A 54,717-nucleotide genomic window follows, 5' to 3' on the forward strand; every position below is an offset into this window, starting at 1 on the left:
GCACCCGGCCGCGCCGTAGTGGTGCGTCGGGCACCACCGCAACCAGCACCGACGCCGGTCGTGCTGCCTCCGGTGGCGAGACGCCTGCCGCCGAGGCGGGCGCGACTGAGAAAACGGAGAGCTGAGCATGCTGATCCCACGTAAGGTCAAGCACCGCAAGCAGCACCACCCCCGGCAGCGTGGCATCGCCAGTGGCGGGACGTCGGTGAGCTTCGGTGACTACGGCATCCAGGCCCTGGAGCACACCTACCTGACCAACCGGCAGATCGAGTCCGCTCGTATCGCCATCAACCGGCACATCAAGCGTGGCGGCAAGGTGTGGATCAACATCTTCCCGGACCGTCCGCTCACCAAGAAGCCTGCCGAGACCCGCATGGGTTCCGGTAAGGGTTCGCCGGAGTGGTGGATCGCCAATGTGAAGCCGGGACGCGTTCTCTTCGAGATCAGCTACCCCGACGAGAAGATCGCCAAGGAAGCGCTGACCCGCGCCATCCACAAGCTGCCGATCAAGGCACGCATCATTACTCGAGAGGAGCAGTTCTGATGGCAGTAGGAGTGTCGCCAGGAGAGCTGCGCGAACTCACCGAGGACGAGCTGACCGAACGTCTGCGCGAATCCAAGGAAGAGCTGTTCAACCTGCGCTTCCAGATGGCCACCGGGCAGCTGGACAACAACCGCCGGCTCCGCACGGTGCGGCGGGAGATCGCGCGTGTCTACACGGTGCTGCGCGAACGTGAATTGGGTCTGACCTCCGGACCCGTTGGTGAGGAATCCTGATGGCTGAAGACACAACCAAAGCGGCCGGCCCGAAGCACACGCCGGCCACCGAGAAGCCCCGTGGCCGTCGCAAGACTGCGATCGGTTACGTGGTCAGCGACAAGATGCAGAAGACCATCGTCGTCGAACTGGAAGACCGCAAGAGCCATCCGCTCTACGGCAAGATCATCCGCACCACCACCAAGGTGAAGGCACATGACGAGAACGGTGACGCCGGTATCGGTGACCGGGTGTCCTTGATGGAGACCCGTCCGTTGTCGGCCACCAAGCGCTGGCGCCTGGTCGAGGTCCTCGAGAAGGCCAAGTAGGACCTGCCTTCCCGCATTTCGAAACGCCCGCCGCGAGCAATCGCGGCGGGCGTTCGCGTTTTTTCCGGATGTGTTTGCGGAGGTGTGAATTCATGCCTACTCTTTCGCTGTGAATTCACGCCGTAGCTTGGGCACCACCGAACCGGTCCTCGGCGTGCTCGTCACACGGTTCTCGCTTGCCGCGTCGTCGGCGGGCTGAGATCTGATGGCGACACGAGACATCCTCGGCGAGACCACAACTTCCCCCCGCCTCCGGATCGTCGCGGCGGACCGCGACACCGGGACGCCGGGCCAGCCACGCTTCCGCGCGCCGGTCGGAGATCGAACCGACACATTTGTCAGAGGCGTCCTGGTCCTCAGCGACGGCGTGTCGGCGATGCTTGCCGTTGCCCTGGGTTGGTGGTGGGCGACAAGAACACACGACGACGTGGCCCCGTTCTGGCTGTTGGCGCTCTTTGTGCCGATACTGCTGCTGATACTCACCGTCAGGAAGATGTACCGCTGCGATCTCAACCGGCGGACCATCAACGAAATCGGCCCCATCGAAGTCGCGGTCGCGCTGGTCTCGGTGGTGTTCCTTGCGGCCCTGGTGGTGCTCGGGATCCAGGGGCCGCGCAGTGTGATCTGGTTCAGCATCTGGATCGCCACGGCCGTATTGCTTCCGATCGGTCGGCTGTTGGTGGCGTTGGTGATACGGGTATCGGGGCTGGCGCACCGGTTGGTTGCTCCCACCTTGATCGTCGGCAACGGTCGGGTGGCCCACCAGATCGTCGAACGGTTGAGGGCCTCACCCCAGTACGGGCTCCTGCCCATCGGTCTGCTCGACGTCGAGGCACCGCAGTCCCGGGACGAGAGTGCACCCGATTTCGGTATTCCTTACATCGGTTCACCGGATCAGCTCGAGGCCGTGGCCGAGAGTACCGGCGCCCAGAACGTTGTCATCGCGTTCTCACGGAGCCGGGACGAAGTACTCACCGATGTTGTCCATATCGCTCACCGACTGGGGCTGCGGGTGTGGGTGGTACCGCGAATGTTCGACACGATCGGCGAACGCGCCCGCATCGAACACATCGGCGGCCTGCCGCTGCTGGCTCTGACCTACACCAATCCGAACGGCTGGCAGTTCACCGTCAAGCATTTCTCGGACCGAGTGGTCGCAGGCCTTGGCCTACTGTTGATCTCGCCGCTGTTCCTCACCTTGACGCTTGCTGTTCGGCTGAGCTCGCCGGGGCCGATCTTCTTCGGCCAGGACCGTATCGGACGTGATGGCCGGGTGTTCAAGTGCCTGAAGTTCCGGTCGATGCGTCCGCCTCGGGCTTCGGATCTGCAGTTCGAACTGCAGACCGGCGCGGCCCCGGGCGGTGTCGAAGGCGTGGACCGACGGACCAAGATCGGCAAGCTCATGCGGGCGACGTCCATGGACGAACTGCCGCAGCTGATCAATGTTCTCAAGGGGGACATGAGCTTGGTGGGGCCACGTCCCGAGCGGCCCGAGTTCGTGGACCTCTTCGAGATGCAGATCCGGAGGTACGGCCAGCGCCATCGCGTGAAGGCCGGCGTCACGGGATGGGCGCAGGTGCACGGACTTCGCGGTCAGACCTCGATCGCCGACCGGGCCGAGTGGGACAACTACTACATCGAGAACTGGTCGTTGGGCTTGGATCTGAAGATCCTGGCGCTCACGGTGGTTGCCGTACTCCGCGGTTCGGAGTAGGCGCCACCCCCGGTCGCTACCGGTCCACCACGCCCGATTCGTGGTAGCGACGGTCCGTGTTCACCTTCCAGGGGTCGACATCCTCCCCGAAATACCGGGCGACACTGTGCATTGCGCTGAGCATCGCATGGTCCTGGTTGTCGTAACGATGCATGCCGTTGCGGCCGATGGGATGAAGCGTCGGGTGCCGTCGACGTAGGTAGTCACGGATCACGGTGACGTTGTCCTCGCGCTCCGGGTTGTACATCGGATAGGCGAACTGAGACCGCACCACCGAGACATGCTCGACCTCGGCATCCTCGATACCGAGTGCAAGCAGGTCCTGTTCGACGACGGTGCCCAGGCTCTTGTCGAGCATGACCCACAGGTCGTCGCCGGGAAGGGTGAAGTATTCGAGGCCCAGGTAGGTGCCGTCCCAGTGTGGGGGCGCCAGCGCGGCCGACCAACGACCGTAGTTCTGGACCCGGCCCACCCGAAACCCTTTTTCCGGTGTGTAGACCCAGTTGAAGGGAATGTCGAGATGATTGCGAAGGGCCACGGCAACGGTGATCAACGCCCGATGCTTGAGGGCCGCGGCCGCCACCCGAATCTTTTGCGGCGGTTCGGGGTCCAGGATCTCCAGCAGACTGCGCAGCGGCATGCTCGAGAACACCGCATCAGCGGATGTGGTCTCGCCGTTGTGCAGTTCGACTGTCCAGCCGTCGCCGTCGGCGCGAACGCCGACGACTCGGGAATTGAGTGACAGCTCCGCTCCGGCATCCACCGATGCCGCCCCCGCGGCTTCCCAGAGTTGGCCGGGACCGAGCAGGGGATACCGAAAGGTGTCTTGGGCAGCAGGTTCCGCGCGTCGCGGCCGTCGCCAGGTGATCGGTCTGATTCGCTGGTCTGCCCAGTTGCTGGCGATGTCATGGGGATCGGTCAGCCAGGTCTTACGGACATAACCATCAAAGAACAGCGTGTACCAGTAGTCGCCGAATTCGTGCGCACCCCAGTCGCGGAAGCTGTCGGGTTTGTCCACCGGGCGCATCTTCCGACGGGCCCGCTGCCACAACAGGCTGCCGAGGCCGACCAGGCCGCTACGAAAGCCGAACTGAGTCAACAGATCACGACCAACCAGGGGGTACTGCACATACTGGCCGTTGATGAGCATGGCGGACTTCCGGCGCACGGAGATCCATTGGTCGTCCGGCAGCAGAGCGTTCCAGAGCGCGGCGACCTCGTTGTCCTTGGTGAAGAACCGGTGCCCTCCGGGATCGACCCGCCAGGCTCCGCTGCGTGGTGTCCGGGCCAGGCCGCCCAGGTTTCCGGTCGCTTCATGGATCCGGGGCGATACACCTGCCCTGGTGAGCTCGAGGGCGGCGGTGAGTCCGGCCGGGCCGGCGCCGATGATCAACGGGTTGCGACTCAACTCCGCAACCCGCTATCGACCGCGACGCTGCGGGAAGCGTCGGTAGTCGGTGATCAGTTCATCGATGTCGGCCACCTCGAGGTCGTTGAGCGGTGTTGTCAGAAATCTGAGTTGGGCGTATTGGGTTTGCATCGGCAGGAATCCACTCAGCAGTGGCTCCGGCGTGGTCCGCAGGACCAGATCCACGTCGCCGATCTCGAAAGCTTCGCTGATATCGCAGGAGTCGCGCTGGGCGCGAAGATGGGCGGCGCGCAGCTCGTCTGCGGCGTCATAGGCAGCGAGGATGTTGATCTGGAATTCGTCGCCGTGCATCGCGCTCTCGGTGGCGTGTGCAGCCTCCAGGAAATCGTCCGGGAGTAGTCTGCGATCACCGTGCAACCGCACACCGCAGACCGCGGGATCGAAGTGAGCGGGTATCAGCGTGGCAAAAAAGTGTATCGAGGCTGCATAGACCGCGGCCAGTTCCGGGTTGGGCCGCGCCAGATTTGCCTGGCTCAGGTTGTAGACGGAGACGGTTCCCGCGCCGTGTTGTTGCAGTGCCACAAGGATTTCCGTGACCTTCTCGGCACCGCGGCGGTACGCGTCCTCGAGTGAGGCGCCGTTGGCGTTTGCCCAACGTCGCAACCCGTCCGGGATGAGACCCACGTGGGCCGGTTCACGCTGCATGTTCGGCCACCCTTGCGTTGCCACTGAACTGCAAAGGTACTACAGGGGGTAAGCCTGGCCGCCGGCGATGGAGCCCGCTCGCGCAGGAGCGGGTCACGGCAAAGTGGGGGATTTGCCGGCGGGCTTTGCTGAAACGGTTGGACGTGGATTCTCGGGCGGGACCGGCGGGCAGCTGCTGTCGGCGTTGCGCTCAGCGAGCGGGGCCGGTGCCGAAGATCCGGTCTGCGGCGATCTTGGCCAGATCGCTCAGGACCTGCAGATGTCCGGTGCCCCATTGTCGCGGCTTGCTGTCGAAGACGCACAGGGTTCCGACGGAGTGGTTGTCCGCATCGGTCAACGGGATACCGAGATAGGCGACGACGGTACCGTCGAGGACTGCTGGGTGGTTCTTGAAGAGCGGGTCCTCACGCATGTCTTCGAGTACCAACGGCTCACCCATCGCCACGGCGTACTGACAGACGGATCGCTCGAGTGGCGTCTGCCGGTCCGCCGGGGTCGGCAGATCCATCCCGACCGAGCTCTTGAAGAACTGTCGGTCGACATCGACCAGGGTCAGAGCTGCGTGAGGGGCGTCCAGGGCCGCCGTCGCCGCGCGGGTGATCCGGTCGTACATCTCCTCGGGCGGGGAGTCCAGCAACCCGGTGGCATAGAGCGAGCGCAGCCGGTCGGGGTCGGAGATGGCGGTCATCGAGATCGCGGCCGGTGACTGCGTGGACTCCAGGATGCTGGACAGATGGGCGAGCAGTTTCCCGAGATCCGGGCTGTCGGCCGCTCGCTGGTCGGCGACCAGTTGTGTTGCCACCGCGCGTGCCACATAGGCGTCGACGTCTTCGCCGGCCGTGCGCGCAGACTCCTCGAGCAGTTCGTTGAGCCAATCATCGAAGCGTGGAACCCAACGTGTCATCCACAACACGTTAGCCGAAAAAGACGACGCGACGAAGAACGGAAACCGAATCCGCTGCGCGGCCGGTGAGCTCGTGCGATCGGGGTGCAAGGCCCCGGCATCCGGCGGTAACGAGGCCGGGGCCGGCTCAATCGTCCAGCGCGCCACCGGGGGAACGTCGTTTGCGGGACCACACGGCTGTCCCGATCACGGCGATGAGGGCAACGATGGCCACGCCCACGCCGATCGGAACCCACGGATTCAGCGACGGTGACGGCTGTGGTGCAGCGGAATCGACGGAATCGGAGGAGGCGGAGCCGGCCCGGATCGCAACATTGATCGGGACTCCGGCGGCACCGGCGGCGAGCACATCGCCGGTGAGCTGCGACCAACCACCGTCCAATCCCTGGAGGTAGTCGAAGAGCGGGTCGACCAACCGCCACGTGTCCGTCGTCGTGACGAGGACGACGGAGCGGTCGCGGGGGCGGTCGGCGAATACCTGAATGGACCCGAGCCCGTCGTCGATGACGGCGCGAAGCTCGGTGGGAAGACCGAGGCCCACCTCGGTACCCACACCACTGATCGGCGGATGTAGCGAGGTATCGGCCAGCGCAGCGGATTTGGCGACGATCAGCGCACCCGAGGTGGCGTCGGCGGCAGTTCGCAAGTCAACAACCTGAGGCATCAGTTGTTGACCGGTCAGCCGCGCGATCGCGCCGATCGTGCGGGCGGCGTAGGAGAGCTGATTCGGGCTGCTGCCATCAAAGGCCACCAGGAAGCTGGGGCTGAACTCCGAGGGCACGGCTCCGAAACCGTCGAGCGGCGGGCCGCCACGGCGCACCGTGAATGTCGACCGCGGGTCGACCTGAAAGGTGATGGGTGCCACGAACGGCCCACACACTTGGTTCGGTGTGTAGGTCAGAGCGAGGTCGAGGTTGATCCACTGGCCGAAAGCCTGGCGATCCAGGTCGAATGTCGCGTCCAGACGGCCGGTGTCGTCGAGCGGGGCCCGATACACGACAGTGTTGTCGGACCGTATGACAACACTTGCCGAGTCGGCTGCGGGTACCGGTGTGTAGTCGGCGAGCAGATGTACCTGCACGCTGTCGACCCGACCGGTGCCCAGTGCCGCCCGGTCGGTCCCGAGCCTCAGGTTGCCGGTGCGCAGCACATCGGTTCTGCCGCTGATTCCCAGCTGGGCGAACGTCAACGTGTCACCGCTGAGCGCAGGTGTCGATCCCGCTTGTTCGATACGGGTGCCGGCGGTCTGCACCAGCGACTGCAGCTGGTTGACAAGTAGCGAAACCTGCGTCGTGAGTTCGTCACCGCTACCGGAGACCCGGAGGTGTGCGGCCGGGGTCCCGGGGTTCTCGACACTGAGGCCGGCGGGGCCGCCTGCTTCGACGACAATCGCACGAGTCAGTTGACCGGCCGGCGGCGGTGCCGCGCCACGAGCTGCCGTGACCACGCCGATGTTCAGCGGCTGGGGGTGATAAAGCCGGGTCAGCGCGGACACCAACGTCAGCACCGATTGTTGTTCGGCGGCGTCCGCGTCGGCCGGCGTATAGATGGTGGCCCGTTGGAGCACCGGCGGGAAAAAGCTCGAGATCGTGGTCGCCGGTGCCTCGGTACCGACAAACATCGTCGTCAGGTCACTGATGGTCAGCTGCTGTCTGGGACCACAGAATTGGTCGGCATCATCGGTCGCGCGAAGAGTGAGCGAGAGCCCGATCGTCGAAGCGCGAACACGTGCCGCCGAAATATCGACATCGACGGGTGTCATCACCTGTCCGGCCGTAGCCGGGGGCAGCTCGACAACCCCGAGAAGGGTGCCGTCGCCGTCATCGATCTCGACATAGCCGGCGTCGATGTTGACAGGCGTTTGGATCACCCCCCGCAACCGTGCAGGGGTCAGTCCGGCAGGCACCGGCACCGTGAACTTTGTGCTGCTGTCGGGGCCGAGGAATACCTCGGGTTCCAATCCCAGTGTGGGCCAGTCCATCGTCACGGCTGCAACGTCCGTGGGATCGCCGCCGTCAACGGGTTCGGCAGCCGCCGAACCCGCGACCGACCCCGCCAGCAACGCCGGCAGGATCAGCAACAGCGTCGAAAGGAGCGCGCGCACCGGGGTGACCGTACTCACCGCGGGATCCCGGCACCGGCGACGCACCCGTGGAAGAGAGGTTCTGTAGTGGTGAACTCATCTGCGCACCGCCATGGAGCTCGGAGTCGCTGCGGAATCCCTGAGAAGAATGAACTAACCGGGTGCACGCGGTCTACTTTCGAGTATTCGAAATACCAACAGTGCTGGGACTATACCGGCGTACCCGCTGAACTGGCGTGACGTCGGCAGCCGAACCGACGAATGTCAGGGGTGAGGCGACGGTGCCCGGTGTTCTGGGATAGCGTGTGACGACTCATGCCGTGCCGGATGGCTGGAGTAACTGGCACTGACCTCCGATGGGCATCGGTGACGAAGGGTCGCACTTGACTGTTCAGGACTTCGCGCAGATCTTGCGTACCCGGTGGAAATTCATTTGCGGCACAGTCGTTGTCGCTGTTTTGGCTGCACTCGCCTACGCACTCCTGACGACGCCGCAATACCAGGCCTCGACTCGACTGTTCGTCTCGACCACCTCGGACGGTACCAACAGCCAGACCTACGACGGTGGCCTCTTCGCCGAACGTCGAGTGCTCTCCTACAACGAGCTGCTGATGGGTGAGATCCTGGCCCAGCGCACCATCGACAAACTCGGGCTCGACATGAGCGCGGCCGACCTGCAGGAAGCCGTCGAAGCCAGCGTGCCCGCGGGGACAGTGCTCATCGACGTCGCGGTGGTGGACCCGTCACCGGTTCGGGCCCGAGACATCGCCAACACCCTGGCCGACGAATTTGTGGTGATGGCTGCCGGATTGGAAACGCCGGTGTTGGGTGCGCAACCCAACGCACGGGTGGTCATCCAGCAGCGCGCGGAGATTCCCGACAAGCCGATGAATCAGGGCAGGCTCCGAATCCTGGGGATCGCCGCGGTGATGGGTGTGCTCCTGGGTGCCTTCATCGCGGTTGTCCGCGGCCGCATGGATGATTCGGTGCGAACTGCCGAAGACCTGGAAAGAGCCACGGGCGTCGGCTTGCTCGCCGATGTTCCCTACGACGAACAGCGCCGGGAGATACCGCTGATCTCCTTCGACAGCGATCGCAGCGCGGTGGCCGGCGCATTCCGCGAGCTGCGAATCAACCTGCGCTTCCTCGAAGCCGTCGACGGCCCCCGGGTGCTCCTGGTTGCCAGTTGTCTGCCCGACGAGGGCAGGACCATGACCGTGATCAATCTGGCGCTGGCCCTGGCCAACGCCGGCCACAGCGTGGTGGTGGTCGACGCAGACCTGCGGCGGCCCCGGGTGGGTACCTGTTTCGGGCTGGCCGCGCAGCCGGGTTTGAGTACCGTGCTGACCGGCGACGCCACTGTGGACGAGGCATTGCAGGAGACACGCTTCCCGCACCTGAGCGCTCTCACCGCCGGAGCCATCCCGCCGGACCCCATCGAACTACTCGAATCCCAGGCGACCAAAGATGTTCTGGGTGAACTGGGCCGACGATTCGACTATGTGATCGTCGATTCACCGTCGTTGCTGGTGACCGACGCCGCCCTGCTGGCGGACAGCTCGCAGGGCGTGCTGATGGTCGCGCGGTTCGGTTCCACCCGGGCTCACCAACTGGCCGACGGCGTTCATTCGCTGAGGCGAGCGGGGGCGCCCCTGCTCGGCGCGGTGCTCACGATGGCGCCGGCGAAGAAGCGGCCCAAGGCTGACGGCCACTACGACACAACCAGTGGTGTGCACCGGGATTCACCGCGCCGTGGCGGCCGCCAGCGCCGCGGTGCGCAGAACAAGTGACCGGACCGGAACACTCATGGATGGTGACGAATCCGGGAAAAGCGGGACCCCGGCCACTTTCGTAGCCGCGGTGCCGAAGGCCGGCAGGGCTCGAGCCGCCACCGAAACCTCTCGACGCGATTCGTACGGAACCTATCTGGCAGCGCTGCCCCGCGTTTTCGGTCCGAGGACAACGGATCTCCAGTTGCACAATCGCGCGTTTGCGGTGCTGATCATCACCGCGATCGGGCTGGTGGTGGTTCCCGACCTGATCACGTATCTGCAGGTCGAGCATTCACCGATTCTGCCGCCGGGGGAATCCGCGGCTTTCTCCGAGGTCCCACTGGCGCAGCTCGCCAGTCTGGCAGGGTCAGCACTGCTGCTCCTGCTGAGCACCGCCGTCGCCCTGATGCGAGGGCCGGAAAACCGCGACATCACCGGGCTTCTGGTGCTCCTGCTTGCGGTGAATCTGCCCTATCTTGTCAACCCGCACCTGCCGCCACCGGCCGATCTGCCCAAGATCGTCCTGGCCAACATGTTCATCCTGGCGCTGTGGAACATCGGAGCGCCGATCGCCGAACTGAAATGGTTCCCGATCACCGTCGCGGCGATCTCGGTCTACTCGCTCATCGGGGGGCTGCTCATCCCGGAATACATGATGTACAACGTCGACTCCCAGAAGGACATCATCCCGGGTTGGGAACTGGCCGGACCATTCGGCCACGCAAACGTGCTGGGAATGTACTGCGCGCTGGCATTTGCGTTGGTGCCGCTGATCGTCGGGACGCGGTGGCGGTGGGTCATCGCAACAATTCTGTTTGTCACGCTGCTGGCCGCGGCCTCACGAACTGCGCTCATCGCGACCGCAATGGTGTTGCTGTGGTGGGCGTTCTGCTGGCTGCGGGGAGCAACGTCGGTGCGACTGGTAGGCACCCTGCTCGCCGGCTTCACCGCCACCGCCATGTTCGTGTTCCCGTTCCTGGATTGGGACCCGTCCGCCTTCACCGACCGTGCCTATGTGTGGGCGGAGAGTCTGCGCGTCTGGCAGCAGTCTCCGTGGGTGGGGATGGGGGTCAACTGGTTCCTCGTCGACGCTCAGTCTCTGTCGAACATCGCCAAGTGGGCGTTTGTGGGGACCGGACACAATCTGGTGGTCGACACCTTGGTGAGATCCGGCCTTCTCGGGGTCGCCGTCCTGGTGCCGCTGTTGGTGGCCGCGATACTTTCGGTGCGCGCATTGCGCGCCACCAACCAGCAGATGGCCTGCTTCGGTTTTCTGATGGCCTTCTTTGTCGCGGCGACCACCGAGGCGGTCTGGGCGCTACTGCCGAATCTGCAACTGTTTCCGATCAGTGGCCTGATCTTCGCCGTGCTGATCCTGGGCAGGCGTGGCACCCGGGTGGACGGACCGCCGCCCCTGGAAGGATCGATCCGTGAGCACTGAACCGGCGGTCAGCGTAGTCATTCCGACAATCGGTCGCGCCAGTCTGGCCGCGGCGGTCGAATCGGCGCTGCAACAAACGGCACCGCCGGTCGAGATCATCGTGGTGCTGGATGCTGATTGTCAGCCCGATCTGCCGGAGTCGCCCACCATCCGGGTGATGCGGACCTCAGGGGGACTCGGAGCCAGCGTCGCCAAGCACCTCGGTGTCGAGGCGGCTGTCGGGGATGTCATAGCGCTGCTCGACGACGACGACGTCTGGCGTCGCGACAAACTCGAAACGCAGCTGGCCGCAGCGCCACCGGGGAACGAGTGGATCCTCGCTTCCCGGTTCCGGGTTCACATCGACGGCCGCTCGCCGGTGGTCGGGCCGAAGAACCCGATCAGCCGCCACGAGCCGATAGCCCCGTATCTGTTCGAGCTCCGGACCCCGCAGGCCTTCAACATGGTCCAGACCTCGACACTGGTGTTCCCGCGGGCGCTGGCGCAGACGGTGCCCTGGTCGGTGGCTGCCGGATCGATCCACGACGATCCGAAATGGCTGATGGAAGTACGGCGCGTCCACCCGAATCTGCCCATCATCCAGGTGTCCGAGCCGCTCGTCGACATCTTCTGGACGGTTGCGTCATTGTCCCGCTCGGGGGTGGACCGCAGCGCAGACCTGATCGACTGGGGCATCCGAGAACTCGCCGACGAGACACCGCGGGTGCGAGGTGACTACCTGTTGACCTCTCCGGTCGGTTCGGCACTCGGAGCCGGTTCGATGTGTGGTGTCGCGAATTCCGTTGGTGCGGCGATCAGGAATGGTCGACCGGGGTGGCGGGCCTGGGCGAGTGTGGTCAAGTCGACCCTGCGGCTGGGTTGGGGACGCCTCCGCGCCGCGGGCACTCGTGCGGCCGGGAAGTCATGAACATCGGGAAACAGCGCTGATGTCCTTCGCCCGTAACACCCTCCTCGGTTTCTCCTCCGGCGCCGCCGTGGCGCTGGCCGGCTTCATCGGCAACGCCATCACAGCCCGGCTGCTCGGACCAGACGACCTCGGTGTCTTTGCCTACGTGGTCTTCTGCGTGACCATCGGCTCAATGATCGCCGGCCTCGGCATCGGCGTGGTGCAACAGCGATTCATCCCGAGTCTGCGCGCCACGGACGACAACACCGAGGCCGACGGCCTGATCGGGGCGACCACACGGTTGTCCACGGTGGCCGCGGTCATCGGCTGCGTGCTGTTGTTCGCCTACCTCTACTGGCCGGGACGAAGCGCCATCGAGGGACCTTCGGAGACCACCCGAAATGTGGTGATCGGCCTCGCGCTGACCTGGTTCCTCACCTGGCGGATGGCCGAGGTCTACCAGTTCTACCTGCGAGGTGAGCAGCGTTTCGGCGAGCTGGCCCGCCTGTCTGCATATTCGGCGTTACTCAAGCTGGCCGTGATGGCCCTGGGGGCCTGGCTGTTCGGGATCCCCGGCGCGCTGGCCGGTTTCATCGCCGGCAACCTCTTGCCGGCCAGCCGGATTTTCCGGTTGCTGCGATTCCCCGCCACCGTCGGACCGGAGCTGCGCAGCCAGGTCGTCAGGTTTGCGCTACCGGCCTGGGCCACTGCGGTGCTCGGCGGTCTGGTGTTCGGCCGGACCGAGATACTCTTCCTCGAGCACTACACCGGGCTCGGCGCCGTCGGCTTGTTCGCGGCTGCAGTGACGGTGGCCGAAATGGCGGTGCAGTTGCCGCCGTTGCTGCTGGCCGCATTGCTTCCGCGGTTCAGCGAGCAGCACGGGGCGGGTGCCCACGACGACATGCACCGGCTGTATCGAACGATGACCGCGCTCATCGCGATGCTGATCGTGCCGTTGTGCTTAGGCCTCGCGGCGATCGCCCCGGTGTTGGTACCGCTGCTTTTTGGTGCGGAGTTCGCCGATGCGGCCGGGGTCGCCTCGGTGCTGCTCATCGCCGCGGCGGTCAGCAGCCTCGGCGTGACGACTTTCTATCTGCTGCAGAGCATCGGCAAGACCGGGTTCCTGCTGATGTCCAACGGGGTGGGCCTGGTGGGCACGATCGCGCTCGGCTTCGTGCTGGTGCCGCGCTATGGGCTGATGGGAGCTGCCTGGTCGCGAGCCATTGTTCAGGTGTCGGTGGTTCTCATCGAAACCTGGTATGTGACAAGGCGGCTGAGTATCGCCCCGCCATACCGGGTGCTGGGGGCGATCGCGCTGGCTGCGGGGGCCCAGGCTGCAGTGGCCTACCTCACCGTAGTGAAACTCGGGGTGGGGCTGGGCGGTGCGATATCGCTGTTGGTCGCCATTCCCGTGGCCGCGGTGGTCTATCTCCTCAGCTTGCGTGTGCTGAAGGTGACGTCGATGGTGGATCCGGCGCTCAGGGACAGACTCATCGGACGCATGCCGCCGCGGGTGCAACCACTGCTGCGCCGCGTCCTGTAGCGCTCAGCCCGCGGCGCTCTGTTTCAATGCGTCGGCGGCCGGTTTGGGGGAGAGATCGTCGCGGAGCACCCCGAAGTTCTGCTCGGGATCGGCGAGGTCCGTTCCGCCGTCCACCAATTCGTAGTAGATGAGTGGTCCGGCCCAGTCCCACTCGGTGACCTGGTGGCGGGCTTGTAGGAGAGCCGCTGCCTGATCATCCTCCGATACCGCGTGTGGACCGGTGCCCGTCGGCGCGCCGAACTCGGTGATCCAGATCTTTTTCCCGCCGTCCCCGTTGCGGTCCATCACCGCGCGCAATGCCGGAAGGTCGGCGAATCCGCCCTCGGTTCGCTGAGGCGACTCCATGGGCAGGGCGGGGAAGCTGTACGGGTGGGCCGCAACACCGTCGGCGAGTTGCGCCGCGCCGTTGGTGTACAGCCGTTCGAGGTAATCGGTCGGCGGCACCTCGGCATCCGGTTCCTCGAATTTTGGTCCCAGTCCGCCGATCAGCAGGGTGGCCTCCGGTGCGACGCTGCGAATCGCCTCCGCGGCAACCCGGAACAGGTCACCGTATTCGTCGGCGTCGGGCCGAGGTGGCCAGAATTTACCGGTGTTGGGCTCATTCCAGATCTCCCAGGTGTGCACCCCGCGCGGGGTGTACCGCTCGGCGGCGACTCGGGCGAAGTTCGCGAACGACACCAGGTCATCGGGTCGTGAGTGCTTGGCGGTCGGTGAGTCGTCAGCCGCGGACGTACGCGCCCACGCCGGGGTGAACGCCAGCACCATCAGCACGTTCATCCCGCGGGCGGCGGCTTCGTTCACAACAAGATCGGGATAGGACCAATCGAGACGGCTCTGGTTGCTTTCGACCACCGCCCAGTCGATGTCGACTCGCACCCAGGTGACGCCCATGGCCGTCATCAGGTCGAACTGCTCGACGGTGGTGGCCGCCTCGCTGCCGCGATGATGGACCGTCATCCCGATTTCGGCGGCCGGCGAAAATGATCCGCACGCGAGGGCGCTGCCGCCGATCAGCACCATCGACAGCAGTCCGGTGAGGCCGCGGCGCGGGGCGTCAGCGCACGATCGCCTGATGGTCCGTACCTTTGGAGAACGGTCTGCCCAGCAGGCCTTCGGTTCGTCCGATCAACAGCGCCAATCCGTCACGCGGCGTGAACTTCTCCGGATTGCGCAGCGGCTGCAAGGCCGCCGCCAGCAGGTGCGCCAGTTTGTACCAGAGTGGGTAACGCCAGGTGCGGAGCACATTGCCGGCACCGCGGCCGTAGGACCGCAGCTTGCGCCGGCGCTCGGCGGACGGCAGATGCGCAAATTCGGTCTGCGCGTGCACCGTGATGTCGCTGACCCATTCGATCGAGAAGTTGTCCAATTCGGACAGCCGCAGCAGCAGGTCGGTACCCTCACCGGCCTGCCATGGGCTGGCGGCTCCCGAACCCCGGTTGGTGTCGAAACCGCCGGCCCTGATGAACGGTTCCCGCCGGAACACGGCGGCCGGTTCGATGACTCCCCAGACATTGCGTCGCGTCAGCGGGGAACCACGTTCGGCCAGTGGATTTCGTGGACCCTCGCGGTCGGCCAGCTGCAGGGCGATCACCGTGGTGCGCGGTAGGCAATGGGGTGCCACCCGCTCGAAGAAGTCGGGGTCGACGCGGCTGGTGTCATTCGGAAACCAGAGCCAGTCCACATCGTCGAGCGACTGGGCGGCGGTGTTGCGGCCGTTGGACACCCCCCGTGTGCTGACGACGGTCCGGATCGTCAGGACACCGGCGAATCGCGCGCACAGCGCCTCGAGTGCCGGTGGGTCACCGTCGTGGCCGTGGTGCGCGATGACCACGGCGTGCGGGCGTTGTGACTGGCAGGCGAGATCGTCGAGCAGCAGCCCCAATTCATCCCAGCGTCCGACCGTGGTCAGGGCCACCCCGAAAACAGGCGTGGGGTTCTCGACGTGCGGCGTTGCGGTCACACCAGGGAGCGCTCACGCAGGCCGGCCGACAGATCAGGGTCCGCCCAGGTGCGTGTCAACGTATCGCCCAGATCGTGCTGCGGGTGCCAGCCGAAGACTTCGGCAATACGTGAGATGTCGGCACCGAGGTAGGGACGGTCGACGGCGCGCATCCGCGTGGGATCTTGCTGCACGGTGAACTCCAGGTTCAGTGTCGTCCGCATCTGCGTCAGGATCTCGTCCACCGAGTACTGCTGCCCGCTGCCGAGGTTGACCACCTCACAGGCGGCACCGTCGGAGTTGCTGCCGAGAGCGGCAGCGGCGAACCCGCCGGCCGCATCCTGCACATCGATGTAATCGCGCTTGGGCCAGGTGTTTCCGAGATTGATCGACTCCCGGCCCTGGCGTAGCTGAGTGATGATCGCCGGCAGCAGGTGCGGATTGGTCTCTCCGGGGCCGATCACGTTGAAGAGCCGCACGATGCATGCGGTGAGATCCCGGTTTTCGGTGAACGCTCGAACGTACTGTTCGCCTTGCAGCTTCGTGATGCCGTAGATATCAGCAGGTTTGAGCACGGACTCGAACTCGCGATGGGGAGCTTCATCGGGCTGGTACACGGCGCCGCTGCTGGCAAAAACGAACCGGACCCCGGGTGGACACGCGGCCAGCAGGTTGACCGTCCCCGTGACGTTGGTCGCCACCGCGTCGGCCGGATCCGCATCACATTCGGGGATGTAGTGAATGGCAGCCAGATGGACGATCACATCCGGCTGGAAATACTCGATGAGTGACCGGGTGGCCGCGGCGTCGCGGATGTCGAGCCGGTGGAATCGGAATCCGACCGCATCCTGGGTCAGCCAGGAGGGGGCGCCGTACCGCAACAGATCGGCCACCAGCACATCGGCTTTGGTGCTGAGCGCGCGAACGAGCTCCTTCCCGACAAAGCCCGCACCACCTGTGACCATCACTCGCACGAGCGTCTCCTCCGCGTTTTTGGGCATGTCTTCTACAGCTTGTTGTCGACTTCGTGCGCGCGCAATTCGAGCGCCCGGGCGATTCCCGACCAATCCAAGGACTTCGCGCCGACAAGCCCGGCTTGGGAGAACACCTCCCATTGCTGGTCTGCGGCGAGCAACGCCTCGGCAAAATCCGTGGGCCCCGTGCCGCAAACGATTCCCGCGCCATACTGCACCACAACATCTTTGGCACCGTTCTCGGTGAACTCGGCTGTCACCACCGGAAGTCCACTGGCCATGGCTTCGGCGATCACCCGGGGAAAGCCCTCGCGCTGGCTGGGCATCCCGAGGACCGCGGCCCGGGAGAGCAGATCGATCTTCTGGGCCTCGCTGACCGAGCCCAGGACCTGGATCCGCGAAGTGAGGGACGACCGTCTCGCGTGGTCCTGGACGTCGGTTCGTGCCGGGCCGTCACCGGCTATCACCAAGTCGCCGGCCAATCCTCGCGCGGCGGCCAGCTCGAAAGCGTCGATGAGCAGCGGCAGGTTCTTGTGCGGTGCCAGCCGCCCGACATACAGAACCCCGGCACGTTCACTGCGTTCGGCCGTCCGGTAGCGGGCGAGTTCGATGCCACTGGGCAGCACCGAACACGGTTGCCCCGACTGCTCGGTGATCGCGGTGGCCACGGCATTGCTGACGGCAAAATTGGATCCGGCCAGCGGTGGTAACCGCTTCTGGGCCTGACCGAGAATCGGGTCGTCACGAATTTCGCACCAGTGAATGCCCGCCCGGGCCCGGGTGGCCGCCGGCAGCACCGGGACATGTAGCAGCGGCCACTGATTCATCAGGTGGAAGTCGTACTGCGCAGGCACCACCTGTCGGCGTACCCAGGCGCTGTACCTCGTGACGGCTCCCCAGTTGCGCCGAAGAGCCGGCACCAGCGGTGTCAGATAGCGATTGCTGAGCGGGTGCCGCCGGACCCGCACACCGTTGATCGTCTCGTCGGTGGCGAGGTTGGTGTCGTGGCCGATGCAGTAGACGTCGACCGAGTGGCCGCGCCGCACCATCGCCTCGGCGAGTTCCTGGAAGAACACCTCTTGGCCGCCGACATTGGGGTGGTAGAGCTCGGTCAAGAAAGCGAACCGCATCGGTGAGCCCGGGCCACCGGTCACAGGGGACTCGACCACACGCTGCCCCTGTCCTGTGCCGATCGGGTGTCAATTTGCTGCGGCGCAGCGAGTGTAGCGCACGCGCGGCGGTCAGAGACCCCGGCGGTCGAGTTCTGCGGTGATGGCGTCGGCCGCGGCGGACACCGGGATCCGGGACTGTCTCTGGGTGACGTGTGTCCAGCCCCGGGAACACAATTGCGCTCGGGCGGTGTCGTCGTCGCAGTAGTGGCGCAGCAGCTGTGCCAGTTCGCGATCATCGTGGGGATCGAAGTAGGCGGCGCCGTCGCCGCACGTCTCGCGCAGCGACGGGATGTCCGAGCAGAGCACGGCGGTGCCTGAGGCCATCGCCTCCAGCGGGGGAAGTCCGGCACCTTCATTGAACGACGGCATCACCAGCAGGTCTGCGCCGGCGACAAGCGAATGCAGCTCGTCGAAATCAAGCCGGCCGATCATCTGAACGCGGTCTCCCAATGCGGTGGCCTGGTTCTTGACCCGGTCGTCGAGGGTGCGCACCGAGGCCCCGCTACCTGCGATCAGCAGCCGGTGTGGAATTTCTTGCTGCACTTGTGCATACGCATTCAGCAGGGTCAGGAGATTCTTGTGCCGCTTCACGTTGCCCAGGTAGAGCAGGTACTTGTCCTGGGCCGGCGGGCGCCGGGAGTCGGCCGGTTCGAGCCATTGCCTGCCGACCGGAATCGGTGTCACGACAAATGTTGCCGAGGGTGCGATCCGCCCCAGGGCGTCGGCCGCGGCTCGGGACGGCGTGAAGATGGTGCTGCACCTGCGGGCGTCGATTTCCAGCATCGCTCGCGCGTACATCCGGCGCGGCCGGCTGATGCCGCTGATGGGTTCGGGCAGCAGGTGGTTGTCGTCGTGGACGGTGCTGAAGCCGACGATGTGGCGGTTCCGTGGCCGTAGGAGGCTGAACGGGTACGGGTAGTGCGGGACCCACATGGCCTTCGGTCGCACGGCCCGTACCGCATGATCCCAGGCTCGTTGCTCCTGCAGAGAATACATCGGAGCGGCCGGCGGATCGGAGAAGACCACGTGGGTGTCGTCGCATACCGGGGGGACGTGGTCGCGGTCCGCCAGCAGAGCCAGCCGGCGACCGTGCTGCCCGAGTACCTCTTCGAGGGCGGGGATCTGAGCCCGGATGTAGGTTCCGACGCCGCTTTGGTCGATGTGCCGGACGTCGAAGAGGAGATCGACGGAACGGGTGCTGCCGTTACCCATTCACCGAGCCCGGCTTCCGTCGTGGAGTCGGCATCGATTTTCCCTTTGGCCGTCGGAGTTGTCGCCACGGAGGGTACCGTTGCCGGTCCCGAGACTGCGCGCCCGGCGCGGAGCATTCCGAGGCTGCGGTGTTTTCACACCTGTCAACGACAGTCGTTGCCGGCAACCGCGAGGAGGGGATCGGTGAGTTTTTGCACATAGTGTTTGTGGGGCGTTGAATTCCTGCATACGATTTCGCCGTGAATTGGGACGGCCGAAGAGTTCTTCGCGCAATTTCAGCGGTAATCGGAACCACGGTTGTTGTCGGATTCTGCGCGCCCCATGCGACAGCCGAGCCCGGTGAGGGCGGCCTGACCGCCGATTCGCCGATCTTGAGTCTGGATGCTCTGGGCTCTGACTCGACCATCCCGTTCTACGGTGCGCAAGGCATCACCTCCCTCACGCTGCCGGTCCCGCAGGGGCTGACACCAGCATCTTTGGATGTTGTGGTGGAGGTTCCGGTGAACATGGCCAGAGGCACGCTGACGGTGATGCAGGAGGATCGGGCGCTGGCCCGGGTTCCGCTGTCGGTCGACGACCGGGTTCCGCTGTCGATTCCCCTGACCGGGGTGATGGTCGCCGACAATGCGGTGACGGTGACGTTGCGCAGTTATCTGGTGCCGATCGAAGGCTATTGTCTGGATCCGTCCAATCCGCTGCGACTGGTCAATGCGAACATTCGCTACGAAGGCGTGGAAATTGCGCCGCGAACCGTTGCTGACTTTTTGCCTCCCGTGTTGCAGCAACTCGACCTCTTCCTGCCCGATGAGCCGACTCGCGCGGAATCGGATGCGGCACTGCGGTTGTCGACCGCAATCGTCGCGCGATACGGCCAACAGAACACCTTGGTCACACTCACCGCCATGGCCGACGGCCAGGAAGTTCCGGCCGGGCCGTCGCTTCCCTTCCAGCGTCGAGTGGTGATCCGCGAGGGCAATGACACCGGCGTCCGGCTAACCGACGGTCCGGGTGTTCCCACGTTGCTGATCACCGGACCTGCCGAAGAGCTCGGCAACCAGGCGCGGCTACTGGCCAGCGACCTCGGCCGGCTGGCGCTGAGCTCGAGCGCGGTGGTGGGCCCGCTGCGGCCGCGCCCGCTGTTGCCGCCAGATGTGACGGCGCTGCGCGACCTGGGGCAGCAGGGTGTGACCGCAGTGGCACTGGCCCCACAGGTCAACATCGCGCTGGACCAGACCCGGTTGGGCCGGGCGGCCCACAACATGCGGGTGCACCTGCTGGGGTCCTACACCCCACTGCCGTCCACAGTCGGTGGCCAACTCGTCGCCAACGTCGGCGGTCAGACCATCGATCGCTGGCAGGTTGACAGCACCGGTGTCATCGACCGGTGGGTAACGGTGCCCGACCGTCTGCTGCAGCGGTACACCAACCTCGGTGTCGCCCTGAACATCACCGGAAACACCGGCCAGTGCGGCGAATTCCAGCCCATCACCCTGACCATCGATGGCGACAGCCCAGTGCAGAGTACCCGCGCCAACCCACCCGTGCCTGCCGGTTTCCAGTCGCTGCCGCAGGCGCTGATGCCACGAGTGGAGGTCGGCATCAGCGACGACTTCGACGACACCCGGCGTGCGGTCGCCATCCTGGCCGGATTGCAGCGGCTGAGCGCGCTGCCGATCGACACCGCCGTGGTGTCGGTCGAGGAGGCCCTCGCCTCACAGAACCCGGCCGTGGTGGTGGAGGCAGCCAGCTGGACACACGAGGACGTCACGCTGCCGGTGGCCGGCAACACCGACGGGGTGATCACCGTCGAGAATGTCAACGGCGATGGTGACGTCGACGGGGGCGGTGAAACCGGCACCCTGACGCTGGACCCCTCGGTGTCCTTCGGCTCGCTGCAGGTGGTCTACACCAACAACCGCTCCGTCCTGGTCGCCACCTCCAACAGCGCACCCGCGCAGCTCGACCAACTCTTGAACTGGCTCGACACCGACCCCGAGCGCTGGGCGCGGCTGCGCGGTGACGCACTGATCGCGGCGCCGGATCGGACTCCGGTGGTGGTGAGCACCGGGGCCCAGGAGTCGCGGCCCGCCGAGACGGGCTCGGCGGGACCCCGACTCACCACACTGTGGGCAGGAGTGGCCGTGACATCTGTGGCGGCCGTCGCGTTGTTGGGCGCGCTGCTGATTGCCCGCCGCAGAAGAACCTGACGTAGGCCATGACGGTCAGCACCGCTGAGGCGGCACCCACGCCGCCGGCGCAGCAGAAGCTCTTGACACGATTCGGTACCTGGTACTACGCATTGCACCCGAGCTATCGGGTAGCGCTGCGCTGGTTGCTGATCCTCGCTTCGACCGGGGTGGCGTTCTATCCCAGTTTTGTCAGCCTGGTGCACACCACGATCTCTCGGGGCATCGGCGGCTATGTCTGGACGGTGTGGATCGTCGGGCTACTGGTGGCCGGGGTGGTGGCGCTGCGCGAACGCAACGAGTTACCCATTCATGACCGCCAGACCGACCTGATCGTCGGGATCATGGGGTTTGTGCTGGCGCTGCTGATACAGGCTGTGCTGACGCCCCGCTTCGCGATGTACTTCCATCTGCTGCGGCTGGACCTGCTGGCGATGTGGTTGTTTGTCCTGAGTTCCTGTGTGGTGCTGTTCGGGCTGCGCCCGGTGGCGCGCTTCGCCTGGGTGTGGGCGCTGCTGTTCATGGTGTTCTCGCTGCCGTACTACCTGATTGTTGTGGTCCTCGGCGGTGGCCGGGGAGCCGCCGGTGCGGCGGCGCTGCTGATCTCCTCGTTCGGCGCCGCAATCGCGGTGGGCCGCAGCTTCAGAGCTGCCGCCCTCGGATTCTGTGCGGCCTGGGTGGTGGGAGCCGGGGTTCTCTTTGCCTTGGGCACTCTCTTCCGCGACGCGCCGATGCTTCTCTACCAAGGGCTTCCGTCGGTGTTCTCCCTCTGTGTCGTGATCGGGGTGATGGCCTTCTGGGCCCGTAAGAACGGGGCCCGGCATCTGCATCGCGAGGTCGAACCGCTGGCTGCCAAGCAGGTCTGGTCGGCGGTGCCCCTGGTCGTCGGGGTGGCGATGATCTTGACGTTCATTCCCCTGCCAGAGCAGGCGGACACCTCGGTGGTCGAGCGTGCCGCCCCGGGCCCGCTGTCGTTCGGGCAGCCGGTTGTGGCGCCCCGGGGATGGGACACGGTGGCACGCCGAAACTTTCGCGAAGTGAGCCGGCTGTACGGAAACGACGCGGTGATGGTTCGGCAGCAGATGACGGCTGAGGTCGGAGATCCACGGTTCGACAAGCTGTCACGACCACGGACAGTGATGGTGGACAGCGTCGTGAGCCAACGGCCGACCTCCTTCACCGTGTTTCCGTCGCGGGCGGTGTATGACATGACCGGGGCCCGGATGAGCCCGCGGCATTCCGTGGATCTCGGGTACGGGGTCACCGGGCAGATCCTCTCGGTGGTCGACGACAACTTGCTGATCACGTGGAACGCCTTGCGATTCGAGTGGGGCGACCAGCGGCTGGCGCAACGCATCACGATCTTTGCCGTCGACAACCACGAGCCGGACGCGCCCTTCCCACAGCCCGCCGGAACCACCATGTCGACCGTCCGCACCCTGTTCACCCTGCTGTTCCGGGGCAACGCCGTACTCGATGAGCGCACACCGACATTCAAGGATCAGGAGCTGCTCACCGAGTTCGGCCGCCAGCTGGTGGCCGCCCAGTTCACGCCGTCGGGGGAAGCCGGATGAGCCCCGCACCCGGACACCGCGTCCTGGACATGGACAACCAATCCGACCGGGAGTATGCGCTGCACCGGGCGATCAACCGGCTGCGCGATGAGGACCCGGTGGCCTCGGCTGCCAAACCCGTACTGGGCTGGCAGAAGACCGTGTTGTGGGCACTGCTGGTCATCGTGGTCGGCTGTGTCCTCTGGCAGCCGCTGCGCACCGCGGTGGTGCTCGTCGGCCTGTGTACCGCGGGATATCTGTTGACCCTGATCGACCGGGTGTTGATCTTCCGGCAGGGCCTGGCGGCCAGCGCTATTCGCATCACCGACGAAGAGGCCCGCGAGATTCCCGACGAGGATCTGCCGCCCTACACGATCCTGGTTCCCGCCTACAACGAGCCAGAGGTGGTCGGTGACCTCATCGGGGCGATGGCGGCCCTGGAGTATCCGGCGGAGAAACTGCAGGTGCTGTTGCTGCTCGAAGCCGACGATGACGTGACCATCGAGGCGGCCAGGGCCTGTGCCGAATCCGATTCGATCACCATCTGTCTGGTGCCGCCGGCGGATCCGCGCACCAAACCCAAGGCGTGTAACTACGGCTTGCACTTCGCCACCGGTGAGATCATCACCATCTTCGATGCCGAGGATCTGCCCGAGCCGTTGCAGTTGCGCCGGGTGGTGACCGCCTTCCGCAGCCTGCCAGAGACGGTGGCCTGCGTTCAGGCCAAGCTGGCTTACCACAACGGCAGCCAGAACATCCTCACCGGCTGGTTCACCGCGGAGTACGGATTGTGGTTCGGGTACCTGCTGCCGGGGTTCATGCGCACCGGATCGCCGATTCCGTTGGGCGGCACCTCGAACCACCTGCGCCGTGACGTACTCGACCCGATCGGCGGCTGGGATCCGTTCAACGTCACCGAGGACGCCGACCTCGGCATGCGGATCGCCTCCTCGGGATTTCACACCGCGGTGATCGACTCCACCACCCTCGAAGAGGCCAACAGCGACGGGATCAATTGGATCCGACAGCGATCCCGCTGGTACAAGGGCTACCTGCAGAGCTGGCTGGTGCAGATCCGGCGGCCGGTCCGGTTGTACCGCACGATCGGCCTGCGCAATTTTGTCCGGTTCAACCTGGTGCTCGCCGGGACCCCCATCATTGCGGTGCTGAACCTGCTCTTCTGGTTGATCACCATGCTGTGGTTCTTGGGCCAGCCGCAACTGGTCGAAGAGGTGTTCCCGATGTACATCTACTTCCCGGCGTTGGTGGCGCTGGCGCTGGGAAATGCGGCGACGCTGTACATGAACCTGATCGCACTCCGGGAGGACGACCGCTCCGATCTGCTGTTGGCTGCACTCACCGTGCCGGTGTTCTGGCTGATGATGAGCATCGCCGCGACCAAGGGTGTCTATCAGATGATCCGGCAGCCCTCCTACTGGGAGAAGACCTTCCACGGGCTGTCCGAGAAACCGCCCGCTGCCGATGACACTGCGGCAGCCAACGGATGATCGCCCGCTGGACAAACCGCCGGCTCGCATCGGTGTTTTTTGCCGGGGCCTTCGCCGTCTACCTGATCGTCGGTTACTGGCTGCAGGTCCAGAACGGCTTCATCCTCGGCGATGCACTATCGCGGGTGACGGCTGCGCAGTCGGTGTTGTTCAGCCGTGATCCGCACCTGGCCGCAATCGGTTTCATCTTCACGCCACTGACCGCCCTGGTGCAGATCCCGGCGATCGCGCTGAGCCCGCTGTGGCCGGACATCGCCGAACGCGCGTTCGCGGGCAGCCTGATGTCGGCGTTCTTCATGGCTGCGGCGGTGGTGCAGATCTTGGGAATGGGCACCGACCGTGGCTTGCCCCGGGGCTATTCGGTGACCATCACCGTGTTGTTCGCCCTGAATCCGATGATCGTCTTCTACGGCTCCAACGGGATGAGCGAGGCGCCGTTCATCTTCTTCATGTCGTGGGCGGTGCGCCGGCTGATCATGTGGATGATCAACGACGACGTGCACCATCTGGTGGTTGCGGGCGCCATTGCCATGGGGTTGGCCTACCTGACCCGCTACGACGCGGTGGCCTGTGCGTTTGCCGCCGGAATCCTGGTGGGGGCCACCACCTTTCTGCGGGTCAAGACCAGGCCGCGGGTCCGGCGGGCGCTGCTGGACGTGTTGATGGTGAGCCTGCCCGGGTTTGTGGCGTTCCTGGGCTGGGCGGTGGTGAGCTGGCTCATCACCGGCGAGGCTTTTGCGCAGTTCACCTCGCAGTACGGCAATTCGGCGATCTTGGAGCAGTCCGGTCAGGCCACCCCGGACTTCCTCGAAGGGTTGTCGTTCGCCGCGGTGTGCATCCTGTTGCTGGCGCCCACGCTGTTGCCGTTGGCGGTGTGGACGGTGGCGCGGCGCTGGGGCAGACCGTATTGGCCGACGATGCTGGTGCCACTGTCGATCTACGGCGCCGCACTGGCTTTCCAGAGCTACGCCTATGCCTCCGGCTCGACATTCGGTTTCCTGCGCTTCTACATCATCGCGATCCCGTTTGCCGCCAGCTTGGCCCTGCTCGCCGTTCCCGACGGTGTCCTGTTGCCGACCAAGCGGCCCGGCCGTAACTCCCCACCGGTACTGGTCGATCCGGCCGCCTCGTTCCGTGGGCCGCACTCGCGGTACGTGTACGTGGCGGTGGCACTGGTGTTCGCGGTGTCGCTGCCCGTCACGGCGTGGGGGATGGGCAAACCGAAGTACGCGCCGCAGGAATACGCCCTCGGCGCGATCCTGGCGCCGCAGCCCGACAGCCTGACCGAGCAGAAGGCGCGTGAGCACCGCATCGCGAACACCTTCGCCACCGAGCGCACGATCGCGAAATACCTCGATGAGTTGAATCTGCCCGACGGCTCGGTGATCACCGACACCGTCTACGGTTTTGCGGTCCTGGCCGCCGCCGATCGGCCCAGGATGTACGTGATTCCCTCCGATCCGGATTTCACCACCCGGCTCAACGATCCGGTGGGCAGCGATGTCAAATACATGCTGGCGGTACCGCCCACCGGGCGAGGCTCCTCGGATGCCTTGAATCTGCGTTATCCCACGTTGTACGAGACCGGGGCCGACGTGGCGACGCTGGAGCTGGAGATCCCCAACGATGGTGACGGGCAACCGAACTGGCGGCTGTATCGCGTCAACGAGGCGGTGCCGACGAGTTAGTCGGGGACGGGCTGTGACCGAACACGTTAGCGGGTCTTACCTTCTCGGCGTTCGGAATCTCAGCCTCGCGTCAGGCGGCCGGTGTAATCTGCTGATCCGATCGTCCGCCACGGCGCGGGCGCGAAACGGGACGAGGTACCTCATGGCCACGGGGTTCAACGGCAAGATCGATGTCGACATCCGGGATTCCGAACCAGATTGGGGTCCCTATGCAGCGCCCAGCGCGCCCGAAGGTGCACCCAACGTGCTGTACCTGGTGTGGGATGACACCGGAATCGCCACCTGGGACTGCTTCGGTGGTCTGGTGGAGATGCCCGCGATGAACCGGCTGGCCGAACGCGGCGTGCGGCTCTCGCAGTTCCACACCACCGCCCTGTGTTCGCCGACCCGGGCGTCGCTGCTGACCGGGCGCAACCCCACCACCGTGGGCATGGCGACCATCGAAGAGTTCACCGACGGTTTCCCCAACAGCAACGGCCGGATCCCGCGAGAGACCGCACTGCTCTCGGAGGTCCTCTCGGAACAGGGCTGGAACACCTACTGCGTCGGAAAGTGGCATCTGACCCCACTGGAAGAGTCGAACCTTGCCTCCACCAAGCGTCATTGGCCGTTGGCACGGGGGTTCGAGCGGTTCTACGGATTCCTGGGCGGCGAAACCGACCAGTGGTACCCGGAGCTGGTGTACGACAACCACCCCGTGGCAGCGCCGGGTACACCGGAGGACGGCTACCACCTGTCCAAGGACCTCGCTGACAAGACCATCGAATTCATCCGCGACGCCAAGGTGATTGCGCCCGACAAGCCGTGGTTCTCCTACGTCTGCCCGGGCGCCGGACATGCCCCGCACCATGTGTTCAAGGAGTGGGCCGACAAGTACGCCGGCCGCTTCGACATGGGCTACGAGGCCTATCGCGAAATCGTCCTGGAGAACCAGAAGCGCCTCGGCATCGTTCCGGCCGACACCGAACTCTCGCCGATGAACCCGTACGCCGACGTCACCGGTCCGAATGGGGAGCCGTGGCCTCTGCAGGACACCGTGCGTCCCTGGGATTCCCTCGATGACGACGAGAAGCGGCTGTTCGCCCGGATGGCCGAGGTGTTTGCCGGATTCATGTCCTACACCGATGCGCAGATCGGCCGGGTCCTGGACTATCTCGAGGAATCGGGCCAGCTCGACAACACCATCATCGTGGTGATCTCCGACAACGGCGCCAGCGGCGAGGGTGGGCCCAACGGATCGGTCAACGAAGTGAAGTTCTTCAACGGTTACATCGACACCGTCGAGGACAACCTGCGCTTCTACGACCACCTCGGCGGGCCGGACACCTTCAATCACTACCCGACCGGGTGGGCGATGGCGTTCAACAGCCCCTACAAGCTGTTCAAGCGCTATGCCTCCCATGAAGGTGGTATCGCCGATCCGGCGATCATCTCCTGGCCCAACGGGATCGACGCCCACGGCGAGGTGCGGGATACCTACGTCAACGTCGCCGACATCACACCGACGATCTACGACCTCTTGGGGTTGACACCGCCCGCGCTTGTCGACGGCGTGGCGCAGAAGCCGCTTGACGGCGTGAGTTTTGCTGCGGCACTGAAGAATCCGGATTTGCCCACTGGTAAGGAAACCCAGTTCTACTCGATGCTGGGCACCCGCGGCATCTGGCACAAGGGCTGGTTCGCCGGCACCGTGCACGCGGCAACCCCGTCCGGCTGGGGTCATTTCGAGCAGGACCGCTGGGAGCTGTTCCACATCGAGGCCGACCGCAGCCAGAACCGGGATCTGGCAGCCGAGCACCCCGAGAAGCTCGAGGAACTCAAAGCGCTCTGGCTCGCCGAGGCCGACAAGTACAACGGATTTCCCATCGCCGACTTCAACATGCTGGAGGCCATCACCCGGTGGCGGCCCACCCTGTCGGTCGGACGTACCCACTTCGAGTACTACCCGGGCACCGCTGAGGTGGGAGTTGGCGCCGCCGTCGAACTGCGCGGCCAGCCGTTCTCGATGCTGGCCGAGGTCACGGTGGATTCGACCGGCGCCGAAGGGGTGCTCGTCAAACACGGAGCCGGACACGGTGGGCACGTGATGTTCATCCAGGACGGTCGGCTGCACTACGTCTACAACTTCATGGGGGAGGACGAGCAGCGGGTGTCTTCCCCGGATGCGGTTCCGTTGGGGCACCATGTCTTCGGAGTCCGGTATGACCGGACCGGAACGGTGGAGGGCAGTCACACCCCGCTCGGTCTGGTGTCGCTGTACGTCGACGACACGGTGGTGGCGACCCGGCCCGACGTGCGGGCGCACCCGGGGATGTTCGGGCTCGCCGGTGGCGGGATCGCGGTGGGGCGCAACCCCGGTCAGCCGGTCTCGAGTGCCTTCAAGGCGCCCTTTGCGTTCACCGGCGGCAGTATCGCCAAGGTTGTGGTCGACATCTCGGGATCGCCGTACATCGATCTCGAGCGGGACATCGCAGTGGCGTTCGCCAAGGACTGATCGGGTACCCGGCAGGTGGTGGCGGCGGTGTTGGCCGCCGCCACCGTACCCGTCGGTTGCCGGCGCAGCAGCCCGGGTGCCCGACCCGGCACCGTCAGAAGACGATGACGGCAAACAACGTGGACAGCACCAGCCCCGCCATCACCGGCAGGAAACATTTGCGGGCCAGCGTGAGCACCGGGACTCTGGCGAATCCGGCCACGGCCACCAGTGACGACCACGCGACCAGCGTTCCGCCGCCGGACCAGATGTTGCCCATCTGACCGACCGCGGCCAAGGTGGCCGGGTCGATGTTTGCGGCGTGCCCCAGCGCCCCGGACAACGAGCCGGTCAGCGGCAGGCCGCTGAAGCCCGATCCCTCGAGCCCGGCGACGAGACCGACTAGCAACACGGTGAATGCCACGATGAAGGCGTTCGGTGCAACGTGCGAGAGGCCGGCGTTGATCAGATCGAAGAGCAGCGCCGGTCCGGTTGCCTCTTCGGACATGCCGAGAATCCGGCCGGAGAAGTCGCCGTTGCCGATGAAGAAGAAACCGGCGATCGGCAACACGATGCCCATGGCCTTGAACGCGAATACCAGGCCGTCGATGATGTGCGTCGACGAGCTCTCCAGGAAGGTGCGCTTGTCATTGGTCAGGCAGGCGGCGAACAACAGCATGGCCGCGATCCCACCCACGATGCCCGCGGCGTCGCCACCCCGCAGCGGCGGCACCAGGTCGGTGAACTTGCCCAACAGCAGGTACACGATGAACGTCAGGTATGCGGCGGGAACCAGAACGGCGAAGCACTTGGCGGACAACGTTTTCTGCGGATGCACTTCGTCGATCGAGGACTGGTCCCGCACGATGGTCGCCGTCGGCGCGACGGTCGGTGCGGCACCCGCGCCGCCACCTCCGACTTGAGTTCCGCCCTCGACCGGCTCGGTCGCGGCGTGTGGTCCGGAGTCCGATCCTCGGAGGCTGGGCTTGTCGGTGCCGGAGACCCCAAATTTGTCGGCCTGGTTCTCCCACGCCTCGAGCAACGCCGGGGACGGCTTGTGCCAGGTCCGCCGCTGCGTGAGGTACGTGATGATCAGTGCGGTGAAACCGACGATCAACGACAGCACCAACGCCTTGTCCGCCACACTGTCGGCATCGACGCCCGCCGACGTCGCGGAGATGCCGGGGGCGACCTTGATGATGTAGTCCGATGACAGTGCCATGCCCTGGCCGGCGATCGCGATGACCATACCCACCGACAGTGGGCTCAGCCCGGCCCGGATGGCCACCGGAATCAGCACCGCCCCGACCAGGGGCACTGCCGGAGTGGGCCAGAAGAACAGCGAGATCACGTAGGTGACGACGGCCAGAACCACGAAACTGCTTGTGCCGGCGCGCATCACTCGCCGGAACGGGGTCACCATCAATCGGTCGGCGCCCATTTCGCGCAGTGCGCCGAGCATCGCGGTGACCAGCGCGATGATCAGGAAGATGTTGAACAGCTCGTTGGCCGCCACCAGGCTGGCATTGAAGATCGACGCCAGTCCGGTGACGATACTGCCCGAAAACACCCAAGCTGTCAGCAAAGTCGCGATCACGGCGGGTACGACGATGTTCTTGCGCAACGCCATCGTGATGAGGATGACGACGATGCCGGCGAGATATACCCAGTGGGCAGCGTTCAGATGTGTGTCCATCGACGATCTTTCGCTCACAACTGCTCACGGGCTGTAACAGTTTGATGGGGGAATGCTCGGCGCGTTGTGGTCGCGGGTCAACGCACAGAGTGCACACCGGTGTGCTGGTCCCTCTGTGCAATATGCTCCTCGGTTGTCATCTGCGTGTCCCGGCGTTTCGCAGAAGTAAACATGTCCCGATCGATGTCCGCTCGCCGCGTGCGTCACCGGGGCCGGAATGCCGGTAGCGGTGGGCATGGTGGCCGAGGATGCGGCGGCCGGCTGTGCACGTTGACCCAGACGGACAGGCACCGCTGGATGCGGCGAATGAGACAGTGACTAGGGCGGCAGGCATCCGCATGCCGCACGACAGCACTACCGAACGGTCGTGACACCAGCCGCGATGACAGACACAGACAACCGCCCTCCAGCCGAGCCGGCAGGGCCGGGACCCGATCCGGCCCGCGACGGCACCCCGCTGGCCCTGGCTGCGCTGCTTTCCGGGACCCTCGTCGGCACCGTCAGCAACAACGTCGTGAACGTGCCGATGCCGGCCATCCTGGCCGATTTCGACGCCCCGCTGGAAAGCGGGGTGTTCATCGTTGTCGGATTCCTGCTCACCTTCACCGCCACCATGCCGGTCGTCGGCTGGATCGGGGACCGGTTCGGTCGCCGACGGGTGTACTGCGCCTCGATGGTAGGTACCGCGGTGTGCGCGATCGGCGCGGCCACAGCACCCACGCTGGAGCTGCTGATCATGTGGCGATGCCTGGGCGGAATAGCGGCGTCGGCGCTCGGGCCCGCAGTCATGGGGCTGTTGACCTGGCTGTTCTCCGGGCAGCGCCGCGGAAAAGCGGTCGGGATGTGGGCCTCGGTGAACGGGATCGGGCAGGCCATCGGGCCCACCATGGGCGGGTTCGTGGCGGATGCCTGGGGATGGCGCTGGGTGTTCATCCCGCTGGTACCGGTTGCGCTGGCCGGTCTTGTCGGCACCCTGCGTCACATCCCGCGCTACCCGGGTACCCGCATGCACTTCGATGCTGTCGGCGCCGCGAGCTTGACGGTGGGCTCGGGTCTGTTGATCCTCGGCGTGGCGCTGATCCCGCAGCTCGGCGCCTCGACCGCGGTGCTGGCCACCGTCGCGGCGGCCGTTGTGGTCCTGGTGTTCTTTGTCTGGCACTGCGCACGGGCGGACAAGCCGTTTGTCGATGTGCGCCTGGTGGCCGAGGCGCGGTTCGCGCGGAGCACCCTGGGCGCATTTGCCCTGATGTTCACCCTGGGGGCGACGCTGCTGGCCGTCCCGCTGTACCTGGTCGGTACCGGCCGGTCCGGATCGGTGGCCGGTGTGGTGCTGTTGGCGATCCCGGCCTCGATGGTCGTGCTCGGGCCACTGGTCGGTCGTTACCTCGACCGGATCGGCCCCCGCCGAGTGTTACGCACCGGGCTGGCGCTGCTGATCCTGGGGCAGCTGGGACTGGCGGCGGCGGTCCACGGCGGCATTGCCGAGCGCGAGCGCGGACTGGCGGGCCTGGTGGCGATCCTGGTGTTTGTCGGTATCGGTATCGCGCTGGTCCAGACCCCGGCCGCCACCGGCGCCACCCGATCCCCGGCCGGTGCCCAAGGCGCCGGGCTGGGCCTCTACAACCTGATCCGGTTCAGCGGGTCGGCATTCGGCGCGGCGTGGGTGGCGATCGCGCTCACCATGGCCGGATTCCCGGTGGCGTTCCTGGTGGTCGCGGGAGTTGCCGCTCTGGGGCTACTCGGATCCTTTGTGGGACCCGACCCGGTTCCGGTGCAGTAGCGAGATGACGGTTCAGCGAAAGCTGGCCTCGCGGTCGACTGCGGAATGCACTTCGATGAGCATGTCGAGGCGGATGGCCAGCCACACCGTGAACTGGTTGTCGGGGAGCCGGATGTCGAGCCCGATGGCCCGCGACACCCGGTCGAGCTTGGCCAGCATGGTGTTGCGGTGGACGTTGAGCGCGCGGGCGGTGGCGTTGACATTGCCGCCGTGGGCCAGATATCCGGTCAGGAAGTCCAGCAGGTCGGGCGCGGCTCGCAGTGGCCCCAGGATGTCTGTGACCAGCGCCCGGCTCTGTTCGGTGTCGGCGACGTCGGCGAGCACGGTGAAACTGCGCAGATCCTGGTAGGAGACCGCCGCGGTGATGGCAAGCCGGCGCGCGATGCCCAATGCGATCCGGGCTTCGCGGTAACTGCCCGACACCTCCTGGGCACCACGCGCCGCCCGGCCGTACGCCACTGCGACCGCGGTGCCACGACGGCTCTCGAGTTCGGCGGCCATCGCCTCGGCGTAGTGCGTCATCTCCTGGCGCATCGCCGCATCCTCGGTACCTCGCAAGGAGCGCACGACCACCACCACGTCGCCGAGCACGGTGACATAGGACCGCACCTGCGGATCCGGCGCCACATTGGCCGCATACCGGGCCAGGCGGACCATGCTTGCGGTCGGATTGTCGACCCCGCGCGGCACCGCCCCGGGCGCGACGAACACACCGAACTGCGAGTCGATGTCGATCTCGTGATAGTCGGCGCGGGCCCGCATGTCGTGCTCGCTGGAGAAATGGCCGTGTACCAGCGCCTGCACAAAATCACCGCGGGCCCGTTCCTCGGCTTCGTCGACGCTGTGCTGGCGCAACATCTCAGAACCGATGATGGCCGTCGCCTGTTGGGTGACAACGATATGCCTGGCCAGGTCGTGCGCTCCGGGCTCCGCTGATGGCACCACGACGATCACCCAGCCCTCGAAGGCCTTGCCGAGCCGGATCGCCGTGGAGACCACCGTCCAGACATGACCGTTCGGGGTGTCGACGTGTTCGACCCGGGTGTCGTGATGTGCCGACAGCCGCGCAGCGGTCGGCAGGTCGGTGGTCAGCAGCGGCACCGTCGATTCGGTGAGTGCCGTGACAGACTCCGGCGCCAGCCCGTTGTGGGCCACCACATTGCCGCGGGCATCAAGTGCCATCGCCGGGTTGCGGGCCAGGTTGGACACCTCCCGCACCAGCATCTCCAGGCCGGCGCCGCGGTGGAACAGTCCCGCCAGCGACGCGTGCACATGGGTCGCGTACCGCATGACGTGCACTTCCTGACTCAGCGCCCGCTCGGCGAGCAGTCGGTTGAGCGCGGCGAAGCCGACGGGGAAGGCCATCTCGACCACCACCAGGTGCGACGGCACGCCGAGGTGGGGAAAGTCGGCGGGAACGGCCCCGTCGACCAGCAGGGTGGTGGCCCCGCGCGCGGCGAGTGCCGCCAGGGTGGCGCCGTTGCCCAGCAACGCTTCCGGTCGCGTGTACACCGCGACGCCCTCGAGTGGATCGTGGCGGGACAGCACCTCGGAAAGCGGCAGAACCCAGTGGAGTTCACCGTGCAGGCCGTCGAAGCCGGCGATCACCCGGGCTCCCGACATCAGGGATTCGTCGAGTAGTCCGGCGACTGTCATCCGATCGTTGTGGTGCTCGGTTGCCATTGGTCTCACCTCTGTCCAGTGCACATGCTCGGCCGGCCCCGTGCAGATGACCCCTGCGCCGCAACGATCGCACTGACGCCGGCCACCACACTATGTGCAGATTGACCCTGATGCCGCTCGGTTTGGGGACATTGTGACCCGGGCTTTCGCTCGGCTGCGGCGGTAGACATCACACCAGGCAATCGTTCCCGATCACAGGAGTCAGCCCGACATGCATCAGATCTATCGGATAACCCTCGACGACGCCTTGCCGCTGTTGGCCGCCGGACGCGCCAAAGCCGAGGAGATCGGCGTCAAGCAGACCTTGTGTGTATGCGACGACGGTGGCAATGTCCTTGCCCTGCACCGACTTCCGGGGGCACGGCTGACCGGCGTCGACATCGCCATCGCCAAGGCGTTCACCGCCGCCGGGCACGAGCGTGCCACCCATCTGTTCAACGAAGCTCCTGACGGACCCGCGCTGCCCGGCAACGAGGCGTTTGGCATCAGCCACATGCTGCCGGGGAAATTTGCGATCTTTGTCGGCGGCTTCCCGCTGGTGTTCAACGGCCAGATCGTGGGCGGCGTGGGAATCAGCGGTGGAAACGGTGCCCAGGACAAAGCCGTCGGTGCCGCCGTCCTTGCCGAATTCGAAGCACTGACCGCGGCGGTCGGCAGGCGCTGAGCGCGCTGTGCACCATGCCTGCTCACCGCGGCCGAAGCCGGTGATGTTGTACATGGTCACGCAGTTGCCGTGATGGCTAACGTCGCTGGTGCAGTGGGGAATTCGCACTGATGCACCACTCGGTGCCGGTGCCGGGGGCTGACCGCCGGCCCGGAAACAAGCACCCCCATCTCAATCGAAAGGATCGAAACTCATGACAGCTCTACTGGGACGAGACGAGTTCCGCGCCGAACTGGAGAACGCCATCAAGGGCCGAGAAGCCAAGAATGCGTCGTTCTCCAAGGCGTGGGCCGAGGGGCTCCTGGAACGCCACCACTTCGCCCGTTGGGCCGAGAATCACTACCACTACGTCGGACCGTTTGCCGACTACTTGGCCAACATCTATGCCAACACTCCCGACGAGTACACCGGTGCAAAGGATTTCACCTTGCAGAACATGTACGAGGAAGAGCTGGCAGACATCCGGCACACCGATCTGCTGATCAAGTTCGGTGAAGCCTGCGGCACCACCAAGGAACGCATCGAGGACCCCAACAACATGAACGCGATCACCCGCGGTCTGCAGTCCTGGTGCTACGCCGTCTCGCAACGGGAGCACTTCGTGGTGGCGACGGCGGCCCTGGTGGTCGGCCTGGAATCGCAGGTGCCCAGCATCTACATCAAGCAGATCGTGCCACTGCGCGAGGTCTACAAATTCACCGAGGACGAGATCGAGTTCTTCGACCTGCACATCACCTCCGATGTCGTGCACGGCGAGCGGGGCTATCAGATCGTTCTGGATCACGCCGACACCCCACAACTGCAGCAACGCTGCCTGCAGATGGTGCGTTGGGGCGCCGAGATGCGGTTCTCCTATACCAAGGGGCTCTACGACACCTATGTCGCTGCCGAGCTGGAGTCCGCAGCGGTTTGAGAGATGTCGGCACGCTCACCACCTGGGGGGTGGTGAGCGTGCCGACATCGCACGGAGATGGGGAAGCAGATGAGCATCGAGTGGACCGCGGTGGCCACCACCAAGGAGTTGGGCCGGCGTCGCAAACTGCGAGTCGAAGTCGAGGGCGTCGCGATCGCCCTGTTTCAGTCCGAGGGCTGCGTGTACGCCTTCGCCGATCTCTGTGTGCATCAGGATCGATCACTGTTCAAGGGCACGCTGCTGCACGGCAAGGTCATCTGCCCGGGGCACCAGTGGCAGTTCGAACTGGAAACCGGTTACGAGGCCGACCAGGACCGCTGCCAGCCCACCTACCCGGTACGGGTTGACGACAACGGCACCATCTACGTCAATTCCGTTCCACGCAAACATATCCCAGCGGCCAGCGGAGAAGAGGCGAGAGCATGAGTCGCGACACCTTCGTCACCATCGGCGCCGGACAGGCCGCGGCGGTGGCGGCCCGAAACCTGCGAAGGCGTGGCTTCGACGGCCGCATCGTGCTGCTCGGGGACGAGCCACACCCGCCGTACCAACGGCCACCGCTGTCCAAGGAGTTCCTCGCCGGCGCCGATACCGAGGAGTCGCTCTGGATCCTGCCGCCGGCCTGGGTCACCGACAACAACGTCGACGTCATCACCGGTGCCACCGTGGTTCGTGTCGACACGGCGTCGGGGACCGTCGAATTGGCCGACGGACCCGGTATCCGCGCCGACGCCGTGCTGTTCGCCACCGGCGGCAGCCCCCGAACTCTGCAGGTGTCCGGGCCGCGACCCGAACTCGTGCACTATCTGCGCACCCTCGACGACGCACGACGCCTGGCGCCGACACTGACTTCGGGGCAGCGCCTGGCGATCGTCGGCGCCGGCTTCATCGGTCTCGAGATCGCTGCCACCGCCGCGGCGGCGGGTGTCGAGGTCACCGTGCTCGAGACGGCGCCGGTACCGCTGGCCCGCGCCATCGGGCCCGCGATGGGCGAAACGATCTGCCGGCTGCACCGCAGCGCCGGGGTCGATCTGCGCGTCGGTGTGGACCTGGCGGGGATCCGCACCACCAACGATGGGGTTGTCATCGAACTGACCGGTGCGGCACGCCCGGTGGAGGCCGACGCGGTGGTGATCGGCATCGGCATCAGCCCCAACACCGCCGCCGCGGCGGCCTCCGGATTGCTCATCGATGACGGCATCGTGGTGGATGCGCTGGGCCGCACCGCCGTCCCGAACATCTATGCCGCCGGGGACGTCGCGCGCCGTTTCTCACCGCGCGCCGGCAGACACCTGAGGCTCGAACACCTCGACAACGCCAGCCGCCAAGGGGCCGCCGTGGCCAACACGATGCTCGGCCGTGTAGCCGCCTCCGACGACCCGCCGTGGTTCTGGTCCGACCAGCACAACCGCAACCTCCAATTCGTCGGGGCCGCAACCGGGACACCGGTGATCCGGGGTGACCTCGACGGCTTCGAGTTCACCGGGTTCTATCTGCAGGATTCGGCGGTCTGCGGCGCCTTCACCATCGACCGTGGCGAGGACATCGCGGCGGCGCGCGAACTGCTCGGCCGCCGGGTCGACATCCCCACCCTCCTCGATGAGGACACCGACCTGTGGGACCTGGTGTACGCCGACACCGACCACACCGACGAGCAAGTACAGGTGACGATGTGATCGAAGGCCTCAATTTCATCGGTGGCAGCTGGGTGCCCGCCCGCTCCGGAGCCACCTTCACCCGGCGAAACCCCGCCGAACCGGACGACGTCATCGGTGTTTTCCCCGCCTCGGGCGCCGCTGATGTGCGGGGCGCGGTCGACGGTCTGGAGAAGGCGGCACCGGAGTGGGCCGCCACCGCACCCGAGCGGCGCGCGGCGATCCTCGAATCAGCGGCCGCCCACCTGGAAGCCCGCAGCGCCACCCTGATCGCCGAACTGGTGCGCGAAGAAGGCAAGACCGTCGCCGAGGCCACGATGGAGGTCAGTCGCACCCCGTCGAACCTTCGGTTCTACGCCGCCGAGGCGACCCGCTCGAGCGGAGCGACGCTGCCGGCCGCCGGGGAAACGCTGGTGTACACCCTGCGCGAACCCGTCGGGATCGTCGGGGCGATCACCCCGTGGAACTTCCCGCTGAACATCCCGTCGCGCAAGCTGGGACCCGCCCTGGCGGTGGGCAACCCGGTGTTGTTCAAACCGTCGGAGCTCACCCCCCTGATGGGGCAGCGACTGGTGGAGGCGCTGCTTGCCGGTGGTCTGCCCGCCGGGGCTCTTGCGCTGGTCCAGGGTGACGGGACAGCCGGTGCGGCAGTGGCCGCCGATGAGCGGGTCGCGGCGATCACCTTCACCGGTTCCACCCAGGTGGGGCGCTCCATCCACAGCCAGATCGGCCCGCATCGCCGGGTGCAGTTGGAGATGGGCGGCAAGAACCCGGTGATCGTCGCCGACGACGCCGATCTCGACGCGGCCGCCGCGCTGATCGTCAAAGGGGCCTTCGGATTGTCCGGACAGGCCTGTACCGGAACCAGTCGGGTGATCGCCACCGATTCGATCGGTGACGCTCTGGCCGAACGGGTCATCAACCGTGCCGAGGCGCTGCAGGTCGGGCCCGGTGCACACCCGGGAATCGACATGGGCGCCCTGGCCAGCGCACAACAAGTCGAGAAGTTCCGGCACTACATCCAGGCGGGAGTCGACGACGGCGCCACGCTGCGCTGCGGGGGCGTCACGGTCGACATTCCCGGCCGGCCGGGCGGATTCTTCGTGCGGCCGGCGGTGTTCACCGACACCGAACCGGGCATGCGGATCGTCACCGAGGAGGTGTTCGGCCCGCTGCTGGCATTCCAGCGAGCGACCTCACTCGAGCACGCGATCGACCTGGCCAACGCTACCGAGTTCGGGCTCTCGGCGGCGATCGTCACCGGTGACCTGGCCACCGCCCAGCTGTTCGCGCGCCGGTCGAGAACCGGCCTGGTCAAGATCAACCAGCCCACCACCGGCATGGCGATGAACGCCCCCTTCGGGGGTTACAAGGCATCGTCGACGGCAACGTTCAAAGAACAGGCAGGCCCGTCGATGATGGAGTTCTATCTGGCCGAGAAGACCGTCTACCTCAACCCGTCGATCTAGACCGCGTAGAAATCGGAGTACGACAATGGAATTCGTTCGTGTGGCCAGGTCCGGGCAGGTACCCGAGGGGATCGTGCGGCGCTTCTATTCAGGTGAGCACGAGTTTGCGGTGGCGCGGTTGAACGGCAAGGCCTACGCCACGTCGAACTACTGCACCCACCTGGACTGCCTGCTGTCGTCGGGAAAGCTCCGCGACGACGGAATCGGATGCTCCTGCCACGGCAGTGCCTTCGACCTCGAGACGGGTGAGCCCATCAGCCCACCCGCCACCGAGCCGATCAAGACATTTCCGTGCCAGGAGCGCGACGGAGAGATCTTTGTCGGGCTGGCTCCGGGGGAGCTGCCCGCAGGTCCGTCCCGCCGGGCACGCCGGGGCGCCTGATGGGTGCGCCCCAGCGACCGCCGGCACTGTCGGCGCGCGGCATGGTCAGCAGTAGCCACCCGGCTGCCAGCGTGGCCGGCGCCCGGGTACTGGCCGACGGGGGCAATGCACTGGACGCCACTCTTGCGATGGCGGCGATGACGTGGCTGACGCTGCCCGGGCAGTGTGGCATCGGTGGAGACGCCTTTGCCGTCGTCCGGGAACCCGACGGGCGAGTGTGGACGATCAACGGGTCCGGCGTCGGACCCGACGGCGGAACCACGGATTTCTATGTGTCCCAGGGACTTTTGTCCATCCCGATGGACGGCCCCCTTGCCGTGGCGGTTCCGGGCGCACCGGCGGCGTTGCGGGCGCTGCACGGCGCGGGCGCCACCAGGTCGCTGCCGGAGCTGTGGGAACCCGCCGCGGCGATCGCCGGAACCGGTCTGCCGTGTTCGGCCCGCACCGCCGGCGATGTAGCCGCCGCGCTCAGCGCGGTGCTCGCCGACCCCGGTCTGTCGCGTGGATACGCACCGACCGGTGCGGCGCCACACATCGGGACCCTGCTACCGCAACCCGAACTCGCCGCCACCATCCGGCGGCTGGCCCGCGACCCCGACTCCTTCTACAGAGGTGAGTTCGCGCAGCGGGCCGTGGCCGCACTGCAGGCCGGGGGAGCACCGTTCACCGGCGACGACTGGGCCGCCGGTGCGGCCGCCACACCCGAACCCGCGATCACCGGCCGCTACGCGGGCGCGGTGCTCCATCAGACGCCGCTGCCCACACCGGGCTGGATGGTGCTGCAGCAGGCGGCGCTGTGTGACGGTGTGGTGGGGTTCTCCGGCTGGATGTCGGCCGCGGCGATCGATCGGTTGGCGCGTGCCGCACGGCTGGCATTTGCCGACCGATTCATGTTGTGCGGCAGCGACAACGGCGCAGCCGGCGCCGACTACGTGCTCTCACCGGACCGGCTCGACGCGCAGCGGCGCGATCTCGACCATCGGAGCGAACACCGCGGCCCGATCGAGGTCCGTGCCGGCGACACCACCTCGACGGTGGCCGTGGACGGTGACGGGCGTGCGGTCAGCTTCATCCATTCGCTGGCGTTCACCTTCGGCGCCAAATTCACCGTGCCCGGTACCGGGGTGGTGCTCAACAACCGGCTGGGGCGAGGGGCGTATCTGCTGCCCGGACACCCGAATGAGGTGGCACCGCGGCGCAAGCCGCTGCACACCCTCAACGCCTGGATCGCCACCGACGAGGCGGGCCGGTTGTTGCACGTCGGAAACACCCCCGGCGGCGACGGGCAGGTGCAGTGGAACATGCAGCTGCTCTCCCATGTCCTCGACCACGGCCTGGACCCGGCCGAAGCGGTGTCGGCGCCGCGATTCACCGTCTTCCCGGGTTCGGACGCCGACGTCCTCGGTGCCCCGGACGAGCTGCGGGTCGAACCGTCCGTTTCGGCCGAGGTCCGCGACCAGCTGGCGGCGGCAGGTCATCGCGTGGTGGTCCACAGCGAATACGGTGCCGGCGGCAGCGCCCAGCTCATCTCGGTGGACGACCGGGGAGTGCTGTTCGGTGCCGCCGACCCCCGCCAAGAAGGGGTTGCCCTCGGTGTCGACTGACGGTGTGTCGACTGACCGTGCGTCGATCGACCCGGTGGTGCCGCCGCCGCAGGGGCAGTACGTCCCGGCAGTGCTGCACGGCGACATCGTGTACACCGCCGGGATGACACCACGACGAGACGGCGAGCTGGTTCTCACCGGTGTCGTCGGTGAGAACCTCTCGGTCGAGCAGGCGCAGGCCGCTGCCGCATTGGCCGCCGGTAATGCGCTGACGGCGGTGCGCTGGGCCCTTCCCGAAGGTGCTGGACTGCGGTGCCTTCGGATGACGGTCTACGTCGCCTGCGCTGCGGACTTCACCGCTCTGAGCGCCGTCGCAGACGGTGCCTCGGCCGCTTTGGTCGCCGAACTGGGGAGCGCGGCCCTGCCTGCCCGCAGCGCCATCGGGGTGGCCGCGCTGCCGTCCGGTGCTCCGGTGGAGGTCGAACTGACCGCCGCGGTACGTAAAATTTGATCCGCACGCTGTGTGAACTGCGGGGATTTGGAGCATTGCTGCTCGTCACCTAGACTCTAGAGGTTGCCGTGGGCAGACCTCGGCTGTCTCCTGTTTTCTGGGGGATGGCCCTGCGTGCCTTTCGGCAGCTACAAGAAGTAGAAGACCGCGCACGTCAGGTTATTTGCCTGCCCGAAATCTGGGCAGGCTCGTGTCTTGGCGTGCACACGCAAAAATCAGGTCTGAGGAGATCTAGTGATTCAGCAGGAATCGCGGCTCAAGGTCGCCGACAACACGGGCGCCAAGGAGATCTTGTGCATCCGCGTGCTCGGTGGCTCGTCGCGGCGCTACGCCGGCATCGGTGATGTCATCGTGGCGACCGTCAAGGAAGCCATCCCCGGCGGCAACGTCAAGCGTGGCGATGTTGTCAAGGCTGTCGTGGTGCGCACCGTCAAGGAGCGTCGTCGCGCCGACGGCAGCTACATCAGGTTCGACGAAAACGCCGCCGTGATCATCAAGAACGACAACGATCCGCGCGGAACCCGCATCTTCGGCCCGGTCGGCCGCGAGCTGCGCGAGAAGCGCTTCATGAAGATCGTCTCGCTGGCCCCGGAGGTTTTGTAAATGAAGGTCCGTAAAGGCGACACCGTGCTCGTCATCTCGGGCAAGGACAAAGGTGCCAAGGGCAAGGTCCTGCAGGCGTACCCCGAGCGCGAGCGGGTGCTCGTCGAGGGTGTCAACCGCATCAAGAAGCACACCGCTGTCTCCGCGAACGAGCGCGGTGCATCTTCCGGCGGCATCGTCACCCAGGAAGCGCCGATCCACGTGTCCAACGTGATGGTCGTCGACTCCGACGGCAACCCCACGCGCGTGGGCATCCGCCGTGACGAAGAGACCGGCAAGAACGTTCGCATCTCCAAGCGCAATGGCAAGGAACTCGGCTGATGACCACTGTTGAAGACACTGCGAAGGTTCAGCCCCGGCTGAAGCAGCGCTACCGCGAGGAAATCAAGGACGCGCTCAACAAGGAATTCGACTACGCCAACGTCATGCAGATCCCGGGCGTGGTGAAGGTTGTCGTCAACATGGGTGTCGGTGACGCCGCCCGCGACGCCAAGCTGATCAACGGTGCGGTCAACGACCTGATGCTGATCACCGGCCAGAAGCCGGAGATCCGCAAGGCCCGCAAGTCGATCGCGCAGTTCAAGCTGCGTGAGGGCATGCCGATCGGTGCGCGCGTCACGCTGCGTGGCGACCGGATGTGGGAGTTCCTGGACCGCCTGGTCGCGATCGCCCTGCCCCGTATCCGCGACTTCCGCGGTCTGTCGCCGAAGCAGTTCGACGGCACCGGCAACTACACGTTCGGACTGAACGAACAGTCGATGTTCCACGAGATCGACGTGGACTCCATCGACCGCCCCCGCGGCATGGACATCACCGTCGTCACCTCGGCGACCAACGACGACGAGGGGCGTGCGCTGCTGCGGGCCCTCGGTTTCCCGTTCAAGGAGAACTGAGCAGATGGCAAAAAAAGCTCTGGTCAACAAGGCCAACAAGAAGCCCAAGTTCGCAGTGCGCGGCTACACGCGTTGCAACCGGTGCGGTCGGCCGCACGCCGTTTACCGCAAGTTCGGACTCTGCCGGATCTGCCTGCGTGAGATGGCTCATGCGGGCGAGCTTCCCGGTGTGCAGAAGTCCAGCTGGTAGAGCCCGGGGTGCTCGGCGCCATGAGCGCCGGCGCGAACAGCCATTTCTTTCAGACCACTAGTAAAGGTGCGCGGCAGGCCCTTCTGGGAACCGCCGCGAGGAAGGTGACACCGCTGTCATGACAATGACGGATCCGATCGCAGACTTCTTGACGCGTCTGCGCAACGCCAATTCGGCGTATCACGACGAGGTGACCCTGCCGCACTCGAAGATCAAGGCGAACATCGCCGAGATCCTCAAGAGCGAGGGTTACATAAGCGACTACCGGACCGAGGATGCCCGCGTGGGCAAGTCTCTGGTGGTCTCACTGAAGTACGGCCCCAGCCGCGAGCGCAGCATCGCTGGACTGCGCCGGGTCTCCAAGCCCGGTCTGCGGGTGTACGCAAAATCAACCAATCTGCCGCGCGTTCTCGGCGGTCTGGGCGTGGCGATCATCTCCACGTCTTCAGGCCTGCTGACCGATCGTCAGGCATCACGACAGGGCGTGGGCGGCGAAGTCCTCGCGTACGTCTGGTAGCGGGATAGGAACTCACAACTATGTCGCGTATTGGCAAGCAACCGGTCGTCATCCCCAGCGGTGTCGACGTCACCATCAACGGACAGAACCTGTCGGTGAAGGGTCCCAAGGGCACCCTGACTCTCGACGTGGCCGCGCCGATGACGGTATCGCGCAATGACGACGGAGCTGTTGTCGTCACCCGTCCGAACGACGAGCGGGAAAACCGCTCGCTGCACGGGCTGTCCCGCACGCTGATCGCCAACCTGGTGACCGGCGTGACCGAGGGCTACACCACCAAGATGGAGATCTACGGCGTCGGCTACCGCGTTGTGCTCAAGGGCAACACCCTGGAGTTTGCACTCGGCTACAGCCACCCCGTCGTGATCACCGCCCCCGAGGGCGTGACCTTCGCGGTGGAGACCCCCACCAGGTTCTCGATCACCGGCATCGACAAGCAGAAGGTCGGCCAGATCGCGGCGAACATCCGCCGACTGCGGAAGAGCGACCCGTACAAGGGTAAGGGCATCCGCTACGAGGGTGAGCAGATCCGCCGCAAGGTCGGAAAGACAGGTAAGTGACCATGGCTCAAACAGCTACACAGGCCGCCGCCCGTAAGCCGGTGGGCCAGAACATCTCCGCTACCCGTCGGGTTGCGCGCATCCGTCGGCATGCCCGGCTGCGCAAGAAGGTCGCCGGCACCGGAGCGCGGCCGCGTCTGGTCGTCAACCGGTCGTCGCGGCACATCCACGTGCAGCTCGTCGACGACCTCACCGGCACCACCGTCGCCGCGGCATCATCCATCGAACCCGATGTGCGTGCTGTCGAGGGTGACAAGAAGGCCCAGAGCGTTCGCGTCGGACAGCTGATCGCGGAGCGCGCCAAGGCTGCAGGTGTCGAGGCCGTGGTCTTCGACCGTGGCGGCTACACCTACGGCGGCCGTATCGCGGCGCTGGCCGATGCCGCCCGCGAGAACGGACTCAAGTTCTAAATGACTGACAACGGAAGGACCGCATGATGGCGGAGCAGACTTCGGGGGCTGGGGCCTCGAGTACCGGCGCCCCCTCGGCCGGAACCCGTACCGATTTCCAGCGTGGTGGACGAGATGACCGTGGCGGCCGTGGTGCCCGCGGCGGGCGTGGCGACGACCGTGGTGGCCGTGGTGGCCGTGGCGACGACCGTGACAAGAGCAACTTCATCGAGCGTGTCGTCACGATCAACCGCGTCTCCAAGGTGGTCAAGGGCGGTCGGCGCTTCAGCTTCACCGCGCTGGTCATCGTCGGTGACGGCAAGGGCATGGTCGGCGTCGGCTACGGCAAGGCCAAGGAAGTTCCGGCCGCCATCGCCAAGGGTGTCGAGGAAGCTCGCAAGAACTTCTTCCGCGTCCCGCTGATCGGCAACACCATCGTGCACCCGGTGCAGGGTGAGGCCGCTGCCGGTGTCGTGATGCTGCGTCCGGCCAGCCCCGGTACCGGTGTCATCGCCGGCGGCGCGTGCCGTGCGGTGCTGGAATGCGCCGGTGTGCACGACGTCCTGGCCAAGTCGCTGGGTAGTGACAATGCGATCAACGTGGTGCATGCCACGGTCGCCGCGCTGAAGATGATTCAGCGCCCCGAAGAGGTGGCGGCCCGTCGTGGCCTGCCCATCGAGGACGTTGCGCCGGCAGGCATGCTGCGCGCCCGTCGCGAGAGCGAAGCGCTGGCCGCTGCGGCAGCGCGTGAAGGAAGTCGCTGATAATGGCTGAACTGAAGATCACCCAGGTGCGTGGCACCATCGGTGCTCGGTGGAAGCAGCGCGAGAGCCTGCGCACCCTGGGTCTGCGCAAGATCCGCCAGTCGGTTGTGCGTGAGGACAACGCGCAGACGCGTGGCCTCATCAAGACCGTGCACCACCTGATCGCGGTGGAGGAAGTCAAATGAGTGTCATCAAGCTGCACGACCTGAAGCCGGCCGCCGGTTCGAAGACCAAGAAGACCCGCGTCGGCCGTGGCGAGGGCTCCAAGGGCAAGACCGCGGGCCGCGGCACCAAGGGCACCAAGGCACGCAAGAACGTGCCCGTGGCCTTCGAGGGTGGGCAGATGCCCATCCACATGCGGCTGCCCAAGCTCAAGGGTTTCCGTAACCGGTTCCGCACCGAGTACGCCGTCGTCAACGTCGGCGACATCACCAAGGCGTTCCCGAAGGGCGGCACCATCGGTGTCGACGAACTGGTTGCCGCAGGTCTGGTCCGCAAGAACGTGCTGGTGAAGGTGCTCGGCGACGGCAAGCTGGCCGTCAAGGTCGATGTCACCGCCAACAAGTTCTCGGGCAGCGCCCGCGAGGCCATCACCGCCGCCGGCGGCAGCGCCACCGAGCTGTAAGAGCTGTAAAGAACTGACAGAGAAGGCCCCCACCCGCTTCGGCGGGTGGGGGCCTTCTCTTGTTGGTTGTCCGAGACGGAGCGTCACTTGACGTTCGGGACCACCATCACCGGGCGGTAGGCCCGCTGCAACACGGTGCGCGCCACGCTACCGAGCAGCACTCGCTGTAGCGCCGAGCGACCTCGCGAGCCGATGACGATCAACGCCGCATCGTGCTCGTCGGCGGTCGCGATCAGGGTGTCGGCGGTGGCACCGGATCCGCGGCCACGATGCGGCGCGGCGTTGATCACCGAGACCCCCTCGGGCGCGTCCACCGACGCCGGCGAGTCGTCATCGGAGCTCACCGACACCGCCAGCAGCTCGCGGGTGGGGAAGAGTCGCCGCGTCGCGGCGACCGCGGCGTTGGCACCCTCGGACTGGTCGAAACCGACTATGACGGGGCCGGCTGCCAGCGCTTTGTACTCGGAGACCAGCAGAGTCTGCTTGCTGACCAGGACCGGGCGGGTCGAATGATGGACCAGCAGTTCCGACACACTGCCCAGCATCGCGTCGGACCCGCTGAGACCCCGCGAACCCACTACCAGCGCATCCGGGGCATGCTCCTGCGCCAGCTGCGCCAGTCCGATACCTTCCCCGCCCCAGGCCTGCTTGAGCACGGGTTCGGGAAGCCAGCCGCCGGCGCTCGCCAGTGCCACTCCGGTGTCGACCAACAGCTGTGCCTCGTACTTGCCTTCACGTTCGACGGATTCGGCGAGCTCGGCGACATCATTTGCGCTCAACCGCAGGCGGCGGCGCAGGTCGCGGCTGGCAAACGGTGGCGTCTGAACATAGGTGATCAGGGCCCGCGCGCCGGGAAACAGCATGGTCCCGACCCTGATCGCAGTGTTGGCGGCCGGTGATCCGTCGTAGCCGACGAGCAGATCCATGAGGTCTCCCGTTCCCTTCCGTTGCGGTCGCTTCAACCGGCAGTGCTACGGCCGGCCAGCCAGGCAGGCAAAGCGCATCCAGGAACCCAGCCTAGTTTCCGCCGTGACCTCGACGGCCCGGCGGCTGCTCACGACGTGAGGCTGACCACGACAGACCGAAGATGAAGTCCTGCGGTCGGTACGCTCGAATCATGTTCGCTTTGACTTCCGCCATTCCAGGTCTCGACGACGTGCGGGCGCTGGCTCGTAAAGTCGACACCGCCCGTCATCGCGGTGTCCCCGCCGGTTGCATCCTGGAACTGAGCCTGGACGTCGCACCGCCGGAGACGGTCGGATTCGATCCGCTGGTGATGATCAACCGGGGCGGGCGGCCGTTGACGCTGCGACAATCTGTCGCCGCGATTCACCGTGCCGCCGCTGATGATCGGGTGGCGGGACTGATTGCCCGCGTTCAGATTCCGGCGGCGGCCGCCGGGCCGATCCAGGAGCTACGCGAGGCGATCGCCGCTTTCACCGCCACCAAGCCCTCGCTGGCCTGGTCCGAAACCTACCCCGGAACCCTGTCGTACTATCTGGCCTCGGCTTTCGGTGAGGTGTGGATGCAGCCGTCGGGAACTGTCGGGCTGGTCGGCTTCGCCACCAACGCCCTGTTCCTGCGTGACGCTCTCGGCAAGGCGGGGATCGAAGCACAGTTCGTCGCGCGGGGCGAATACAAGTCGGCGGCAAACCTTTTCACTCAGGACAGCTACACCGATGCACATCGGGAGGCCGACACCCGGCTGGTGGAGAGCCTGCACGCGCAGGTCTGGCAGGCGGTCGCCGAGTCGCGCGGCCTCGACGTGGCAGAGATGGACAAGCTGGCCGACCGAGCTCCGTTGCGGCGCGACGAAGCGGTGACGAACCGGCTGGTCGACCGGATCGGATTCCGTGACGAGGCCTATGCGCGGATTGCTGAAATGGTTGGTGCCGAAGGTATTTCGCCGGAAACGGGCGACGCGGACAGTGACGATGCGCCGCCGCGGCTCTACCTGTCGCGCTATGCGCGGGCCACCTCGCCGAACAACGGACCGACGTTGTCGGTGCCGGGGCGCAAGAAGGCGCCCAAGATCGCGATCGTCACGTTGCACGGACCGATCGTCAGCGGCCGGGGTGGATCGGCGGTGCCGTTCGGCAATGCCGCCGCAGGTGGTGACACCATCGCCGCCGCGGTGCGGGAAGCCGCCGCGGACAAGGATGTCGACGCGATCGTGCTGCGGGTCGAGAGCCCCGGCGGGTCGGTCAACGGGTCGGAGACCATCTGGCGGGAGGTCGTCCGCGCAAGGGATGGCGGCACGCCCGTCGTCGCCTCGATGGGTGCTGTCGCGGCATCGGGCGGTTACTACGTGTCGATGGGCGCCAACGCCATCGTCGCCAATCCCGGCACCATCACCGGATCGATCGGCGTGGTCTCCGGCAAGCTGACCGCGCGGGATCTGAAGGAACGGCTCGGTATCGGTTCGGACGCAGTGCGGACCAACGCCAACGCGGATGCCTGGTCGGCGAATGCGCCGTTCACCGAGGAACAGCAACGCCACGTCGAAGCCGAAGCCGACATGTTCTACTCCGACTTCATCGAACGGGTGGCAGCCGGTCGCAACATCGAGGTCGCGGCGGTGGACGCGGTGGCCCGGGGCCGGGTGTGGACAGGAGTGGACGCCCTCGAACACGGCCTGGTCGATGAGCTCGGTGGCCTGCGTACCGCCATCCGGCGGGCGGTGGCGCTGGCCGGCTTCGACGAGGACGCCGAGGTGACGCTGGCGAGCTACCCGGGATCGTCGCTGCTGGATGCGCTGCGCCCCAAGGCGTCATCGCAGCCGGCCGCCGCTTCGCTGCCCGAAGCGGTGGCCTCGCTGCTGGGGCAGTCGATCGCCGGCGTGGTCAGCCAGACCGAGCGGTCGCTGACCGGGGCCAGTGTGCTGTGGCTCGGCAGCAGCCGTCTCTAGACCTGCTCGCTGCCCAACACCGCACTGACATAGACGATCTCGCCGAGCGGATCCTGCTCGTCGAGCTGTGGGGCCCGCAGTCCGTTGCGGGAGAACAGCTCTGAGGTCGGGATCGCCGTCACCTGCCAACCCCGCTCGCCGAGGTAATCCATGGCGCTGTGTCGCCGGCCGGGATACACCAGCGAGCCCATGTCCAGGTCCAGGCCGGCAGCTGCGAACGCCGCAGATGCCGCGCCGGCACGGCCGGGATCGAGGTCGATGATGCCGGGTGCGTATTCGGTGGCGACCGTGCTGCCCGGGGCGCTGCACGCGATGAGGGTGTCGAACAGCTGATCCTGAGCCTGGGGCGGCAGGTAGATCAACAGACCCTCGGCGCACCAGGCGGTCGGCTCCGCGGCGTTCCAGCCGGCCTGGCGCAGTGCTTCCGGCCAGTCCCCGCGAAGGTCGGCGCCGATGGCGCGCCGCACCGCGGTGGGCTGCGCGCCCAGGCGGTTCAGCGTGCTGGTCTTGAACTCGATCACCGGTGGCTGATCGATTTCGTAGACGGTCGTGCCGCCGGGCCAGGGGAGTCGGTAGGCGCGTGAGTCCAGACCGGAGGCCAGGATCACCGCCTGGCGGATGCCGGTGTCGGCTGCGGCCAGGAAGTAGTCGTCGAAGAACTTGGCCCGTAGCGCCATCGCGTCGACCATCGCCTCGGCCCGGTCGGGGCCGATGTCGCTGAAGGCGGCGACGTCGACCTCACCGTCGACCATCTTGGTGAAGAAGTCGATCCCGACAGCACGGACCAGGGGAGCGGCCAGCTGATCATCCACCAGGCCCCGGCCGCTGTCGGTGGCCAGTGCGCGGGCGGCGGCCACCATGGTCGCCGTCAATCCCACGCTGGTCGCCGGGTCCCAGGTATCGGACTCGGTCCGGCCGCGCGGCCCGGTCGCGGTCATTTGATCGCAGTGACGTAGCGGATGTCGGCGAATCCGATCTGGTCGTCCTCGATCGGCGTCAGCCCGGACTGGACCAGCAACTCGTTGGCGGTCAGCGCCGACACGTCCCAGCCCCGCTGCTCCAGGTAGGCCGATACCTCGGCGCGCTCGCCCAGATATGTCAGCTCGGTCATGTCGAGATCGAACCCCTGCTGCTGCCACCGGTCGGTCACGGACTGCATTCGCTGCCGGGATTCCTCCAGTTGCTCGGGTTTGATGCTGGGCACCCCTTCGACGGCCAGCCGGCTGCCGGCCGGGCTGAGCTCGGAGATCAGGTCCAGCAGCCGGTCCTGTGCGTCCGGCGGTAGGTAGCCCAGCAGTCCCTCGGCGATCCACGCGATGGGCCGGTCGGTGTCCAACCCGGCCTTCCGCAGGGCGGCGGGCCAGTCCTGACGCAGATCGATGGCGACCGGCCGGCGCTCTGCCGTCGGTTGTGCACCCAGATCGGCCAGTGTCTGCGCCTTGAAGGCGATCACCTCGGGCTGGTCGATCTCGAAGACCGTGGTGCCGGCGGGCCAGTCCAGCCGGTAGGCCCGGGCGTCGAGACCGGCGGCCAGGATGACGGCCTGCCTGATTCCAGCGGCGCCGGCCTGGAGGAAGAAGTCGTCGAAGAAGCGGGTGCGCGCTGCCATCCCGTCGGCGAACCGGACGATGCCCATGGTCGTGGAGTCGGCGGCGCCGGAGTCGAGGTCTTCCGGTGTGATCTCGCCGGAGGCCAGTTTCGTGAAGAAGTCGACGCCGACGGCGCGCACCAGGGGCTCTGCGAACGGATCGTTGATCACCGGGTCGGGAGCTCTGCTGGCCACCGCCCGGGCGGCGGCGACCATCGTCGCGGTCGCTCCCACACTGGAGGCGAGATCCCAAGTGTCATTGTCGGTGCGTGCCATTGGTGGGGTTCCTCTCGACCGAAGTTAATTAGTCGGTATAACAACCGATCTCCACGTTACGCGGACAAAACTGGCAATCCCCTGAGCGCGAAGTGTGATTGCGGCGATGGGGGCGGTGAGGTTCTGTGCTGTTACTCTCGTACACTGATCCGACGCGCGAGTCCGAAGGCTCTGGTCACCTACCCTGGCCTGCCGGTACCCGGCGTGTGACACAGGATTAACCGACGCTGGTTCGGCCAGCCCCATCGGCACGCCGCGTAGAGCCCGGCTGCCCAGGAGGAAGAGTGCTCTCGGCTTTCATCTCATCGCTGCGGACAGCCGACCTGAGGCGAAAGATCCTGTTCACGCTCGCAATGGTGATCCTCTATCGGGTGGGCGCGTCACTGCCCTCCCCGGGGGTCAACTACGGCAACGTGCAGCAGTGCATCGCACAGGTCAGTGGTGGCGAATCCGGTCAGATCTATTCCCTGATCAACTTGTTCTCCGGTGGCGCGCTGCTGCAGCTGTCGGTGTTCGCGGTGGGCGTCATGCCTTACATCACCGCCAGCATCATCGTGCAGCTGCTCACCGTGGTGATCCCACGATTCGAACAGCTCCGTAAGGAGGGGCAGTCCGGTCAGGCCAAGATGACGCAGTACACGCGTTATCTGTCGATCGCCCTGGCGCTCCTGCAGGCGACCTCGATCGTCGCGCTGGCCGCCAACGGCGGGCTGCTGCAGGGCTGCGCGCTGCCGATCATCGACGACCAGAGCATCTTCACCCTGGCGGTCATCGTCATCGTCATGACCGCAGGCGCTGCCCTGGTCATGTGGATGGGCGAGCTGGTCACCGAGCGCGGCATCGGCAACGGCATGTCGCTTCTGATCTTCGCCGGTATCGCCGCGGCGATCCCCGGTGAAGGCAAGAACATCCTGGACAGCCGCGGCACCATGGTTTTCACCCTGGTCTGCTTTGCGGCACTGATCATCATCATCGGCGTGGTGTTCGTCGAGCAGGGCCAGCGCCGTATCCCGGTGCAGTACGCCAAGCGCATGGTCGGCCGCAAGATGTACGGCGGCACCTCGACCTACCTGCCACTGAAAGTCAACCAGGCAGGCGTCATCCCCGTCATCTTCGCCTCGTCGCTGATCTACATCCCGCAGCTGATCACCCAATTGATCCAGAGCGGCAGCAGCAACCCCGGCACCGGATGGTGGGAACGGTTCGTCGCCGACTACCTGACGAACCCGTCGGACCCTGCCTACATCGCCGTCTACTTCGGTCTGATCATGTTCTTCACATACTTCTATGTGTCGATCACGTTCAACCCGGACGAACGCGCCGACGAGATGAAGAAGTTCGGCGGCTTCATCCCCGGTATCCGCCCGGGCAAGCCGACCGCCGATTATCTGCGCTACGTACTGAGCAGGATCACGCTGCCCGGCTCGGTCTACCTCGGTGTCATCGCAGTGCTGCCGAACGTCTTCCTGGACATCGGCAGCGGCGGCGGTGGCGTGCAGAACCTGCCGTTCGGTGGTACCGCGGTGCTGATCATGATCGGCGTCGGCCTGGACACCGTGAAGCAGATCGAGAGCCAGCTCATGCAGCGCAATTACGAAGGCTTCCTCAAATGACAGAAGGGTTCCTAAGTTGAGAATCGTTTTGCTTGGACCGCCGGGTGCCGGCAAGGGCACGCAGGCCGTGAAACTGGCCGAGAACCTGGGCGTCCCGCAGATTTCCACAGGTGACCTCTTTCGGCACAACATCAGCACCGGCACCGAGCTGGGGCTGGAGGCCAAGAAGTACCTCGACGCCGGAGATCTGGTTCCCGCGACACTGACCAACGCGCTGGTCGACGACCGGCTCAACGATTCCGATGCGGCAGCCGGCTTCATCCTCGACGGGTTCCCCCGTTCGGTCGAACAGGCCGAGGCGCTCGAGGAGATGCTGCGCAAGCGCGACCTGAAGCTGGACGCCGTGGTGGAGTTCCGGGTGCCCGAAGAGGAGCTGGTGCAGCGCCTCAAAGGCCGCGGCCGCGCCGACGACACCGAAGACGTCATCCGTAACCGCTTCAAGGTCTACCGCGACGAGACCGCACCGCTGCTGGATCACTACAGCGCACAGCTCAAGACCGTCGACGCCGTCGGAGAGCTGGACGAGGTGTTTGCCCGAGCCCTGCAGGCTCTCGGCAAGTAATGGTCTCGATCCCCGGTCTGCGGGGCCGCAAGGTCGTACCGCAGCGCAGTCCCGGCGAGCTCGATGCGATGGCGGTGGCCGGCGCGCTGGTCGCGGCGGCGTTACGAGCGGTCCGTGAGGCCGCCACCCCGGGTGTTTCGACGCTCGACCTCGATCGGGTCGCCGAGGCCGTGATCCGTGACGGCGGCGGTATTCCGTCGTTTCTCGGCTATCACGGCTTCCCGGCCAGCATCTGTTCCTCGGTCAACGATCGGGTGGTGCACGGGATACCGTCGGCGACCGAGGTACTGGTCTCCGGTGACCTGGTGTCCATCGACTGCGGTGCCATCGTGGACGGCTGGCACGGCGACTCGGCCGTCACATTCGGGGTCGGTCCGCTGATCCCGGCCGACAAGAACCTGTCCGCAGCGACCCGTGAGTCGATGGAAGCCGGGATCGCGGCGATGATCCCCGGCAATCGCCTGGGTGATGTATCGCATGCGATCGAATGCGGAACCCGAGCCGCCGAAACCAAGTACGACCGCAAGTTCGGCATCGTCGCCGGGTACGGCGGACACGGTATCGGCCGCCAGATGCACATGGACCCGTTCCTGCCCAACGAGGGCCCTCCCGGCCGCGGTCCCTACCTCGCCGTCGGGTCGGTGCTGGCCATCGAGCCGATGCTGACGCTGGGAACAGTGGACACGACGGTCCTCGACGACGAGTGGACAGTGGTCACCTCCGATGGCACCCGGGCTTCCCACTGGGAGCACACCGTTGCGGTGACCGACGACGGGCCGCGCATCCTCACCCTCTGATCTGACCGCCCCGGTACCCGCAACCGGGGATGGGGATCTTGTTCAACCACCCCCCGGGATTCCCGCCGCGTCCGCACACTTGAACCGATCGGCCGTCCGTCACGTGTCACTGGCGGGAGGTTCTGATGGACGATCCGGAAGCCGTGCTGCTGCGGACACTGTACGACCAACATGCCGCTGCGCTGTGGCGATACGCGATGAGGCTGACCGGTGACCGCACCCGCGCCGAAGACGTGGTGCAGGAAACGCTGCTGCGGGCGTGGGAGCACCCCGAAGTGGTCGACGAGGTGGACCGTCCGGCCCGGGCCTGGTTGTTCACCGTGGCCAGGAACATGATCATCGATGAGCGCCGCAGCGCCCGGTTCCGCCGGGAGTCGGACACATTGGATGTGGACGTCGGACAACAGGGTCCAGATGAGGTGAATGCCGCCTTGGATCGGTTGTTGCTCGGCGACGCGATTGCAGCGCTGTCCGCCGATCACCGTGCGGTGATCCGGCGGTCGTACTATCTGGGCTGGACCACCAGTCAGATCGCCGCGGATCTGCAGATCGCTGAAGGCACCGTCAAGTCACGACTGCACTATGCGGTACGCGCCCTGCGGCTGCTGCTGCAGGAGATGGGGGTGACGCGATGACCTTGGTCGATCGGTACTCGCAATGGGACGCGTCCTACGTGTTGGGCGCGCTGTCCAGTGATGAGCGCCGCGAGTATGAAGGGCATCTGGCGATCTGCGGGACGTGCCGGTCTGCGGTGACTGAACTCAGCGGGGTACCGGCGCTGCTGGCCCTGCTGGATCGGGACTGCGTGACCGACGACGAACCCGCCGCCGAGGTGCTGCCACCGATGCTCGATTCCTTGCTCGCGACGATCCGCCGGCGCCGGCGTCACTCGTCGTGGATGATTGCCGCGCTGTCGGTCGCGGCAGCGGTGGTGTCGGCGGGGTTGGTGGTCGTGCTGTGGCCGCAGCCGGCGAAACCGAGCCTCGACCTCGTTGCCGTCGCGCCGTCGTCGTACAGCGCGAACATGACGATGACCGAATACGAGTGGGGCACCCAAATTGCGATGGAGTGCACCTACACCGAAAATCACGCCGACAACAACGGTGAGGCGGCTGCCGCCGCCGACGATGACGATGACGGCGGTGGCGGAGACGAACTGGCCCTGGTGACCATCGGCGACGACGGGACCCGAACGCGGTTGGCGACTTGGCGGGCGTCCGCCGGGGGTACCGCAGCGCCGCAAGCCAGTACGTCGTTGGGGATGGATCAGATCGCGGCGGTTCAGGTGGTGTCCGCCGATTCCGGCGAGGTGTACCTGGAGCGGACGCTGGAGGGGTGACGCTCCCGGGTCAAATGCCCGGCCGCACCACGGCGATGCGATTGAATGGGCGGATGCCAGACTCCAGCGACAAACCTGATCCGATCGCTCAGGCCCGTGCCAATTGGGAGCGGTCCGGGTGGGGTGATGTCGCGGATGGGATGGTGGCGGTGACCTCGGTCATGCGGGCCCACCAAATTCTGCTCGCCCGGGTCGAGAGTGCGCTGCGCCCCTATGATTTGAGCTTTTCGCGGTTCGAGCTGCTGCGCCTGCTGGCCTTCAGCCGGGCCGGAGCGTTGCCGATCACCAAGGCGTCCACCCGGCTGCAGGTGCATGTCACCAGCGTGACGCATGCGATCCGGCGGTTGGAGGCCGGGGGATTGGTGCGTCGGCTGCCTCATCCCACTGACGGGCGCACCACGCTTGTGGAGATCACCGAACTGGGGCGCTCGACGGTCGAGGATGCGACGGCGATGTTGAACCAGAAGGTGTTCGCCGATATCGGGATGTCCGCCGAGGAATCTGACCGGCTGGTCTCGTCCATCGAGACGTTGCGCCACAGCGCCGGCGACTTCTAGGCGCGAGCAGACACAAACTCGGGCTGACACGC

At 66.0% G+C, this 54,717-nt stretch carries 53 protein-coding genes; 39 read left to right on the forward strand and 14 right to left on the reverse strand.

The window, feature by feature from the left end; translation table 11 throughout:
- Positions 1-127 precede the first annotated feature (127 nt).
- From rplP to WBB07_RS09195, 4 genes are all read left to right on the forward strand, one after another.
- Entirely contained in the window at positions 128-544 is a 417-nt protein-coding gene (gene rplP, locus WBB07_RS09180; RefSeq protein WP_526306851.1) for a 50S ribosomal protein L16, read from the forward strand.
- Positions 544-777 carry a 50S ribosomal protein L29 gene (rpmC, locus tag WBB07_RS09185; protein WP_526306853.1) on the forward strand — a complete coding sequence of 78 codons (234 nt, stop codon included), beginning with the start codon at positions 544-546 and terminating at the stop codon, positions 775-777. The genes rplP and rpmC overlap by 1 nt, the downstream gene beginning before the upstream one ends.
- Complete coding sequence (rpsQ, locus tag WBB07_RS09190) at positions 777-1,085, forward strand: 30S ribosomal protein S17 (RefSeq protein WP_526306855.1); 309 nt, start codon at positions 777-779, stop codon at positions 1,083-1,085. Before rpmC ends, rpsQ begins: the two co-directional genes overlap by 1 nt.
- A gap of 205 nt (positions 1,086-1,290) precedes the next feature.
- Entirely contained in the window at positions 1,291-2,799 is a 1,509-nt protein-coding gene (locus WBB07_RS09195; RefSeq protein ID WP_526306857.1) for an exopolysaccharide biosynthesis polyprenyl glycosylphosphotransferase, read from the forward strand.
- Between the two features lie 16 nt (positions 2,800-2,815).
- Here the strand turns inward: WBB07_RS09195 and WBB07_RS09200 are convergent, their stop codons facing one another.
- The 4 genes from WBB07_RS09200 to WBB07_RS09215 form a co-directional block, all read right to left on the reverse strand.
- Entirely contained in the window at positions 2,816-4,207 is a 1,392-nt protein-coding gene (locus tag WBB07_RS09200) for a protoporphyrinogen/coproporphyrinogen oxidase (protein WP_526306859.1), read from the reverse strand.
- Positions 4,208-4,219: 12 nt separating this feature from the next.
- The gene (locus WBB07_RS09205) at positions 4,220-4,873 is read right to left on the reverse strand and encodes an undecaprenyl diphosphate synthase family protein (RefSeq protein WP_526306861.1); all 654 of its coding nucleotides are present in this window, start codon (positions 4,871-4,873) and stop codon (positions 4,220-4,222) included.
- Positions 4,874-5,063: 190 nt separating this feature from the next.
- Positions 5,064-5,777, reverse strand: a complete 714-nt coding sequence (locus tag WBB07_RS09210; protein WP_526306863.1) for a GAF domain-containing protein — start codon at positions 5,775-5,777, stop codon at positions 5,064-5,066.
- A 127-nt stretch (positions 5,778-5,904) separates the two neighbouring features.
- Positions 5,905-7,899, reverse strand: a complete 1,995-nt coding sequence (locus WBB07_RS09215; RefSeq protein WP_526306865.1) for a hypothetical protein — start codon at positions 7,897-7,899, stop codon at positions 5,905-5,907.
- A gap of 344 nt (positions 7,900-8,243) precedes the next feature.
- On the opposite strand from WBB07_RS09215, the gene WBB07_RS09220 reads away from it, so the two are divergent.
- The 4 genes from WBB07_RS09220 to WBB07_RS09235 are packed head-to-tail and all read left to right on the forward strand — an operon-like array spanning position 8,244 to position 13,502.
- Positions 8,244-9,650 carry a tyrosine-protein kinase domain-containing protein gene (locus WBB07_RS09220; protein ID WP_526306867.1) on the forward strand — a complete coding sequence of 469 codons (1,407 nt, stop codon included), beginning with the start codon at positions 8,244-8,246 and terminating at the stop codon, positions 9,648-9,650.
- A 16-nt stretch (positions 9,651-9,666) separates the two neighbouring features.
- Positions 9,667-11,073, forward strand: coding sequence for an O-antigen ligase family protein (locus WBB07_RS09225; RefSeq protein ID WP_526306869.1), 1,407 nt, complete (start codon positions 9,667-9,669; stop codon positions 11,071-11,073).
- Entirely contained in the window at positions 11,063-11,980 is a 918-nt protein-coding gene (locus WBB07_RS09230) for a glycosyltransferase family 2 protein (protein ID WP_526306871.1), read from the forward strand. The genes WBB07_RS09225 and WBB07_RS09230 overlap by 11 nt, the downstream gene beginning before the upstream one ends.
- 19 nt (positions 11,981-11,999) lie before the next feature.
- A complete protein-coding gene (locus WBB07_RS09235) occupies positions 12,000-13,502 on the forward strand; it encodes a lipopolysaccharide biosynthesis protein (RefSeq protein WP_526306873.1) in 1,503 nt (500 codons plus the stop codon).
- Between the two features lie 3 nt (positions 13,503-13,505).
- Here the strand turns inward: WBB07_RS09235 and WBB07_RS09240 are convergent, their stop codons facing one another.
- From WBB07_RS09240 to WBB07_RS09260, 5 genes are all read right to left on the reverse strand, one after another.
- A complete protein-coding gene (locus WBB07_RS09240) occupies positions 13,506-14,522 on the reverse strand; it encodes a cellulase family glycosylhydrolase (protein ID WP_526306875.1) in 1,017 nt (338 codons plus the stop codon).
- A gap of 34 nt (positions 14,523-14,556) precedes the next feature.
- On the reverse strand, positions 14,557-15,462 hold the full coding sequence (locus WBB07_RS09245) for a glycosyltransferase family 2 protein (RefSeq protein WP_526306876.1): 906 nt from the start codon (positions 15,460-15,462) through the stop codon (positions 14,557-14,559).
- On the reverse strand, positions 15,459-16,442 hold the full coding sequence (locus tag WBB07_RS09250) for an NAD-dependent epimerase/dehydratase family protein (RefSeq protein ID WP_526306878.1): 984 nt from the start codon (positions 16,440-16,442) through the stop codon (positions 15,459-15,461). The genes WBB07_RS09245 and WBB07_RS09250 overlap by 4 nt, the downstream gene beginning before the upstream one ends.
- 5 nt (positions 16,443-16,447) lie before the next feature.
- A complete protein-coding gene (locus WBB07_RS09255; protein ID WP_526306880.1) occupies positions 16,448-17,584 on the reverse strand; it encodes a glycosyltransferase family 4 protein in 1,137 nt (378 codons plus the stop codon).
- Between the two features lie 72 nt (positions 17,585-17,656).
- Positions 17,657-18,799 carry a glycosyltransferase family 4 protein gene (locus tag WBB07_RS09260; RefSeq protein WP_526306882.1) on the reverse strand — a complete coding sequence of 381 codons (1,143 nt, stop codon included), beginning with the start codon at positions 18,797-18,799 and terminating at the stop codon, positions 17,657-17,659.
- A gap of 239 nt (positions 18,800-19,038) precedes the next feature.
- Between WBB07_RS09260 and WBB07_RS09265 the strand changes: the two genes are divergently transcribed.
- The 5 genes from WBB07_RS09265 to WBB07_RS09285 all read left to right on the forward strand — a co-directional run bounded on the left by WBB07_RS09265 (position 19,039) and on the right by WBB07_RS09285 (position 28,228).
- Positions 19,039-21,006, forward strand: a complete 1,968-nt coding sequence (locus tag WBB07_RS09265; RefSeq protein WP_526306884.1) for a hypothetical protein — start codon at positions 19,039-19,041, stop codon at positions 21,004-21,006.
- A gap of 8 nt (positions 21,007-21,014) precedes the next feature.
- Entirely contained in the window at positions 21,015-22,559 is a 1,545-nt protein-coding gene (locus WBB07_RS09270) for a hypothetical protein (protein ID WP_526306886.1), read from the forward strand.
- Positions 22,556-24,046: a glycosyltransferase gene (locus WBB07_RS09275; protein ID WP_526306888.1), complete on the forward strand. Its 1,491-nt coding sequence runs from the start codon at positions 22,556-22,558 to the stop codon at positions 24,044-24,046. Before WBB07_RS09270 ends, WBB07_RS09275 begins: the two co-directional genes overlap by 4 nt.
- Positions 24,043-25,734 (forward strand): ABC transporter, encoded by a 1,692-nt coding sequence (locus WBB07_RS09280; RefSeq protein WP_526306890.1) that lies wholly within the window; start codon positions 24,043-24,045, stop codon positions 25,732-25,734. The genes WBB07_RS09275 and WBB07_RS09280 overlap by 4 nt, the downstream gene beginning before the upstream one ends.
- Positions 25,735-25,876: 142 nt before the next feature.
- The gene (locus tag WBB07_RS09285; RefSeq protein ID WP_526306892.1) at positions 25,877-28,228 is read left to right on the forward strand and encodes an arylsulfatase; all 2,352 of its coding nucleotides are present in this window, start codon (positions 25,877-25,879) and stop codon (positions 28,226-28,228) included.
- Between the two features lie 94 nt (positions 28,229-28,322).
- On the opposite strand, the gene WBB07_RS09290 is transcribed toward WBB07_RS09285, so the two are convergent.
- On the reverse strand, positions 28,323-29,903 hold the full coding sequence (locus tag WBB07_RS09290; RefSeq protein WP_526306894.1) for a hypothetical protein: 1,581 nt from the start codon (positions 29,901-29,903) through the stop codon (positions 28,323-28,325).
- Between the two features lie 382 nt (positions 29,904-30,285).
- On the opposite strand from WBB07_RS09290, the gene WBB07_RS09295 reads away from it, so the two are divergent.
- Positions 30,286-31,683: an MFS transporter gene (locus WBB07_RS09295; RefSeq protein ID WP_526306896.1), complete on the forward strand. Its 1,398-nt coding sequence runs from the start codon at positions 30,286-30,288 to the stop codon at positions 31,681-31,683.
- 12 nt (positions 31,684-31,695) lie between these two features.
- Here the strand turns inward: WBB07_RS09295 and WBB07_RS09300 are convergent, their stop codons facing one another.
- On the reverse strand, positions 31,696-33,366 hold the full coding sequence (locus tag WBB07_RS09300) for a PucR family transcriptional regulator (RefSeq protein ID WP_526306898.1): 1,671 nt from the start codon (positions 33,364-33,366) through the stop codon (positions 31,696-31,698).
- Between the two features lie 211 nt (positions 33,367-33,577).
- On the opposite strand from WBB07_RS09300, the gene WBB07_RS09305 reads away from it, so the two are divergent.
- The 18 genes from WBB07_RS09305 to rplO all read left to right on the forward strand — a co-directional run bounded on the left by WBB07_RS09305 (position 33,578) and on the right by rplO (position 45,045).
- Positions 33,578-34,030, forward strand: coding sequence for a heme-binding protein (locus WBB07_RS09305; RefSeq protein WP_526306900.1), 453 nt, complete (start codon positions 33,578-33,580; stop codon positions 34,028-34,030).
- A 193-nt stretch (positions 34,031-34,223) separates the two neighbouring features.
- On the forward strand, positions 34,224-34,943 hold the full coding sequence (locus tag WBB07_RS09310; protein ID WP_526306902.1) for an iron-containing redox enzyme family protein: 720 nt from the start codon (positions 34,224-34,226) through the stop codon (positions 34,941-34,943).
- 69 nt (positions 34,944-35,012) lie between these two features.
- Positions 35,013-35,369 (forward strand): Rieske (2Fe-2S) protein, encoded by a 357-nt coding sequence (locus WBB07_RS09315; protein WP_526306904.1) that lies wholly within the window; start codon positions 35,013-35,015, stop codon positions 35,367-35,369.
- Positions 35,366-36,619 (forward strand): NAD(P)/FAD-dependent oxidoreductase, encoded by a 1,254-nt coding sequence (locus WBB07_RS09320; RefSeq protein ID WP_526306906.1) that lies wholly within the window; start codon positions 35,366-35,368, stop codon positions 36,617-36,619. Before WBB07_RS09315 ends, WBB07_RS09320 begins: the two co-directional genes overlap by 4 nt.
- Positions 36,616-38,067, forward strand: a complete 1,452-nt coding sequence (locus tag WBB07_RS09325) for an aldehyde dehydrogenase family protein (protein WP_526306908.1) — start codon at positions 36,616-36,618, stop codon at positions 38,065-38,067. The genes WBB07_RS09320 and WBB07_RS09325 overlap by 4 nt, the downstream gene beginning before the upstream one ends.
- A gap of 25 nt (positions 38,068-38,092) precedes the next feature.
- Positions 38,093-38,449: a Rieske (2Fe-2S) protein gene (locus WBB07_RS09330; protein WP_526306910.1), complete on the forward strand. Its 357-nt coding sequence runs from the start codon at positions 38,093-38,095 to the stop codon at positions 38,447-38,449.
- Positions 38,449-40,053: a gamma-glutamyltransferase family protein gene (locus tag WBB07_RS09335; RefSeq protein ID WP_526306912.1), complete on the forward strand. Its 1,605-nt coding sequence runs from the start codon at positions 38,449-38,451 to the stop codon at positions 40,051-40,053. Before WBB07_RS09330 ends, WBB07_RS09335 begins: the two co-directional genes overlap by 1 nt.
- Before the next feature lie 4 nt (positions 40,054-40,057).
- Entirely contained in the window at positions 40,058-40,504 is a 447-nt protein-coding gene (locus WBB07_RS09340) for a RidA family protein (RefSeq protein WP_526306914.1), read from the forward strand.
- Between the two features lie 234 nt (positions 40,505-40,738).
- Positions 40,739-41,107 carry a 50S ribosomal protein L14 gene (gene rplN / locus WBB07_RS09345; RefSeq protein ID WP_526306916.1) on the forward strand — a complete coding sequence of 123 codons (369 nt, stop codon included), beginning with the start codon at positions 40,739-40,741 and terminating at the stop codon, positions 41,105-41,107.
- Positions 41,108-41,428 carry a 50S ribosomal protein L24 gene (rplX, locus tag WBB07_RS09350; protein ID WP_526306918.1) on the forward strand — a complete coding sequence of 107 codons (321 nt, stop codon included), beginning with the start codon at positions 41,108-41,110 and terminating at the stop codon, positions 41,426-41,428.
- Complete coding sequence (gene rplE / locus WBB07_RS09355; protein ID WP_526306920.1) at positions 41,428-42,000, forward strand: 50S ribosomal protein L5; 573 nt, start codon at positions 41,428-41,430, stop codon at positions 41,998-42,000. Before rplX ends, rplE begins: the two co-directional genes overlap by 1 nt.
- Positions 42,001-42,004: 4 nt before the next feature.
- Positions 42,005-42,190 carry a type Z 30S ribosomal protein S14 gene (locus tag WBB07_RS09360; RefSeq protein ID WP_083736047.1) on the forward strand — a complete coding sequence of 62 codons (186 nt, stop codon included), beginning with the start codon at positions 42,005-42,007 and terminating at the stop codon, positions 42,188-42,190.
- Positions 42,191-42,308: 118 nt separating this feature from the next.
- A complete protein-coding gene (gene rpsH / locus WBB07_RS09365; RefSeq protein WP_526306922.1) occupies positions 42,309-42,707 on the forward strand; it encodes a 30S ribosomal protein S8 in 399 nt (132 codons plus the stop codon).
- A 20-nt stretch (positions 42,708-42,727) separates the two neighbouring features.
- Positions 42,728-43,267: a 50S ribosomal protein L6 gene (gene rplF, locus WBB07_RS09370; protein ID WP_526306924.1), complete on the forward strand. Its 540-nt coding sequence runs from the start codon at positions 42,728-42,730 to the stop codon at positions 43,265-43,267.
- 41 nt (positions 43,268-43,308) lie between these two features.
- A complete protein-coding gene (gene rplR / locus WBB07_RS09375; protein ID WP_526306952.1) occupies positions 43,309-43,677 on the forward strand; it encodes a 50S ribosomal protein L18 in 369 nt (122 codons plus the stop codon).
- Positions 43,678-43,700: 23 nt separating this feature from the next.
- Positions 43,701-44,420 carry a 30S ribosomal protein S5 gene (rpsE, locus tag WBB07_RS09380; protein ID WP_526306926.1) on the forward strand — a complete coding sequence of 240 codons (720 nt, stop codon included), beginning with the start codon at positions 43,701-43,703 and terminating at the stop codon, positions 44,418-44,420.
- 2 nt (positions 44,421-44,422) lie between these two features.
- Positions 44,423-44,605 (forward strand): 50S ribosomal protein L30, encoded by a 183-nt coding sequence (rpmD, locus tag WBB07_RS09385; protein ID WP_526306928.1) that lies wholly within the window; start codon positions 44,423-44,425, stop codon positions 44,603-44,605.
- A complete protein-coding gene (rplO, locus tag WBB07_RS09390; protein ID WP_526306930.1) occupies positions 44,602-45,045 on the forward strand; it encodes a 50S ribosomal protein L15 in 444 nt (147 codons plus the stop codon). The genes rpmD and rplO overlap by 4 nt, the downstream gene beginning before the upstream one ends.
- Positions 45,046-45,128: 83 nt before the next feature.
- On the opposite strand, the gene WBB07_RS09395 is transcribed toward rplO, so the two are convergent.
- A complete protein-coding gene (locus tag WBB07_RS09395; RefSeq protein WP_526306932.1) occupies positions 45,129-45,971 on the reverse strand; it encodes a universal stress protein in 843 nt (280 codons plus the stop codon).
- 191 nt (positions 45,972-46,162) lie between these two features.
- On the opposite strand from WBB07_RS09395, the gene sppA reads away from it, so the two are divergent.
- On the forward strand, positions 46,163-47,953 hold the full coding sequence (sppA, locus tag WBB07_RS09400; RefSeq protein ID WP_526306934.1) for a signal peptide peptidase SppA: 1,791 nt from the start codon (positions 46,163-46,165) through the stop codon (positions 47,951-47,953).
- Here the strand turns inward: sppA and WBB07_RS09405 are convergent.
- Both WBB07_RS09405 and WBB07_RS09410 read right to left on the reverse strand, forming a co-directional pair.
- Positions 47,950-48,891, reverse strand: a complete 942-nt coding sequence (locus tag WBB07_RS09405) for an SAM-dependent methyltransferase (protein WP_526306936.1) — start codon at positions 48,889-48,891, stop codon at positions 47,950-47,952. The genes sppA and WBB07_RS09405 overlap by 4 nt on opposite strands.
- The gene (locus WBB07_RS09410) at positions 48,888-49,817 is read right to left on the reverse strand and encodes a class I SAM-dependent methyltransferase (protein WP_526306938.1); all 930 of its coding nucleotides are present in this window, start codon (positions 49,815-49,817) and stop codon (positions 48,888-48,890) included. The genes WBB07_RS09405 and WBB07_RS09410 overlap by 4 nt, the downstream gene beginning before the upstream one ends.
- 284 nt (positions 49,818-50,101) lie before the next feature.
- Between WBB07_RS09410 and secY the strand changes: the two genes are divergently transcribed.
- The 6 genes from secY to WBB07_RS09440 all read left to right on the forward strand — a co-directional run bounded on the left by secY (position 50,102) and on the right by WBB07_RS09440 (position 54,685).
- Complete coding sequence (secY, locus tag WBB07_RS09415; protein WP_526306940.1) at positions 50,102-51,430, forward strand: preprotein translocase subunit SecY; 1,329 nt, start codon at positions 50,102-50,104, stop codon at positions 51,428-51,430.
- A 16-nt stretch (positions 51,431-51,446) separates the two neighbouring features.
- Positions 51,447-51,992: an adenylate kinase gene (locus WBB07_RS09420; protein ID WP_526306942.1), complete on the forward strand. Its 546-nt coding sequence runs from the start codon at positions 51,447-51,449 to the stop codon at positions 51,990-51,992.
- A complete protein-coding gene (gene map, locus WBB07_RS09425; protein ID WP_526306944.1) occupies positions 51,992-52,789 on the forward strand; it encodes a type I methionyl aminopeptidase in 798 nt (265 codons plus the stop codon). The genes WBB07_RS09420 and map overlap by 1 nt, the downstream gene beginning before the upstream one ends.
- Positions 52,790-52,914: 125 nt before the next feature.
- Positions 52,915-53,424, forward strand: a complete 510-nt coding sequence (locus WBB07_RS09430; protein WP_526306946.1) for an RNA polymerase sigma factor — start codon at positions 52,915-52,917, stop codon at positions 53,422-53,424.
- Positions 53,421-54,128, forward strand: coding sequence for a zf-HC2 domain-containing protein (locus tag WBB07_RS09435; RefSeq protein WP_526306948.1), 708 nt, complete (start codon positions 53,421-53,423; stop codon positions 54,126-54,128). The genes WBB07_RS09430 and WBB07_RS09435 overlap by 4 nt, the downstream gene beginning before the upstream one ends.
- 53 nt (positions 54,129-54,181) lie before the next feature.
- Complete coding sequence (locus WBB07_RS09440) at positions 54,182-54,685, forward strand: MarR family transcriptional regulator (protein ID WP_526306950.1); 504 nt, start codon at positions 54,182-54,184, stop codon at positions 54,683-54,685.
- The last annotated feature ends 32 nt before the right edge of the window (positions 54,686-54,717 follow it).

This window comes from Mycobacterium sp., from assembly GCF_049647605.1.
In the GTDB taxonomy this organism is placed as follows: domain Bacteria; phylum Actinomycetota; class Actinomycetes; order Mycobacteriales; family Mycobacteriaceae; genus Mycobacterium.

Bases quoted from the DNA above. Each gene is read 5' to 3' on its own strand.
- rplP (WP_526306851.1), top strand. From the start codon at position 128: ATGCTGATCCCACGTAAGGTCAAGCACCGCAAGCAGCACCACCCCCGG.
- rpmC (WP_526306853.1), top strand. From the start codon at position 544: ATGGCAGTAGGAGTGTCGCCAGGAGAGCTGCGCGAACTCACCGAGGAC.
- rpsQ (WP_526306855.1), top strand. From the start codon at position 777: ATGGCTGAAGACACAACCAAAGCGGCCGGCCCGAAGCACACGCCGGCC.
- WBB07_RS09195 (WP_526306857.1), top strand. From the start codon at position 1,291: ATGGCGACACGAGACATCCTCGGCGAGACCACAACTTCCCCCCGCCTC.
- WBB07_RS09205 (WP_526306861.1), bottom strand. From the start codon at position 4,873: ATGCAGCGTGAACCGGCCCACGTGGGTCTCATCCCGGACGGGTTGCGA.
- WBB07_RS09210 (WP_526306863.1), bottom strand. From the start codon at position 5,777: ATGACACGTTGGGTTCCACGCTTCGATGATTGGCTCAACGAACTGCTC.
- WBB07_RS09225 (WP_526306869.1), top strand. From the start codon at position 9,667: ATGGATGGTGACGAATCCGGGAAAAGCGGGACCCCGGCCACTTTCGTA.
- WBB07_RS09235 (WP_526306873.1), top strand. From the start codon at position 12,000: ATGTCCTTCGCCCGTAACACCCTCCTCGGTTTCTCCTCCGGCGCCGCC.
- WBB07_RS09240 (WP_526306875.1), bottom strand. From the start codon at position 14,522: ATGGTGCTGATCGGCGGCAGCGCCCTCGCGTGCGGATCATTTTCGCCG.
- WBB07_RS09250 (WP_526306878.1), bottom strand. From the start codon at position 16,442: ATGCCCAAAAACGCGGAGGAGACGCTCGTGCGAGTGATGGTCACAGGT.
- WBB07_RS09260 (WP_526306882.1), bottom strand. From the start codon at position 18,799: ATGGGTAACGGCAGCACCCGTTCCGTCGATCTCCTCTTCGACGTCCGG.
- WBB07_RS09270 (WP_526306886.1), top strand. From the start codon at position 21,015: ATGACGGTCAGCACCGCTGAGGCGGCACCCACGCCGCCGGCGCAGCAG.
- WBB07_RS09275 (WP_526306888.1), top strand. From the start codon at position 22,556: ATGAGCCCCGCACCCGGACACCGCGTCCTGGACATGGACAACCAATCC.
- WBB07_RS09280 (WP_526306890.1), top strand. From the start codon at position 24,043: ATGATCGCCCGCTGGACAAACCGCCGGCTCGCATCGGTGTTTTTTGCC.
- WBB07_RS09285 (WP_526306892.1), top strand. From the start codon at position 25,877: ATGGCCACGGGGTTCAACGGCAAGATCGATGTCGACATCCGGGATTCC.
- WBB07_RS09290 (WP_526306894.1), bottom strand. From the start codon at position 29,903: ATGGACACACATCTGAACGCTGCCCACTGGGTATATCTCGCCGGCATC.
- WBB07_RS09295 (WP_526306896.1), top strand. From the start codon at position 30,286: ATGACAGACACAGACAACCGCCCTCCAGCCGAGCCGGCAGGGCCGGGA.
- WBB07_RS09300 (WP_526306898.1), bottom strand. From the start codon at position 33,366: ATGGCAACCGAGCACCACAACGATCGGATGACAGTCGCCGGACTACTC.
- WBB07_RS09305 (WP_526306900.1), top strand. From the start codon at position 33,578: ATGCATCAGATCTATCGGATAACCCTCGACGACGCCTTGCCGCTGTTG.
- WBB07_RS09310 (WP_526306902.1), top strand. From the start codon at position 34,224: ATGACAGCTCTACTGGGACGAGACGAGTTCCGCGCCGAACTGGAGAAC.
- WBB07_RS09315 (WP_526306904.1), top strand. From the start codon at position 35,013: ATGAGCATCGAGTGGACCGCGGTGGCCACCACCAAGGAGTTGGGCCGG.
- WBB07_RS09320 (WP_526306906.1), top strand. From the start codon at position 35,366: ATGAGTCGCGACACCTTCGTCACCATCGGCGCCGGACAGGCCGCGGCG.
- WBB07_RS09330 (WP_526306910.1), top strand. From the start codon at position 38,093: ATGGAATTCGTTCGTGTGGCCAGGTCCGGGCAGGTACCCGAGGGGATC.
- WBB07_RS09335 (WP_526306912.1), top strand. From the start codon at position 38,449: ATGGGTGCGCCCCAGCGACCGCCGGCACTGTCGGCGCGCGGCATGGTC.
- rplX (WP_526306918.1), top strand. From the start codon at position 41,108: ATGAAGGTCCGTAAAGGCGACACCGTGCTCGTCATCTCGGGCAAGGAC.
- rplE (WP_526306920.1), top strand. From the start codon at position 41,428: ATGACCACTGTTGAAGACACTGCGAAGGTTCAGCCCCGGCTGAAGCAG.
- WBB07_RS09360 (WP_083736047.1), top strand. From the start codon at position 42,005: ATGGCAAAAAAAGCTCTGGTCAACAAGGCCAACAAGAAGCCCAAGTTC.
- rpsH (WP_526306922.1), top strand. From the start codon at position 42,309: ATGACAATGACGGATCCGATCGCAGACTTCTTGACGCGTCTGCGCAAC.
- rplF (WP_526306924.1), top strand. From the start codon at position 42,728: ATGTCGCGTATTGGCAAGCAACCGGTCGTCATCCCCAGCGGTGTCGAC.
- rpsE (WP_526306926.1), top strand. From the start codon at position 43,701: ATGATGGCGGAGCAGACTTCGGGGGCTGGGGCCTCGAGTACCGGCGCC.
- rpmD (WP_526306928.1), top strand. From the start codon at position 44,423: ATGGCTGAACTGAAGATCACCCAGGTGCGTGGCACCATCGGTGCTCGG.
- rplO (WP_526306930.1), top strand. From the start codon at position 44,602: ATGAGTGTCATCAAGCTGCACGACCTGAAGCCGGCCGCCGGTTCGAAG.
- WBB07_RS09395 (WP_526306932.1), bottom strand. From the start codon at position 45,971: ATGGATCTGCTCGTCGGCTACGACGGATCACCGGCCGCCAACACTGCG.
- sppA (WP_526306934.1), top strand. From the start codon at position 46,163: ATGTTCGCTTTGACTTCCGCCATTCCAGGTCTCGACGACGTGCGGGCG.
- WBB07_RS09405 (WP_526306936.1), bottom strand. From the start codon at position 48,891: ATGACCGCGACCGGGCCGCGCGGCCGGACCGAGTCCGATACCTGGGAC.
- WBB07_RS09410 (WP_526306938.1), bottom strand. From the start codon at position 49,817: ATGGCACGCACCGACAATGACACTTGGGATCTCGCCTCCAGTGTGGGA.
- map (WP_526306944.1), top strand. From the start codon at position 51,992: ATGGTCTCGATCCCCGGTCTGCGGGGCCGCAAGGTCGTACCGCAGCGC.
- WBB07_RS09430 (WP_526306946.1), top strand. From the start codon at position 52,915: ATGGACGATCCGGAAGCCGTGCTGCTGCGGACACTGTACGACCAACAT.
- WBB07_RS09435 (WP_526306948.1), top strand. From the start codon at position 53,421: ATGACCTTGGTCGATCGGTACTCGCAATGGGACGCGTCCTACGTGTTG.
- WBB07_RS09440 (WP_526306950.1), top strand. From the start codon at position 54,182: ATGCCAGACTCCAGCGACAAACCTGATCCGATCGCTCAGGCCCGTGCC.